Source organism: Cupriavidus sp. CuC1, assembly GCF_044627735.1.
Classification (GTDB): domain Bacteria; phylum Pseudomonadota; class Gammaproteobacteria; order Burkholderiales; family Burkholderiaceae; genus Cupriavidus; species Cupriavidus ulmosensis.
Genome location: NZ_JBIUHC010000022.1, coordinates 1 through 56,535, shown reverse-complemented (window position 1 = coordinate 56,535; position 56,535 = coordinate 1). Strand labels below are relative to the sequence as shown.

Sequence of the window (56,535 nt, the reverse complement as noted above, 5' to 3'; positions counted from 1 at the left end):
TGTGGTGGTCGACCAGCTTGCCATGGCCCCGGTGCAGCGCTGCTACCTCCCGGCGGCAACCACGCCCGCTTTGGCCACCGTGCTGGAGGCACTGCAGGCCGATCCTGGCGACCATCGCTCGTTGGCCGAATGGGCAGCCAGCGTACACATGACCGAACGCACCCTTGCACGCCGTTGCCAGGTTGAGCTCGCCATGTCCTTCGGCGACTGGCGCCAGCGCCTGCGCTTCCTGCGCGCTATCGATGCCTTGGAGGCGGGCCGCAGCGTGCAGGAGATCGCGTTCGAGCTCGGCTACAGCACGGCATCCGCGTTTATCGCGATGTTCCAGCGCGAGGCTGGCGCCACGCCGGAGAAGTACCGGCGCGAGTTCTGCGTCATTGCGTGAGGTTTTTGCTCACCGCGTGCCGCTGAACAGCGCCGCAATGGCCAACGGGTTGGACGGGAAATACAGATGCGTGTAGGACGCCGTCAGCGTGCCCTGCCGGAACACCGCTTCGCCCCGCGACCCGTCGCGCGGCACGGTGGCGTGGCAGTACGGCGCCAGCGGGGTTTGCGCGCTGGAGTAATGGAAGGTGTGGCCGCGCAAGGTGCCTTCGGGCAGCGCCAGCTGTTGATGGCCGAGCGCGGCAAGGCGGCGTTGCATCGTGACCGTGCCGGGCAGCAGGCCGGCCACGGCATGGCTTTGCCCGTCCTTGTCGACCAGCGTCTCGAACAACGCCATCATGCCGCCGCATTCGGCGAGGATCGGCAAGCCACCGGCATGGGCGTGGCGCAGGGCGGCCAGCATGCCTGTATTGGCCGACAGGCGCGCGGCGTGCAGCTCGGGATAGCCGCCGGGCAGCCAGAGGGCGTCGCAGGCAGGCAAGGCAGCGTCGTCGAGCGGGGAGAAGAAGGCCAGCCGGGCGCCGAGCGCCTGGAGCGTATCCAGGTTGGCAGGGTAGAGAAAGCGGAACGCCGCGTCGCGGGCGATGGCGATGGTCTTGCCGGCCAGCAGCGGCGGCAGCACGGGCAGCGGGGGCGCCGCGGCGATCTCCACGGCCGCGGGCAGGGCGCCGATGGGTTGCCCGGCGAGTGCATCCGCGAGGCGATCCAGCCGCATGTTGAGGTCGGGCAGTTCATCGGCCGCCAGCAGGCCCAGGTGCCGTTCGGGCAGCGATGCCGCGTTGTCGCGCGCCAGCGCGCCGGCCCAAGCGATATGCGCCGGCAGGCTCTCTCGCAGCATCTCGGCATGCCGCGGGGAGGCAACCCCATTGGCGAGCACTTGCATGGATGCCAGCGGCTGGCCGTAGCCAGCGAGGCCGAAGGCCAGCGCGCCGAACGTCTGCGCCATCGCGCCGGCCTGGATCACGCTAAGCACCGGCAGGCCGAAATGGCGTGCCAGGTCAGCGCTGCTGGGCGTGCCGTCGTGCAGGCCCATGACGCCTTCCACCAGGATCAGGTCGGCTTCGGCCGCTGCCTGGGCAAGGCGTGCGGCGGCGTCTTCGGCGCCGGTCATCCACAAGTCGAGCGAGTGGACCGGCGCGCCGCTGGCGGCGGCGAGAATGGAGGGATCGAGGTAGTCGGGACCGCTCTTGAAGACCCGGACGGTGCGGCCCTGGCGGCGGTGCAGCCATGCCAGCGCGGCCGTCACCGTGGTCTTGCCCTGGCCCGAGGCCGGCGCCGCCACCAGCATGGCGGGCACGCGCAGGGGCCTTGCCGCATCGGATGAGGTGCCTGGAGCTGCGGGTGCGACGGCTGCGGCAAGGTTGGTCATGGCGACGACGGTGGCTGGCTAAGTGGCTGGGTTGGCAGAAGCGGCCGCCTGCGCGGCGCTGCGATTATAGCCAGTCGGAGTGGCCGGGCGGCGGGCTCTCCTGCGCGCTATCCAGGCTCGGCAGCACCAGCCCCTGCTGCGCGGCGAAGTCGAACAGCTCGCGTTCATTGCTGGCGCCCAGCTTGCGCATGGCGCTGTTTTTCTGGCGGCTGATGGTCTTGACGCTGCGGCTTAGCTGCCCGGCAATCCCGGTAACCGAGTTGCCACTGAGGTAGAGCCGCATGACTTCGGACTCGCGTACCGACAAGCACAGGGCGCCGGCGCGGCCGGGCGCGTAGTGGGCGCCGGACTGCTCCAGCACGCGCGCGGCGGATTCACCGATAAAGCGCAGCCCGCGCTCGACGCGGATGATGGCGGTGACCAGTTCGTCCAGCTGCGAGTCCTTGAGCAGGAGGCCATGTGCGCCCGCGTTCAGGATGGCGCGCAGGACCAGCGGGTTGGTGATCATGGTGAGCACCACCACGCCTAGCGCCGGAAAGTGTCGCCGCAGGTTGGCTAGCAAGCGGATGCCATCGCTCGCATTGCAGCACGGCATGTGGTAGTCGGTGACGACGATATCGGGCCGGAATACGCGTGCGGCCTGCAGCAGCTCGGCAGAGCTGTGGACATCCGCGCAGATCTCCCAGCCGGTCTGGCCCCGCAACTGGCTCCTGACTGCGAGCGTAATGGCGGGATGGTCATCGGCAATCAGGATTCTCAAAGGCATGGCAATGCTCCTGCGCAAGCGCAGGCATGCACGGTGTCCGGGGCGCACATGCCTGGCACAAGCTGGAAGGGCTTACGGCACGGATGCCGTGAACATGAAAAGTGAGTGCTTTCAATTCGAGCTGGGCGGCGCTTGCCGCAAGTGGATCGCGCTTTTGAAAAAGCGCGCCGCACGGTTTTTCGCCGGCGGCGCGAACAGCACAGGAACAAAGCACCTCCAGGCGCATGCTTTGCTCGGACGAACAGGAAGCAGGAGGTGCTTATGAAGCATAAGCGTCGGCTTCGGCGTCCGGCCTGAGACGATTCTCAATTCTTAGAGGAGGGAGCGGAAACCCTTATGGGCTGGCGCGCATGGCCAGCCACAAGCGGACACGCCGCGGCGCGGCGTGCTTGAGGGTCAGCAGGGTCAGGCTGCGTAGGCGGCGCTGCGCGTCTCGTGCGACTGATGACGGCGGTCGATGGCGCTGACCGGATCGTGCAGGACGGCGCTGCCGATCTCCATGATGGCGCGCAGCGCATTGCCGGCGCGGACCGGCGCCCAGAAATGCAGGGCGGCCCACTCCGGGAAGCTGCTGGGCGGCGCCAGCAGGCGCGTCTTGTGATTGCGTGTCACCAGCGGCACGTTGAAGTTCAGCAGCGGGCAGGTGCCGCCTGCCGCCTGCGGCAAGCAGCAACGCAACTTGCGTGTGCCAGGACGGCACCACGGTTTCCCGGTAGGCCGGATCGTGCGCGAGCCGGTTCAGGAAACCCTGCAGCGGACTGCCGGGCTCAGTGTCTTCCTGCAGCAGTATCCACTCGTGCCGGCCTTGCGCATCGTCGTGGCCGCCCGGCCGCACCACGCTGACCAGGCGGCGCGGCGTGGCCATGATGTTGTGCAGTGCAACGTTCTCGGGCACAAAGTGACTATCGACCACGAAGGCGCAGTCCAGCTCGCCGCTGCGAAGCTGGGTGGCCAGCGCGGCGTCGGCAAAGACCGGCCGCGTCATGAAGCGGTCATCCGGGAACTGCTCGCACAAGGCCGTGAGAATCTCGGTGATGACCGGATCGCCGATCGATGGCGAAAACCCGATCGAGATACGGCGGTGCGGGCTTGCCTCCTCGGTGGCGGGGGTAAGCGGGAGTACCAGGTGCGCCCATTTTGACAAGATCTGGCGGGCGGTCTGCTCCAGCCGCAAGGCATGCGCGGTAGGCTCCAGCGTGCCATTGCGCTTGATGAACAGCGGGTCGCCGGTGATTTCGCGCAGACGCGCGAGGCTGTAGGCAATGGTCGGAACCCGACCTTGCGTGCAGGCGGCGACGGCGCTGAGGTCACGATATTCCATCAACAAAACGAAAACGTGCAAGAGCTTGGTGCTGACATGCCGCATGGTGACTTCTCCCGATTCGAAACTTGTTCTTTTGTTCTCTTTCTGTGTTGCCGCCAAGGCCATAACGCACCTGCTGTGCTGGGTAGCTGGGTAGCTGGCATATCTGGCCTATTACCGTGCTGGGTCTGCCATGCCTGGCCGTGAGCACTGGGGCCTGCACAACGTCGGTACATCCGCAAGGCGTGGCGGTCTTCAAAATCTCCCGGCCAAACTGGGGAAACTACGACGCAGTGCTGCTTGCATGTGGCCCGGTATATAGGCAGCAACGCTGAAAAAATGACTAGCCGACCGGCTTCGCGTTGCGCTTATCGTCGCCAGTCTGCACCGGGGCGCGAGGCCCGGTTGCTGGAGATCGAAATTTAGTTAATGCTAGACAAGATTAATGCAGAACTTTGAAACTTGCCAGTGGCCTTGTCAAAGTTATTCCATAAAACCAGCTCAAAAAATGCTCATTGTTCGGACATGGGGACATTGAAGATATTCGTGTCCTGCGCTTCATAACCTCATGTAACTAGGTGCGTTATGCACCGAAAAACGGTCTTTTTTTCGCTTGCATGATTTTTTTGCGGTTGTGTGACAGTGGAAAGGCGAGTCAGAGAATCAGGAAATGGGATATAAAATTTTGGCAATTCGTTCTGTTTTCTTGATCGTGGTTTTCCAGATTGGTATGCGTTAACGCTGGATTTCAAGAATGTTTATATCGAGAATTTAAAATGTTGAATTGCTTTTCCGGTCATGGGTGATATGCTCACAGATTGGCTTGCGCCGCCGTAAGTTGCGGGTCATGCGGGGCTGGCCTCGCGGCGGGTTGCCTCTCCAATTTGCTTGACTTAGCGACGCTTCCTTCTATGGCTGGCGCATCAAATACGGCCCAGGGCGCTGGCAGCGCAGCGCGCGACAGCCGCAAGATGCGCGACCTGCAGGACGAAAACACCCGCCTCAAGAGTATGCTTGCAGATGCGCTGCTCAAGCTGGAGTTGCTGGGCAATCGCACGGGTCGGGCCGGCAACGGCAAGGAACGAAGCTAAGCCGGGTTCGTGCCTGCATTGCCGGCGGCTGCCGCCACCTTAGGAGGGACATCGGAAACATGCGGTTTTTCGGTATCAGCCGGCAGGGCGACCCCTGGAACATCGTCATGGAAGGCGCAATGCGCCCCCGCTGTGGAGAACTGAAAATGAAACGGGCTTCGATCGTCTTGGCTACCGCACTGGGCCTGGGGCTGCTTGCGGGCCAGGCTGCCACTGCCGCCGCGCTGGAAGTGCCCGCGCCGATGGTCGCGCCGCCGCCGCCGCGGCTCTTGCTGGATCCCGCCACCGACAATGCCGGGCCGGCAGCGGACGGCACCCTCACGCCATCCCAGCGCACCCGCTGCCAGGGTTTGCTCGACAAGATCAATGCCCTGCCCGCGGGAGCGCAATGGACCACCGGCAAAGCCACGGTGACCAGAGCGGATGGCAGCACCCATCCCAATATCGAGCGGCAAGCGGAGCGCAAGAAGCTCGACGAGGCGTATCGCCAGGAATGCGCCCAGGAAAGAAAATAGTCTCTATTTGGGTCCGCAGCGGTCCGGCGTAATCGTGACCTCTCCCAGCGGTTGGTTGCCGATTCCGGCGTAGCGATAGTTCAGCGTGACGCCCAGCCGGCCCAGCACCGGCACGTCCGGGTTGCGGCAGATGCCGCGCTCGAGCACGGGGCGGGCACTTGCCATGAACGCCAGGGTACCCTCGCGGCTCGCATCCACGCCAACCAGGCTGAGGCGGAACTGCACGCGCTTGCCGGGCGCGACGCTGCATCCCTCCAGCCGCGTTGCGGCGTCCAGCGTGAATGGCCCGGCGCGAGTCAGCTCCTGGCAAGCCGTGTTGAGTTCCGTGTCGGAACTGGCCACGCCGCCAGTGAGGCGCGTCACGCCGCTCATGCCGGTGCTCCTGCCATCTACCGTGCCTAGCAGCAGTCTCGCCAGCGTCGACAGCGAAGCCGGAGCGTTGGCCTGCGCGGCCACCGCTGGCGCCAGTCCGGTCACCATCAGGAAGCCAAGCGGCGCCAGGCCCGCGCGCACCGCGAAAGGAAAGTCCCGCATAGAGATACAGATACCGGAAACGATGTCGACCGCCAGTGGCATAGCCGCAGGGTGATCTCCCCCTGAGGGCTACCCCGCATACGGCGGCATAGCCTGAACATAGCCGCGTTTGCACGGCCTTGCTGTCAGTGTCTGTCCTACGCAACCGAGGCGCGGATGCCTCTGGTGGTGTCTAGCCGGGCCTGGATTGCGACCAGCGGGGTCCGCTCACGCGAGGCATTGCGGCGCAACGTGTTGAGCATTGGCTCGCGGTACTCGGCGCTGAGCAGGTGGGCGCGTGCCGTCTCCACGGGTATAACCGCATGCCTTCTGCTGCTATCTCTTAGCGATCTGCATTCTTTCGCCGTCCGAATTCAGTGTCTTGGTGTCTACGGACGTTTTGCCGAAGTGCATAGGCGAGCGCATGGCGGATTAGATGGAAGATTCTAATGTCTGCGTTGCTTAACATGTGATGAAAAAGCGACAACTATCCCGGGTTGCTCGTGTGCTATGCTGCATCGCAACAATGTCGATAGCAGGAGTCTTCATGACCAAGAGCCTTTCGGCCGACTGGCATGCGCAGCTCCGGCAGATCAGCCGGGCGCAACCCCAGTCCGCGCACCATCTCAGAACGTGGTTCAACCGTATCGCTACGCTTAACCCCGCAGCGCCCCGTCTTCGGGCGCGCTCGCCGGCGCCGCTGCCTTTGCCGCCGCGCCACCCCTTGCCCGGAGAATGGGCTTCACACCACCACCGCCTCGCGCCGCTGCCGGGCGAACTGGTCCCACGCTTGCCCTACTGGCTTTACGTGCCTTCCGGCGCGCCCAAGCGGCCCATGCCGCTGGTGGTGATGCTGCATGGCTGCCGGCAGAAGCCGGAAGACCTCGCGGCGGGTACGCGGATGAACGCCCTCGCCGAGCGCGAAGGCTTCATGGTGGCCTATCCCCAGCAGCCCCTGCGGCGCCAGATGCAGCGCTGCTGGCAGTGGTTCGACCTGGGTGCCAAGGAGGGCGGCCGCGAGGCGCAGGCGCTGGCGGTATTGATCGATGCGCTGGCGGCCAGGCGGGACGTCCGTGCCGACCAGGTGTACCTGGCGGGCTTGTCCGCGGGCGCCAGCATGGCGGCGGTGGTGGCCTTGCGCTATCCCGAGAGGATCGCTGCCGTGGGCCTGCATTCCGGTGTCGTGATCGGCGCGGGCCACACGGCCGGCGACGGCCTGCGTGCCATGCAGCATGGCACGGAAGCCGACCCGGCGATGCTGCTGGATGCCGCTGGCGTGACCCCGGGCGGACCGAAGATGCCGGCCATCGTGCTGCACGGCATGGACGATGAGGCGGTACATCCCATCAACGCCCGCTTGCTCGCACGCCAGTTCCTGGCCTACAACGGCATGAGCGACCGGGTCGAGGAGCGGATGAACGGCGCCGCGGTGCGGCACCTCACCGGTGCGGAGCAAGAAGCCGCCGCTATGGCGGGTGCGGATGCGGGTGCGGCGCAGGTTGACGGCGCCAACGGCCATCCCGCCAGCGCGCTGCTGCCGGCCGGGGACTACCTGGAAGCCAGCTTTGGCACCTGGAACCGCGAACTGGTCGAACTGTGCGAGGTAGCCGGCCTCGATCACGCCTGGAGCGGCGGCGATGGCGACTACCCTTACCATGCGCCGATCGGCCCCGATGCGAGCGCGTTGATGTGGGAGTTTTTCAAGCAGCATCGCCGCTAGTGCTGGCTAGCGCATGGGCGTAAAAAAAGGAGGGCGCGGATGCGACCCTCCTTTTTTTCATGGCCGGCGCCTGGCTCAACACGGGCGCGCAGCAGCAGCGATCAGGCTCAGGCGAGCGAGCGGTCCTTGACGAACAGTGCCGTCACCATGCCCAGCAGGCACAGCGCCACCACGTAGTAGGCGGGGGCCAGCGGATCGTTCTTGAGCATCAGCGTCACGATCATCGGGGTCAGCCCGCCGAAGATCGCGTACGACAGGTTGTACGAGAACGACAGCCCGGAAAACCGCACCTGGGCCGGGAACGCCTTGACCAGCACATAAGGTACTGCGCCGATGGTGCCCACGAAGAAGCCGGCCACCGCGTACAGCGGGAGCAGCAGGTCCGGGCGCGTGTGGAGTGTACTATAGAGCACATACGAGCTGATGGCCAGCAGCAGCCCGCCACCGAACAGGGTGACCCGGGGGCCTACCTTGTCGGCCATCAGGCCGGCCACCACGCAGCCGATCGTCAGGCACAGAGTGGCCACGCTATTGGCGACCAGCGCGGTGCGCGCATCGAAGCCATAGATCTTCTGCAGGAAGGTGGGCGTCATCAGGATCACCACCACGATGCCCGCGGACAGCATCCACGTCAGCAGCATCGATACCGCCACCGCGCCGCGGTGATCGCGCACCACCGTCTTGAGCGGCATTTCCGCGGCCAGCGCCTTGCGCTTCTGCAGCTCGGCAAACACCGGGGTTTCGTGCAGCCAGCGGCGCAGGTACATGGAGCCGATGCCGACGCCGCCCAGCAGGAAGGGCATGCGCCAGCCCCAGTCGATCAGTTCCGCCGGGGTGAAGATGGTGTTGACGCCGGTGGCCACCAGGGAGCCCAGCAGGATGCCGGCGGTCAGGCCCGCGGTCAGCGTGCCGCAGGCATAGCCGGTGCGGCGCGCGGGCACGTGCTCGGAGACGAACACCCAGGCGCCGGGCACTTCGCCGCCAACCGCCGCGCCCTGCATCACGCGCAGCAGCAGCAGCGCCACGGGCGCCAGCAGGCCGATCGCTTGGTAAGTCGGCAGCAGGCCCATCAGCAGCGTCGGCACCGACATCAGCAGGATCGACAGCGTGAACATCTTCTTGCGGCCAAGCAGGTCGCCGAAGTGGGCCATGATGATGCCGCCCAGCGGGCGCGCCAGGTAGCCTGCGGCAAAGATGCCGAAGGTCTGCAGCTGGCGCAGCCAGTCCGGCACCGACGGCGGGAAGAACAGCTGCCCGATGACGGTGGCGAAGAAGACAAAAATGATGAAATCGTAGAACTCGAGCGCGCCCCCGAGGGCGGCCAGGGCAAGCGTCTTGTAATCCTGTCCGGTCAGCGGGCGCGCTTGAAGGCTGCGCGCGCTATCTGCTCCGACAGTACTGCTGGTGGTAGACATGAGGGGACTCGCATGGAAATTGATCGCATGCGAAGCGTGCAACACGGTTGACGTGGAGGGTTCTGGCCGGAGGGTACAGCGCGGGAGAAGCAGGCACTAAGTGGCGGATAAGCCGCTGGCATGCGACGAGACGCTTCGCAAAGGCGTGACGATACCAGATCGGCGTTGAACCGGCTTCGGCCAGCGCGCTTGCATTCCTTTTTGGACCGTCCCGAAATCCTCTTTAAATCCATTTGAATGCCTTTGCTTTGCCCCCAAGCGTTGCGATAATGTCGTTAAAAAGTGAAAGCCGGGCCACAAAGTGGCCGATCCGTGTAGCGACGCACTGTGGAATGGCTTCATCCAGGTAGCTCGCCAACGGGTCCGCAAGGCGGCACGCGGGAAGTTGGGGTCGAATCTTCTGGGATCACATGGCAATCAAGTTCTCCATGCAGGCGGCAACGGCAACGCCACGTCGCCGGGCCGGCCTGCGGGTGGCCGGCGGCATCGTGGCCGCGCTGGCGGTGTTCGGCCTGGCCGGGTATTTTGGCGGGCCACCGCTGATCAAGTCGCTGGCGGCCAAGCAGGCCAGCGAGGCGCTGGGACGCCAGGTCACGATCGGGGGCGCACAGGTGCAGCCGTTCTCGCTGGCCGTCGACGTTTCCGACATCACGATTTACGAGCCCGATGGCACCACGCCCATGCTGACCGTAGGCGAAGCCAAGATCGATGGCGCCATCGCCTCGCTGTGGCACTTCGCGCCGGTGGTGGATGCCGTGCATATCGACCGGCCAGCGCTGCATCTTGCGCGCGACGCCAGCGGCCGCATGAACTACGCCGATATCCAGGAGCGCTTCGCGGCCAGGCCGCCCGCGCCAAAATCCGAGCCGGCGCGCTTCTCGGTCAACAATATCGCGCTGACCGGCGGCAGCATGGTGTTCAACGACAAGCTGCTCAACCAGACGCAGCGGTTGGACAACCTGACCATCACGCTGCCGTTCCTGTCCAACCTGCCGCACGACGTGGAGATCGTCACCCGGCCCACGCTGAGCGCGAACATCAACGGTTCCGCGCTGGCGCTCGACGGCACCATGCTGCCGTTCGCCGCCTCGCGCGAGACCCACCTCAATATCAACCTCGATGCCCTGGAACTGGCGCGCTACATGCCGTTCGCGCCGAAGCTCAAGGATGCGGATATCAAGGGCGGCCTGCTGGATTCACGGCTGACGCTGGGCTTTATCCAGGACAAGGACAAGCAGGACATCTTCCTGGCAGGCACCGCGGCGCTGCGCGACGCCGATATCCGCAAGCATGATGGCTCGCCGCTGGTGAAGGCCGGGCGGATAGCGGTGGACATCGCGCGCATCGAGCCGCTGGGGCGGCTGGCTCACCTGCGCAGCCTCTCGGTGGATGGCCTGGCCGTCCACGCCGTGCGGCGCGCCGATGGCTCGCTCGACCTGGCCGAGGCGTTCCTGCCGGAAGCCGCCAAGGTGGAAAAGCCGGCCCGGCCGGCTGCAGCCGCCTCTGCAACAGCAGCGGCACCCGCATCCGCTCCGGCCGCAGCCAAGGCTGGCCCGGCTTCCGCACCTGTCGCAGCCAAGGCCGGCCCGGCATCGGCGCCCGCCGCCGCCGGCATTGCGCCGGTGCCGGAAAAGCCCTGGCGCTATGCGATCGACCAGATCACCGTCAAAGAAGCCAGCCTGGGCCTGCGCGACGACTCGGCCCCCTCCGGGCCCGGCACGCTCGCGCTCGGGCCGCTTGACGCCGACGTGGCCGGCTTCGCCGGCGACAGCGACAAGCCCGCCAAGGTGAAGGCCAAGCTGACGATAGGCGAAGGCCAGACGCTCAGCCATGAGGGCGAGCTGTCCCTGCATGGCGGCACCATGGCTGGCACGCTGCAAGCCAGTGGCGTGAAGCCCCAAGGGTTTGCCGCATGGTGGCCATCGGAGCTCCAGACCCGGCTTGGCGATACCGCCATCAATGCCGAACTGCACTACAAGATGGCTTGGGGCCGCCCCGCCTTTGCATTCTCGCTGGAAAAGTCCCGCGTCGAACTGGCGCCGCTCTACCTGGCTACCCGGGAGCCGGTGTCGGTGGCGCAAGTGGCAGCCGCCACTACGGGCGCAAACAAACCTGCCACCGCCGAAAGCGACCGCCGGCGAGACACCCGCCGGGCGCGTGCTAGTGACGACAGCGAAGCCGCCAACCTGCCGGTGATGCGCGCCGAGCGCGTGGCGCTGGAGGACATCGCCTTCGATCTTGGCGCGCATTCATTCCAGGCAAGCCAGCTGGTGGTCGCCAAGCCGCAGATCGCCATCACTCGTGACTTCAAGGGTGAGTTGCTCGAAAGCGCGCGCCTGTGGGCAGTGCAATCCAAGCAGAAGTCCGCCCAACGTGCAACCGGTGTCCAGGCCAAGGCCGTCCAGCCCGAGAGCGCTGCCGCCGCCAAGCCCTTGCCCTGGAAGGCACAGCTCGGCAAGTTCGCGCTCGATGGCGGCAGCCTGCGCGTGACCGACTATGCGCCCGCGGCCGCCAACCGCGACCGCCCGGTGGTCCATCAATTCCGCAATATCAGCCTGGGCACCGGCGCACTTAACTGGCCGATGGCGGCAGGCGCCATCCCGATGACGCTCAAGGCCGATGTGGGCCGGCGCGGCGCGATGGCGCTCGACGGCACCGTACTGCCCACCGCGCCCGCGGCGCAACTGCAGGTGGACTTGCGCGAGCTGGACCTCGCGCCGCTGCAGCCCTACCTCGCCGACCGCTTTAACGCGGCGTTGCGTGGCGGCACCGCTACCGTCAAGGGCCGCCTCGGCGTGCAGGCCCCCGCCGGCAAGCCGATCGCCGCGCGCTTTAGCGGTAATGCACTGCTGGGCAATGTGCGCAGCGTCGACCGGGTGACCGGTGACGATTTCCTGCGCTGGCGCTCGCTGGCGGTAAACGGCATCGATTTCGCCATGGATGAGGCCAAGGGGCCGATGAAGGTCGGCGTGGCTGGTGTCGCGCTGTCGGACTTCTATGCGCGGGTGATCCTTAATGCCAACGGCCGGCTCAACCTGCAGGATGTCATGGCCGGCGGCGCCGCCAAGGGCGAGGCCGCGCCAACCACCAGCCTGACGCAGGCCAGTCCCGCATCGGCACCCGCCGCCAGCGCACCGGCCCCGGCACCCGCGCCTGTGGCCGCCGCGGCAAAGCCGCAGATCCGCATCGGTGGCGTGACGGTGGAGAAGGGCAACATCAACTTCTCGGACTTCTTCGTCAAGCCGAACTACTCCGCCAACCTGACCGACATGAAGGGTTCGGTCTCAAAGCTGTCCTCGACGGAACCGGCGCCTGCCGACCTCACACTGGCCGGCCGCATCGACGACGACGCGCCGGTCACGATCGACGGCAAGCTCAACCCGCTGGCCGAGCAGCTCTACCTCGACATTGCCGCCAAGGCCGCCGGCGTGGAGCTGACCCGGCTGACGCCGTACGCGGCCAAGTACGCCGGCTACCCGATCACCAAGGGCAAGCTCACGGTCGACGTGGCTTACAAGATCGAGAACGGCAAGCTGGACGCGCGCAACCACCTCTACCTGGACCAGCTCACCTTTGGCGACAAGGTCGACAGCCCGAGCGCGACAAAGCTGCCGGTGCTGCTGGCAGTTTCGCTCTTGAAGGACCGTAATGGCGTGATCGACATCAACCTGCCGGTGTCGGGCTCGCTGTCGGACCCGGAGTTCAGCATCGGCGGCGTGATCGCGCGGGTGATCGTCAACCTGCTGGCCAAGGCCATCACCTCGCCGTTCTCGCTGATCGCCTCTGCCTTTGGCGGCGGCGACGAACTGGGCTACGTGGAGTTCGCGCCCGGCACGTCCACGCTCACGCCGGCGGCCACGCAGAAGATCGCGACACTGGGCAAGGCCCTGGCCGACCGCCCGGCACTGCGCCTGGAGATCAGCGGCCGCATCGATCCCGCCACCGATACCGCCGGCGCCAAGCGCGCCTGGCTGGACGCGCGCGTGGCCGAGCAAAAGTCGCGCGAGATGCGCGCCAGCGCAAAGGCGGGCGCCGTGGCTGAAGAGAACGAGGAAGGCGAGCAAGGCGCCAAGGTGACGGTGTCGCCGCAGGAGTACCCGAAGTACCTCGAAGCAGTCTACAAGCGCGCCTCCTTCAAGAAGCCGCGCAATGTGATCGGGCTGTCGAAATCCCTGCCCCCCAAGGAGATGGAGACGCTGCTGCTGGAGAACGCGCCGGTTACCGATGTGGAGCTCAGGCAACTGGCCGAGCAGCGGGCGCTGGCGGTCAAGCAGGCGCTGGAGCGCGATGCCAAGGTGCCGGAAAGCCGCCTGTTCATGACCGCCTCGAAGCTCAACGCCGATGGCATCAAGGACAAGGGCGCGCCCAACCGGGTCGACTTCACCATCCGGCAGTGACTTGCCGGGAAACCTGCCCGCGCAGGGGGGGGCGTTGCCGCCCCCTGCGCTTTGGCCCGTGGCCCTAACGCCGGGGTACAGGCAAAAAACACTGTATCATTTCGCCCGGAATCGATACAGGAGTGCGTTTTGCAGCAGGAAGCCGTTGTTTACAAGACTTGGGTTTGCTTGATTTGCGGATGGGTCTACGACGAAGAGCAGGGCTGGCCGGACGATGGCATCGCTCCCGGCACGCGCTGGGAGGACATTCCGGAAGACTGGCGTTGCCCCGAATGTGACGTGGGCAAGGGTGAATTCGCGATGATCGAAATCTGATCGGCCAGGCAGGGCACACAATCTACCCGGCACATCCGGCCCGGATGACGATGCAACTCCGCAGGCGGCGCGCTCAGTGCTGCTGCATTTGCCGGCAGATGCCGGCGCGCTTGCGCTGCTCGGCGCAGCGCCGATAGCGTATGCGGTAGGGGTGGCTACAGCGCCAGATCGCCGTGGCGACGGTGACCAGCAGAAACGCCGCCATCAAGACAGCCAGCAGGCTCAGTGTCATAGCGGCCCCCTTTTTACAAGCAAGCCGGGAACGCTCGAAGCGTTCAGATAAGCAACGGAAGCGCCTCCAGCAAGGCCACCGCCAGCAGAGCCCCGAAGATCGCACCTGCCGCGCGGCAACTGATGCGCAAGGCCCGGGCCGTGAAGGGGATCCCGCCGAAGGCAATCATGCCAACCAGCGCCATCGGAATCAAGAACACAAGATCATGTGACGTGAGGTGCAGCATTGCCGTCTCCTGTCTTTCTGCTTGTGCCTCCAGTATAGAAAGTGTCGCAGGGAGGCCAAGGACGGTGACATTGGGGTTGTCCCGTAAGCTGCATTTTGTCGGGGCGCCTGCGCAAGCCTCCTCGCCGCATTCTTTGCTGCACCCGCCGTGCAAGCCGCTGTCGCCCCTGGCGCGGGCAGGCGGGCAGGCACCGGCGCCCGCGTGCTGCAGTGCCGTATAAATTCCCCTTGTAGAGCGTGTAAAAACTTCCTAAAAATTGGTCAGGCCACTTTACCTCCTGGCCCAATCATTTTCGAAGATCGCGCGCCGACATGCCCCTGCAGCAGATCGAACCTCGCCGCCTGTACCGCCAGATTGCCGACCAGTTGCGCCGGCTGATCGAGAACGGTGAGTTTCCCGTGGGCGCGCGCCTGCCGCCCGAGAGAGACCTTGCGGTACAGCTCGGCGTGTCTCGGCCATCGGTGCGCGAAGCGCTGATCGCGCTGGAGGTGGAAGGGTTGGTGGAGGTGCGGATGGGCTCGGGCATCTATGCCTGTCCGCCGGAGCGGGCGCGCGCTGCCAGCGTGATGGCCGAGCCGCCGCTGGATGTGATCCGCGCGCGCCAGACCATCGAGGGCGAGATGGCGGCCAATGCCGCGCGGCATGCCACACCGGCATTGCTGGCCGCGCTGGAAGATTCGATTGCCATCATGCAGGAAGAGGCTGGCGCGGGACAGATCCCCGTCAAGGGCGACCGCCTGTTCCACTTGCGGATTACCGAAGTGTCCGGCAATGCCGTACTACAGCGCCTGGTGGCCGAGCTGTTCGACGAGCGCCATAACCCGCTCTTTGCCCGCTTCGGCAGCTACTTCGAGAACGAGTCCAGCTGGCACGCGGCCATTGCCGAGCACCGCGCCGTGGTGGCAGCCATTGCCTCGGGATCGCCGGATGCCGCGCGCGACGCCATGTGCCTGCACCTGGAAGCCTCGCACGGCCGCTTCTACGCGGCGTGGCCCGCAGGCGCGCCATCCGAGCCAGGCAAGCCAGTCGAGCCAACCGAGATAACCGAGCCAACCGAGCCAACCGAGCCAACCGCAATGCGCCGCAAGCCGCGCAAGCTTACCGAGGAGTCATGATGTCCCTGGTCTGCCATATCCATGCGAGCGAAGACCTGCGTTTCACGCAGGTGGAACCCGCCGCTCCCGGGCCGTTTGAGGTCGAGGTGCGCCTCGGCGCGGCCGGCATCTGCGGCTCCGACCTGCACTACTACTTCCATGGCAAGGTCGGCGCCTTCGTGATCCGCGAGCCGCTGACGCCGGGCCACGAAGCGGCAGGCATCGTCTCCCGCGTGGGCAGCGCGGTCACGCGCGTCGCGCCGGGCAACAAGGTGGCGATCAATCCCTCGCATGCTTGCGGGCAGTGCGACTACTGCCGGGCCGGGCGCGACAACCTTTGCCGGAACATGCGCTTTCTCGGCAGCGCCAGCATCTATCCGCATGTGCAAGGCATGTTCCGCGAGCACTTCCTGATGCACGAGCGCCAGTTGACGCCGGTGGACAGCGATATCTCGCTGGGCGAGCTGGCGTTTGCCGAGCCGCTCTCCGTGGCGCTGCACGGCGTGAACCGCGCCGGCGAGCTGCTGGGCAAGACGGTGCTGGTCACCGGCGGCGGCACCATCGGCAGCCTGGCGGTGATGGCCGCGCGCCTGGCCGGCGCCGCGCACATCATCGCCTGCGATATCGCGGACCGCCCGCTCGAAGTGGCATTGCGGGTCGGCGCCGACCAGGTGATCCGCACCGACCGGGAACCGCCGCAGGCGCTGCAGGACCTCGCCGACGTCTGCCTGGAAGCCGCCGGCAGCGGGGCGGCGCTGGACACCTGCCTGCTGGCCGCGCGGCGTGGCGCCCGCATCGTGCAGATCGGCACGTTGCCGGCCGAGGGGCTGCATTTCCCGGCCAACAGCATCATGGCGCGCGAGCTGGAGTATGTCGGCGCGTTCCGCTTCGGGCGCGAGTTCGACTGGGCCGTGCGCTATCTCACGCAAGGCCGCCTCGACGTGCGCCCGCTGCTGTCCGCGCAGCTGCCGCTGGCGCAGGCCGTGGAGGCTTTCACGCTGGCCGCCGACAAGACGCGCAGCACCAAGGTACAACTCACAGCCGCATAGATCCATCCACGCAGCACCTGACTGCCGCAAGCGCGTCCGCGAGAGAGCGCAAGGCCAACCACATCGAAGGAGACGAAGCATGAAGCCATTTTCCCTGCGCCTGCCGTCAACGCTGCTGCCGGCCGCCCTCGTGCTGGCAGCCTGCGTGGCCAGCCTGGCCTGCGGCAGCGCGCTGGCCCAGACCAAGCTCAAATGGGCGCACGTGTACGAGACCTCGGAGCCGTTCCACAAGTGGTCGGTGTGGGCCGCCGAGGAGATCAAGAAACGCAGCAACGGCAGGTACCAGATCGATGTGTTCCCCGCCTCCCAGCTCGGCAAGGAGAACGACATCAACCAGGGCCTGGCGATGGGCTCGGTCGATATCATCATCTCGGGCTCCAGCTTTGCCGCCAAGTCGTTCCCGCGCATCGGCGTGACCTACTACCCCTACACCTTCCGCGACGCCAACCACCTGCTGGCCTATACCAGGAGCGATATCTACAAGGAGCTCACGCGCGGCTACGAGGAAAAATCGGGCAACCATATCGTCGCCACGACTTACTACGGCACGCGCCAGTCCACCTCCAACAAGCCCTTCTCGCACTGCGCCGAGATGAAGGGGCTGAAGATGCGCGTGCCCGATGTGCCGGCCTATCTTGCCATGCCGCGCGCTTGCGGCGTGAATACCTCGCCGATCGCATTCGCCGAGGTGTACCTGGCACTGCAGAACGGCACCGTGGAGGCGCAGGAGAACCCGCTGCCCACCATCGAAGCCAAGAAGTTCTATGAGGTGCAGAAGTACATCGTGCTCACGGGCCATATCGTCGACCACCTCAACACGGTGATCTCGGGCGGCCTGTGGAAGAAGCTCTCCGAGGCCGACCGCAAGATGTTCTCCGACGTGGCGCAGGAAGCCGCCACCCGCGCCACCGCCGACGTGGTGGCCCGCGAGAAGGAGCTGGTGGCGGTCTTCAAGCAGAAGGGCCTGGCGGTCACCGACATCAATGTGCCGGAGTACCGCGACGCGGTGCTGAAGAACGTGAGCTTCGAATCGCAGGGCTATCGCAAGGCCGACTGGGACAAGATCCAGGCGGTGCAGTGACCCAGGCGGCGGGCGTGGCCGGCTAGCAGGCGCCGGATGGCAGATGACAGATGACAGATCACAGTCTTTGCGGAGCAACAACATGGAAATGCGTTCCCGACTCGCCGACGACCTGCCCGCGCAGGCCGTCGGCGGCGAGACCCCAGGCGGTGTGCCGCAACTGGCCACCGTCGCGGAGCTGGCGCACAGCTTCGAGGAGGCGGACGACAAGCCAGTGGACCTCAAAGGCTACGCCGCCGAGGACTGGTTCACGCTGGGGCTGTTCTGGTTCATGACCGTGCTGGTCTTCCTGCAGTTCTTCAGCCGCTACGTGATGAACGACTCGCTGGCCTGGACGGAGGAGCTGGCCACCTACTGCCTGATCGGCGTGGTGTTCATCGGTGCGGCGATGTGCGTGCGCAAGAGCCGGCATATCCAGGTGGACCTGATCTACCGCTACCTGCCGCACGCGCCGGCACGCGTGCTGTCCACGCTGGTGGACATCGGCCGCACCGCCTTTCTTGGCTATGCCGGCTGGCTGGTCTGGCACTACATCGTGGTGGTGGGCGACGAGCCAATGACCACCATCGAGTGGAACAAGAGCTGGATCTACTACCTCGTGCTGGCCGGATTTGCCCTGATGTGCCTGCGCTCGTGCCAGGTGACCTGGCAGAACTGGACGCAGGGCTTTTCCATCCTGGAGCGCCCCGAGGCGTTCGAGGCCAGCGACGACTGACGACGACTGACGACCAACCCGGAGCGCGCCGCCATGTGGATCCTGATTGTTTCCTTCCTGCTGCTGATGCTGGTGGGCCTGCCGGTCGCCATTGCGATGGCGGTGGCTTCGCTGCTGTATATCTGGGCCTCCGGCACGGTGCCGGACATGATCCTGGCGCAGCGCATGATTGCTGGCGTGGAGAGCTTCCCGCTGCTGGCCGTGCCCTTCTTCATCCTCGCCGGCAACCTGATGAACGTGGCCGGCATCACCGGGCGCATCTATAACTTCGCCGTCGCGCTGGTGGGCTGGATGCGCGGCGGGCTGGGCCACGTCAACATCATCGGCTCGGTGATCTTCTCCGGCATGTCGGGCACCGCCATTGCCGATGCGGCGGGCCTGGGCACGATCGAGATCAAGGCCATGCAGGACCACGGCTACGAGACCGAGTTCGCGGTCGGCGTGACGGCGGCCTCGGCCACGCTGGGGCCGATCATCCCGCCGTCGCTGCCGTTCGTGATCTACGGCATGATGGCCAATGTGTCGATCGGCTCGCTGTTCCTGGCCGGCATCGTGCCGGGCCTGGTGCTGACCTTGTTCATGATGGGCACGGTGGCGTGGTTCGCCCACCGGCGCGGTTGGGGCAGCGACACGGCGTTTTCCTGGAAGCTGCTGGGCAACGCCAGCATCGAGGTTGCCGTGGTGCTCGCCTTTCCGCTGGCGATCTGGCTGATGACGCGTTTCGGCGTTTCCACCAACGTGGCCGCGCTGATCGCGCTGGCGGTGCTGCTGGCGCTGGACTGGTACTTCGATTTTTCCGCGGTGATGGCGCTGATGGCGCCGGTGATCCTGATTGGCGGCATGACGCTGGGCTGGTTCACGCCCACCGAGGCCGCCGTGGCGGCGGTGATCTGGGCGCTGTTCCTCGGGCTGGTGCGCTACCGCTCCATGACGCTGCGCTCGCTGGCCAAGGCCACGCTCGATACCATCGAGACCACCGCATCGGTGCTGTTCATCGTCACCGCGGCATCGATCTTCGCCTGGCTGCTCACCACCAGCCAGGCCGCGCAGATGCTGACCGACGCCATCCTTGGCTTCACCCATAACAAATGGGTGTTCCTGCTGCTGGCCAATGTGCTGATCCTGATCGTGGGCTGCTTTATCGATACCACGGCGGCGATCACCATCCTGGTCCCGATCCTGCTGCCCATCGTGCTCAAGCTCGGCATCGACCCGATCCACTTCGGGCTGGTGATGACGCTCAACCTGATGATCGGCCTGCTGCATCCGCCGCTGGGCATGGTGCTGTTCGTGCTGGCGCGCGTGGCCAAGCTGTCGGTGGAGCGCACCACCGTGGCCATCCTGCCGTGGCTGGTGCCGCTGTTCCTGACGCTGATCGCCATCACGTATATCCCGGCGATCACGCTGTGGCTGCCCAACCTGGTGGGCAGCAAATGAGCGCCACCATTGTCCAGGTTGAGCTGCTGCAGGTGGACCTGCCACCGCGCGTGCCGCGCTCCGATGCGATCCAGTCCTTCGTCACGCAGGAAACGCCCATGGTGCGCATCCGCTGCGACGATGGCTCGGAGGGCACGGGCTACGCCTATACCATCGGCACCGGCGGCTCGTCGGTGATGGCGCTGCTGCGCGATCACCTGGCGCCGCGCCTGATCGGGCGCGATCCCGCCCAGATCGAGGCGATCTGGCGGGAGCTGCTGTTCGCCACCCACGCCACCTCGGTCGGTGCCATCACCAGCCTGGCGCTGGCTGCCATCGATACCGCGCTGTGGGACTGGCGCTGCCGCCGCGACGGCCAGCCCCTGTGGCTTGCCGCCGGGGGCGCGCAGCCGCGGGTACCGGTGTACACCACCGAAGGCGGCTGGCTCCACCTGGACGCCGACACGCTGGTGAGCGAGGCCGTGGCCGCGCGCGAGGCCGGATTTCGCGGCGCCAAGCTGAAGGTGGGCCACACGCGGGCAAGCGAGGACCTGGCGCGGCTGGCAGCGGTGCGCGACGCGGTTGGCGACGGCTTCGAGCTGATGGTGGATGCCAACCAGTGCTTCACCGCCGCCGAGGCTATCCGGCGCGCGCCGCACTATGCCCAGCTGGGTATCGCGTGGTTCGAGGAGCCACTGCCGGCCGACGATATCGGCGGGCACGTGCGGCTGGCGGCGTCCAACTCCGTGCCCATCGCGGTGGGTGAGTCGTTGTACTCGCCCGGCCAGTTTGCCGAGTATGTGCGCCAGGGCGCCTGCGGCATCGTGCAGGCCGATGTGGCGCGCATTGGCGGCATCACACCCTGGCTCAAGGTGGCGCACCTGGCAGAAGCCCACAACCTGTCGATCTGCCCGCATTTCCTGATGGAGCTGCATGTGTCGCTGTGCGCGGCGGTGCCCAACGCGGCATGGGTGGAGTACATCCCACAGCTCGACGAGATTGCCGCCAGCCACGTGCACATCGAGGCCGGCCATGCCATCGCCCCGGACGCGCCGGGCCTTGGCATCGAATGGGACTGGGCTGCGATCGGGCGCCGCACGGTGGCGCGCGCGCTGGTTTCCTGATGACGCCGGCCCCGGGCACGTGGCCGGAACCGCTCATGGAGAATGACCGATGACACAACGACTCGCCGGCAAGCTGGCTCTCGTCACCGCGGCCGGGCAGGGCATTGGCCGCGCCACCGCCGAAGCCTATCTGCGTGAAGGCGCGCGCGTGATCGCCGCCGATATCAACGAGCGCTTGCTCGAGGCGCTGGCCGGCCAGCCCGGCTGCACCACGCTGCGGCTGGACGTGACGGACGCCGCCGCGGTGCAGGCCGCGGCGAAGCAGGCAGGCGCGCTCGATATCCTGTTCAACGGGGCGGGCTTCGTGCACCACGGCTCCATCCTGGAGTGCGACGAGGCCGCTTTCGATTTCTCGATGAACCTGAACGTGCGCGCCATGTACAGCATGATGCGCGCCTTCCTGCCCGCCATGGTGGCGCAGCGCAGCGGCTCGATCGTCAACATGGCATCGGTGGCCAGCAGCATCAAGGGCGCGCCCAACCGCTTTATCTACGGCGCCACCAAGGCGGCGGTGATCGGCATGACCAAGTCGGTGGCGGCGGACTACATCGGCCAGGGCATCCGCTGCAATGCGATCTGCCCCGGCACGGTGGAGTCGCCCTCGCTGCGCCAGCGCATCGCGGACCAGGCGCGCGACAGCGGCAAGAGCCTGGCCGAAGTGGAAGCCGCCTTCGTCGCCCGCCAGCCGATGGGGCGCATCGGCAGCGCCGCCGAGATCGCCGCGCTGGCGGTGTACCTCGGCTCGGACGAATCGGCATTCACCACCGGCACGGCGCAGGTGATCGACGGCGGCTGGTCCAACTGAGGCGGCACATCCTGCACGTCCCCTCTCAGCCACCCGCCCGGAGCCAGCATGCCAGCCGCTAACGCCCCCGCCGTCATCCGCATCCATCCTGCCGACGACATCGTCATCGCCTGCCGCCAACTGGTGCCGGGCACCGTCATCGCCGCCGAGGGGGTGACCGTGGCCAGCCTGGTGCCGCCCGGGCACAAGCTGGCGGTGCGCGCCATCGCGGCGGGCGCGCCGGTGCGGCGCTACAACCAGGTCATCGGCTTTGCGCGCCAGCCCATCGCGCCGGGCCAGCACGTGCATACGCATAACCTGGCCATGGGCGAGTTCGCGCGCGAGTACGCCGCCGGCGCCGATGCGCGGGCGACCGATTACGTCGGCGCGCCCGCCAGCTTCGATGGCATCAAACGTGCCGACGGCAGCGTGGCCACCCGCAACTACATCGGCATCCTCACCTCGGTGAACTGCTCCGCCACGGTGGCGCGCGCCATTGCCGATCATTTCCGGCGCGAGCTTCGCCCCGAGGCGCTGGCCGCGTTTCCCAACGTGGACGGCGTGGTGGCGCTTACGCATGGCGCGGGCTGCGCCACGGACAGCGAAGGCGAGAACCTGCGCGTACTGCGGCGCACGCTGGGGGGCTACGCGCGCCATTCCAACTTTGCCGCGGTGCTGGTGGTGGGGCTGGGCTGCGAGGCCAACCAGATCGATGGCCTGCTGGCCGAGGCGCATCTCACCGGCATGGCCGGTGGCCCGCGCCTGCACGCGTTCAACATCCAGGACAGCGGCGGCACCGCCGGCGCGGTGGCGCGCGGCGTGGCCATCGTGCAGGAACTGCTTGCCGATGCCAACCGCGTGCACCGGCAAGCCGTGCCGGCGAGCCACATCACGGTGGGCCTGCAATGCGGCGGCTCGGATGGCTACTCCGGGCTGACGGCCAACCCGGCGCTGGGCGCGGCCGTGGATTTGCTGGTGCGCCATGGCGGCGGCGCCATCTTGTCCGAGACGCCCGAGATCTACGGCGCCGAGCATCTGCTGACGCGCCGCGCGGCGTCGCCGGCAGTGGCCGAGCGCCTGCTGGCGCGGATCCGCTGGTGGGAAGACTATTGCACGCGCAACCACGGCAGCATGGACAACAACCCCTCGGCCGGCAACAAGGCCGGCGGGCTCACCACCATCCTGGAGAAATCGCTTGGCGCGGTGGCCAAGAGCGGCACCACCAACCTGGTCGAGGTCTATGAGTTCGCCCAGCCGGTGCGCGCGCGCGGCCTGGTCTTCATGGACACGCCTGGCTACGACCCGGTCTCGGCCACCGGCCAGGTGGCGGGCGGCGCCAACCTGATCTGCTTCACCACCGGGCGCGGCTCGGCCTACGGCTGCGCGCCATCGCCCTCGCTCAAGCTGGCGACCAACAACGCGCTGTGGCAACGGCAGGCCGACGACATCGACATCAACTGCGGCGACATTGTCGATGGTGGGGCCAGCATTGCGCAGAAGGGCGAGCAGATTTTCCGGCTGATGCTGGAGACCGCATCCGGGCGCAAGACCAGGAGCGAGCTGCATGGCTACGGGCAGAACGAATTCGTGCCATGGTCGTTGGGCGCGGTCATGTAAGCGCATTCAGGCGCTGGGCAAGTCGACAAGAACCACACAGGAGAGAGCATGAAGATCACCGCCGCGCGCGTCATCGTGTGTTCCCCGGGACGCAACTTCGTGACGCTGAAGATCGAGACCGACGAGGGCCTGACCGGCATCGGCGACGCCACGCTCAACGGGCGCGAGCTGGCCGTGGCGAGCTACCTGGAGGACCACGTGGCGCCCTGCCTGATCGGGCGCGACCCGCACCAGGTGGAGGACATCTGGCAGTACCTGTATCGCGGCGCGTACTGGCGGCGCGGGCCGGTGACCATGAGCGCGATCGCCGCGGTGGATACCGCGCTGTGGGACATCAAGGCCAAGGCCGCGGGCTTGCCGCTCTACCAGTTGCTGGGCGGCAAGAGCCGCACCGGCGTGATGGTGTACGGCCACGCCAATGGCAGGGATATCGAGGCCACGGTGGACGAGGTGCTGCGCTACAAGGAGATGGGCTACCGCGCGGTGCGCGCGCAAGCGGGCGTGCCGGGGCTCAACAAGGTGTATGGCGTGTCGTCCGACCGCCTGTTCTACGAGCCGGCCGATGCGTCGCTGCCGTCCGAGCACGACTGGAGCACGGAGCGCTACCTGGACCACACGCCGCGCCTGTTCGAGAAGGTGCGCGATGCGGCCGGCTGGGATCTGCACCTGCTGCACGACGTGCACCACCGGCTCACGCCGATCGAGGCGGCTCGCCTGGGCAAGTCGCTGGAGCCGTTCCGCCTGTTCTGGATGGAGGACGCCACGCCCGCCGAGCACCAGGAGAGCTTCCGGCTGATCCGCCAGCACACCACCACGCCGCTGGCGGTGGGCGAGGTCTTCAACACCATCTGGGATTGCAAGACGCTGATCCAGGAGCAGTTGATCGACTACATCCGCGCCACGGTGGTCCATGCGGGGGGCATCACGCACCTGCGCCGCATCGCGGATTTCGCCGCGATGCACCAGGTACGCACCGGCTCGCATGGCGCGACCGACCTCTCGCCGGTGTGCATGGGTGCCGCGCTGCATTTCGACCTGTGGGTGCCCAACTTCGGCATCCAGGAATACATGCGCCACAGCGAGCAGACCGATGCGGTGTTCCCGCATGCCTACACCTTTGCCAACGGCATGCTGCATCCGGGCGATGCGCCGGGGCATGGCGTGGATATCGATGAAACGCTGGCGGCCAGGTATCCCTATCAACGCGCTTACCTGCCGGTGAATCGCCTCGCCCACGATGGCACGCTCTGGCACTGGTAGGCCAACCCCAGGACGCACCATGACCCTGCCAAGACTGCATCCCGACACGCTCGCGCAATTGCCGCATGACGTACTGCGCCCCCGCTTTCCGCGTGAGCGCCTGCGCGGCGGCATCGTCCACCTGGGCATCGGCGCCTTTCACCGGGCGCACCAGGCGGCGGTGACGCAAGCCGCGCTGCACGCCGACGCAACCGACGCGCGCTCGCTCGATTGGGGCATCGTCGGCGTCTCGCTGCGCCGGCCAGATACGCGCGACGCGCTGGCGCCGCAGCAAGGCCTGTACACGCTGGCGCTGCGCGGGGTGCGGGACGACGGCAGCCGCTTCGAGCAGTTGCAGGTGATCGGCGCGGTGATCGCAGTGCTGGTGGCCGCCGACGATCCCGATGCCGTGCTGGAGCGGATCGCGCATGTGGATGCGCGCATCGTCAGCCTGACGGTGACGGAGAAGGGTTACTGTCATGACCCTGCCACCGGCACATTGAACTTCGGCGACCCGGGCATCGCGCATGACCTGCTGCATGCCGCTGCACCGGTCACCGCCATGGGCTACCTTGCACGCGGGCTGCAACGGCGCATGGCGCGTGGCCTGCCGCCGCTGACCTTGCTCTCTTGCGACAACATCGCCGCCAACGGCGACACGTTGCGCGGTTTGCTGCTGGCCTTCTGCGCACGCGTGGATGGTGCGCTGCACGATTGGGTGGCCGAACGCTGCAGCTTTCCCAACGCCATGGTCGACCGCATCGTGCCCAAGACCACCGTGGAGGATGCCGCGCACGTCGGCGCCGCGCTTGGCGTGGAGGATGCGTGGCCCGTGGTGGGCGAGCCTTTCCTGCAGTGGGTGATGGAAGACCGCTTCGTGGCCGGCCGGCCACGCTGGGAGGCGGGCGGCGCGCAGTTCGTCGAGCACGCGCACCCGTTCGAGACGCTCAAGCATCGCCTCGTCAACGGCAGCCATTCGACCATGGCCTATCTGGGCGTGGTGGCCGGGTGGGCCACCACCGACCGCGCCATCGCCGTGCCGGCAGTGCGCGCGCTGGTGGCGGGCATGATGGAGCAGGAAATGCTGCCGACCCTGCCGCCGTTGCCGGGGCTGGACACCGCGGCGTATCGGCGCGACCTGTTGGCACGCTTTGCCAATCCCGCGCTGCAGCATCAGACCAGCCAGATCGCCATGGATGGCTCGCAGAAGATCCCGCAGCGCCTGCTGGCGCCGATCCGTGAGCGCTTGCGGGCCGGCGCGCCGTTTCCGCGCCTGGCGCTGGGCGTTGCCGCCTGGCTGCATTTCCTGCGCGGCACGGATGAGCACGGCGCCAGGTACCGTATCGAAGACCCGCTCGCCTCGTCGCTGCGAGCCTTGCTGAGCAAGGCCGATGCTGCGCACGTGCACGAAGAGGATCGCGTTGCGGCCATCGCGTCGTTCGCGCCGGTGTTCGGGGATCTCGGTGCGTCGCGTGTCTTCGTCGCAGCACTGGCCGCGCACACGCGCATGCTGCGCGAGCGTGGCGTCCTGGCAACGGTGGAGGCGGCAGCGGGCATGCAGATCGAGGCCTGAGCGCATCGCAAGATCGCCGAAGTACCGAACCCGCCATACACACTGCGCCTTGTCGCCGCCGCACCGTTGCCCGGCGCACACCCGCTGCACTTATTTGCGGGTGTGCAGTCAAACGATCAGGCCGGCGTGTCCTATGCTGTGCAGATACGCGGGCCCAATCAGTGATCAGCGATCAGCTGACTGCAAGCGTAGTTGTACAACCGCTGCGAAATGCCGCAGCGCACCAGCATATCCGGAGGTGGCTATGGAACTTCACATGCAATCGCACCACTATGTGCGCCGAACGCCAGACTGGACCGCGGCAGCGGTGTCCGGCCTGGCAGCAGGGGCGCTATTGATGGTGATCGAGCTGTTCTGGTCCACGATGGTGGCGGGCGTCAATCCCTGGGGCACAACGCGGATGATCGCGGCCATCCTCATGGGGCAGGGCGTGTTGCAGACCTCGTTGTTCAGCGTGAGTACCGTAGCCGCGGCACTGGCGATCCACTTTGTGCTCGGCGCGGTGCTGGGCATGATCCTGGGGGCCATCATCGCGCCATTCCACCTGGATTCGAGCACGGGCCTCGCATTGCTCACGGGCGCGGTATTCGGCATTGCCGTCTACGTGCTCAACTTCTACGGCATGACACGCTTTTTCACCTGGTTCGCCGATGCGCGCGGCTGGCATACGCTGGTTGGCCACATGATCTTCGGCATGACCGCGGCCATTGCCTACTGGAAGCTCGAAAGCAAGGATGTATCTCACTGAGCACGCAAACAGGAGAAGAAACCAGCCTATCCATCAGCGCGTGCCGCAGCGCATCCCTGTTTCTGTTGCCCTGCGGACACGCGGCTTAGCGGTTTAGCGGTTTAGACCCGCGCATTGCCACTACACGGGCCGTGCGGGCCGGCAGCGGCGGATGAAAGCTTCGGCTTTCTCCGCCGCTTTTTGTTTTGCCGCTGGCGGCGCGGGGCCCGGCCAGCTTCGTGTGGCATGACACTCAAAGCGCTGTCAAGGTCGCCTTGCCGGTGGCGGACCAGATGCACTAGTCTTATCTCAGCCTTGCGTGTAGTTCACGGCCTTTCTGTACGCACTTTCTGTACGCAAGGGGGAGGAGGGTCTGTATGGCGATAGCCATTGCAATCGTGATCATCGTCGTTGCTTCGGTGCTCTTCCATTTCGTGAGCCCGTGGTGGGCGACGCCGCTTGCCTCCAACTGGAAGCAGATGGACGACACGCTGACGATCACACTGGTCATCACCGGCATCTTCTTCGTCATCATCAACCTGTTCATCGCCTACATCGTCTGGCGCTACCGCCATCGCGACGGCGCGCGCGCGGCCTATCAGCCGGAGAACAGCAAGCTGGAGCTGTGGCTGGTCGCGGGCACCACGCTTGGGGTGATTGCGCTGCTTGCGCCTGGCCTGTTCGTCTATGCCGAGTACGTACGCCCGCCCGCCGACGCCATGGTCCTGGAGGTGGTGGGCCAGCAGTGGCAGTGGGGCTTTCGCTTTCCCGGCCGGGGCGGCCAGCTTGGCACCTCGGACCCGCGCTTTGTCACGCCGGCCAACCCCCTTGGCGTGAACCCGGACGACCCGCGCGGGCAGGACGACATCATCGTCGCCGGCCAGGAAGTCCATCTGCCGCTGAATCGCCCGGTCACGGTGCTGCTGCGCTCCAAGGACGTGCTGCACGACTTCTACGTGCCGCCGTTTCGCGCCCGCATGAACATGGTGCCGGGCACCGTCACGTCGTTCTGGTTCACGCCGACCAAGGCGGGCACGTACGAGATCCTGTGCGCGCAGTTGTGCGGGGTCGGCCACTACAACATGCGTGGCCACGTGGTGGTGGAGGACGAGGCCGCGTTCCAGGCGTGGCTCGCGCGCCAGCCGACATTTGCGCTGACCATGGTGAAGACGCCCCCTGCGGCGACAGCGGCTGCTGGCGCGCCCGCCGCAGCCGCAACCGATACGCTCGCCGAGCAGGGCCGCGCGCTGGCCCAGAGCAAAGGCTGCGTGGGTTGCCACAGCATCGATGGCAGCGTTGGCGTCGGGCCAAGCTGGAAAGGCTTGTATGGCAGTACAGGGACCTTTGCCGACGGCAGCAGCGCGAAGGTCGACGACGCCTACCTGAGGACGGAGATCATCGATCCGCAGGCGCGCCTGGTCAAGGGCTTCGGCCCGCTCATGCCGAAGATGGCCCTGAGCGACGAGGAGGTGAGCGCGCTGATTGCGTATATCCGCGCCATTGGTGCGACTGGCGCGCCTGGCGCGGCCACTCAGGCGGGCGCGGCGTCCGGCGCGGCCGCCAGGTAGGTTGCAGGCAGGCTGCAAGCAGGGTGCAGGAAGGCTACAGGAGGGAGTGCAATGGCATACGCCGACGACGACGCCCACGACGGACCGCAGAGTTTCTTTACCCGCTACATCTGGAGCCAGGATCACAAGGTGATCGCGGTGCAGTACACGCTGGTTGCCATCTTCGTGGGGCTGATAGGCGTGGTGCTCTCCAACCTGATGCGCCTGCAACTGGGTTTCCCAGGGCACTTCACGTTCATCGACGCCAACCGCTACTACCAGTTCGTGACCATGCACGGGATGATCATGGTGATCTACCTGCTCACGGCGCTCTTTCTCGGCGGCTTCGGCAATTACCTGATCCCGCTGATGGTGGGTGCGCGCGACATGGTGTTCCCATACCTGAACATGCTGAGCTTCTGGGTCTACTTCCTCTCGGTGCTGGTGCTGCTGTCGAGCTTCTTCGTGCCGGGCGGGCCCACCGGCGCCGGCTGGACGCTCTATCCGCCGCAGGCCATCCTGCCAGGCACGCCCGGCTATGAGTGGGGCATCATCCTGATGCTGGTGTCGCTGCTGATCTTTATCATGGCGGCCACCATGGGCGGGCTCAACTACGTCACCACCGTGCTGCAGGCCCGCACCGAGGGCATGACGCTGATGCGCATGCCGCTGTCGGTGTGGGGCATCTTCATGGCCACCATCCTGGCGCTGCTGGCCTTCCCGGCGCTGTTCGTGTCGGGCGTGATGATGCTGCTGGACCGCACGCTGGGCACGAGCTTCTTCATGCCGGCGATCGTGTCGCTGGGCCAGCAGCTCAACTACAAGGGCGGCAGCCCGTTGCTGTTCCAGCACCTGTTCTGGTTCTTCGGCCACCCGGAGGTGTATATCGTCGCGCTGCCGGCGTTCGGCATCGTCTCCGACCTCGTCAGCGTGCATTCGCGCAAGAGCATCTTCGGCTATCGCACCATGGTGTGGGCCATCCTGGCCATCGGCGTGCTGTCGGTGGTGGTGTGGGCGCACCATATGTTCGTGAGCGGGATGAACCCGTACTTCGGCTTCTTCTTTGCTACCACCACGCTGATCATCGCGATTCCCACCGCCATCAAGGTCTATAACTGGGTCATCACGCTGTGGCGGGGCGACATCCATTTCTCGGTGCCGATGCTGTTCGCCATCGCCTTTGTCAGCACCTTCGTGATCGGCGGGCTGACCGGGCTGTTCCTGGGCAATGTCAGCGTGGATATCCCGCTGTCCAACACGTATTTCGTGGTCGCGCACTTCCATATGGTGATGGGCGTGTCGCCGATCCTGGTGGTGTTTGGCGGGATCTATCACTGGTACCCCAAGGTCACCGGCCGCATGCTCAACGATAAGCTGGGGCACATCCATTTCTGGGTGACGTTCGTCGGCACCTATGCCATCTTCTTCCCGATGCATTACCTGGGCATCCTTGGCATGCCGCGGCGCTATTACGCCTACGACAACTACGCCTTCATCCCCGAGTCGGCGCACGCCATGAACGCCTATATCTCCGTGGCGGCGTTTATCGTGGCGGCGGCGCAGTTGCTGTTCATCTTCAACCTGGCCTGGAGCCTCAGGCAAGGCAGGCTGGCGGGGTCCAATCCCTGGCGCGCGGCCTCGCTGGAGTGGCAGACGCCGGATACGCCGCCCGTGCACGGCAACTGGGGCGCGGAGCAGCCGGTGGTGCATCGCTGGGCCTATGCGTATAGCGTGCCTGGCGCGAGCGAGGATTTCATTGCGCAGAACGCGCCACCCGAGGCCGGCGGCGCCGAGCCCGAGCCGCATACCAGCCACGGAGCCGTGGCATGAACCCGAACCTGGTGTATCGCGCCGGTGCCGACGGCGAGCGGCGCCCGGGCCCCGGGCCGGGCGATGTGGGCAGGCAGCGTGCGGGGCCCGCGCCGGCCAGCATCGGGCTGTGGGTGTTCATGGGCGTGGCGAGCTCGCTGTTCACGTTGTTCATCGCCGCGTACGCCATGCGCATGGATTCGCCCGATTGGCACGCCGTGGCATTGCCGTGGCAGGTATGGCTGTCCACGGCGCTGCTTGCCGCGGGTAGCGGTGTGATGCTGGTGGCTGCGCGCGCGGCCCGCGCCGGACGCGTCACGGTGGCGCACGGCGCGCTGCGCTTCGGCGGGCTGGCCGCGGCGGCGTTCGTCGCTTCGCAGTTGTGGGCATGGCAGGCCCTGCTCGCCATCCACGTGGTGCCTGCCAATAACCCGTCCGGCAGCTTCTTCTACCTGCTGACCGCGATGCATGGCCTGCATGTGCTGGGCGGCCTGGCTGGCTGGGCGATTGCCATGCGCGCCGGGCCGGGCAGCGCGCTGCGCATTCGCCTGTGCGCGCGCTACTGGCATTTCCTGCTGGCCGTGTGGCTGGTGCTGCTAGCTGCGCTCGGCTGGCTCACCCCGGAGTTCGTTCGCTATATCTGCGGCCGCGGCTAGGCGGCCAGGCACATCCTCGAAGGAGACGCGCCAATGTCTTCGCTACCCACTTCATCTGCGCCGGCGGTGACCGGTTTGCGCGGGCTGGTGGCCGACTGGTCCTCCGACCAGCAGGCCTTCAAGGTGTCGTGGGGCAAGGCGATGATGTGGATCTTCCTGCTGTCCGACACCTTCATCTTCAGTTGCTTCCTGACCGGGTACATGACGGTCAGGATCGCAAGCACGGCGCCCTGGCCGAACCCCAGCATCGTGTTCGGGCTCAAGGTGGGGGGCACCGAGGTGCCGTTGCTGCTGATTGCGATCATGACCTTCGTGCTGATCAGCAGCAGCGGGACGATGGCGATGGCTGTCAACTTTGCCTACCGTCGCGACCGCGTGAAATGCGCCTTGCTGATGTTTGCCACGGCGCTGTTCGGCGTGGCCTTCGTCAGCATGCAGGCCTTCGAGTGGACCAAGCTGATCGTGACCGAGGGCGTGCGCCCGTGGGGCAACCCGATGGGTGCGCCGCAGTTCGGCTCCGCCTTTTTCATGATCACCGGCTTCCATGGCTTGCATGTGAGCTGCGGCGTGATCTACCTGCTGATCGTCGCCACCAAGGCGCTGCGCGGACGCTACGACCGCACGGGCAACTACCAGATCGTGGAGATCGCCGGGCTCTACTGGCACTTCGTGGACCTGGTGTGGGTCTTTATCTTCGCGCTGTTCTATCTCTGGTGAGGCACCCCATGGCTGCGTCGACCCCATCTCCCGAAGTGCCCGCGGATGCGCCCGTCGTTGCCGGCTCGCACGACGAGTTGCCGCACGGGCAGCAGCACGGGCAACCGCACGCGCAGCAGCATCCCATTGGCCTGTACCTGAAGATCTGGGCGCTGTTGTTCGTGCTGTCCACGCTGTCTTACCTGGTGGACTACTTCCATTTCGAGGGCTATCTGCGCTGGACCCTGATCCTGCTCTTCATGCTGATGAAGGCCGGATTGATCGTGGCCGTGTTCATGCACATGGCCTGGGAGCGGCTGGCGCTGATCTGCGCCATCCTGATACCGCCGCTATGCCTGCTGGTGCTGGTGGGCCTGATGGCGGCCGAGGCGGACTACACATTCCTCTTGCGCGGGGTTTTCTTCCGCTGAGCGCGCATGCGCGTCTGGTGCGTGTTCCATGGGTGCCATCCGGGTACACTTGACCGGTTGCCCGCCACTATGAGGAACCCATGCACCCAGCTACGGAAGCCATCCTGATCTATAACCATGGCCGCGATCCCGAGCGGCTGACCCGCAAGCTCGCGGCCATCGCCGCCGATCCGTTCGCCTTCCTGCGCGGCACCAACCACCTCTACGCGGCCTCGGTGGGCACCGAGGCCGCGCTGATGGAGGCACCCACCACCTATGTCTGCGGCGACCTCCACCTGGAGAACATGGGCAGCTTCAAGGGTGACAACGGCCTGGTGTATTTTGATCTGAACGACTTCGACGACGCGATGGTCGCGCCGCTGACGGTGGACCTGGTGCGCCTGCTGTCCAGCCTGATGATCGCGGCGCCGCAGCTCGGCCTGTCGGATGCCGACGCGCGCGCGGGCGCCGAGCACATGCTCGATACCTACGCGGCGGTGCTGGCCAGCGGCAAGCCGCGCTGGGTGGAGCGCGCCACCGCCACCGGCATGGTGGCGACGCTGCTGCGCCGTGTCAAACGCCGTCGCCGCGGCGAGGTCCTGGCGGCGCGCACCGTGCGGCGCGGCGGGAAACGGCGCCTGCTGGTCGACAACATCCATGCGCTGGCCCCGCTCAAGGGCGAGCGCAAGCGCGCCGCCGCCATCCTGCGCGAGTTCACGCGGCAGTCCCATCACGGCCAGTTCGTGGCCGACGACGCTGCGCGGCGGGTGGCGGGCGTGGGCAGCCTGGGGCTGGAGCGCTACGTGGTGCTCGCGCATGCGCCGGGCACACCCACCGCCCAGCGCCTCGTCGACATCAAGCGCGCCGCGCCCAGCGCCTGGCAAGGCTTGCCATATGGCGCGCAACCCGCCTGGGGCACCGATGCGTCGCGCGTGGCGCATATCCAGCACGCCATGCAGGCGGCTTCGCCCGCGCTGCTCTCGGCGGTGGCGATGGGTGGCGGGCCGGGAGACCCGTCCTACATCGTCAAGAGCCTGCAGCCCACGGCCGACCGGGTCAACCTTGGACCTCACACAGATCGCGCCAGCCTGAACGTAGTGCTTCTCACGATGGCACGCTCGGCGGCCTGGGCGCACTTGCGCGGCTGCGGACATGAAGCCGCCGATCGCATCGAGCAATTGCAGGAGTTCGCTGCCGGTTCGCGCTGGCGCGCGCCGGTGCTGCGGCTGGCGCGGCATGGCTGCGAGATGGCGCAGGCGCAGTGGAAGGACTTTGCCGAGGACTACCACAAGGCCCGGGGGAAGTAGGAAACAGGCCTGGCTTGATTCGTGGCGGGCCTGATCGCTCGCCATCTTTGTCTATTCGCGTCCTGGCCGGGCGGGTGCCCGGCCAGGACGGTACATCAGACCTGCGTGATGAACTTGGTCACCAGGTAGCCATCGAAGGTTTCCAGGCCGCCTTCGCTGCCGATGCCGGAATCCTTGATGCCGCCGAACGGCGTCTCGGCCAGTGCCATGCCGAAATGGTTGATATTGACCATGCCGGCCTCCAGGCCGTTGGACACCACCGTTGCGGTCTTCAGCGAGTTGGTGAACACATACGAGGCCAGGCCGAACGGCAGGCTGTTCGCGCGACGCAGCACTTCTTCCACGTCCTTGAAACGCGTCACCGGCGCCACCGGGCCGAAGGGCTCGTCGACCATCAGCTTGGCGTCGTCGGGCAGGTCGGTCACCACAGTGGGGGCAAAGAAGAAGCCCTTGTCGCCGATGCGCTTGCCGCCGGCCACCACCTTGCCGCCGCGATGATTGGCGTCGTCCAGGAACTGCTCCATCGAGGCGATGCGGCGCTCGTGCGCCAGCGGGCCCATCTGGGTCCCGTCGTCCAGGCCATCGCCGACCTTGATCGAGCCGATCACTTCAGTGAAGCGCGCGAGGAACTTGTCGTAGGCTTTTTCCTGCACGTAGAAGCGCGTGGGCGACACGCACACCTGGCCGGCGTTGCGCAGCTTGAAGCGCGCCAGCATTTCGGCTGCCGGCTCGATGTCGGCGTCGTCGAACACCAGCACCGGCGAGTGCCCGCCCAGCTCCATGGTCACGCGTTTCATGTGGGCGCCGGCCAGCGCGGCCAGCTGCTTGCCTACCGGCACGGAACCCGTGAAGGAGATCTTGCGCACGATCGGCGATTCGATCAGGTAAGTGGAGATCTCGCCCGGCACGCCCCAGACGATGTTCAGCACGCCCGGGGGCAGGCCTGCATCATGGAACAGCTGGGCCAGCGCCACCACCGCGCTGGGCGAATCTTCCGGACCCTTCAGGATCAGCGTACAGCCGGCGCCGATGGCCGAGACCATCTTGCGGATCGCCTGGTTGAACGGGAAGTTCCACGGCGTAAAGGCAGCGCACACGCCAATCGGCTCGCGCACCACGATCTGGCGCACATTGGGCTGGCGCGGCGGGATCACGCGGCCGTAGATGCGGCGGCATTCCTCGGCATGCCATTCGGCGTGCTCGGCGCAGATCATGACTTCGCCGATGGCTTCGGCCAGCGGCTTGCCCTGGTCCAGCGTGATGTTGCGGCCGATCTCCTTGGCGCGCTCGCGGGTCAGTTCCGCCACGCGGCGCAGGATCTTGGAGCGCTCCAGCGGCGAGGTCTTCTTCCAGCTTTCAAAGGCGCGCTGCGCGGCGGCGAGAGCGCGGTCCAGATCGCCGCGGTTGGCATGCGGCAGCTTGCCCAGCAGTTCCTGGGTGGCGGGGTTGATGACGTCTTGCTCGCGTCGATCCCCTCCCTTGACGAATTCCCCGTCGATGTAGAGGGCGAGATCCTGGTACATGCCTTTCTCCTGAAGAAGGTTGCGTGCGACAAGCGCAGCGGGTGCCGCCGCGGTGGGGGTGCCGCGCCTGGGCGCGGTGGCCAAACCGCAAGCTTAACGCGTCGGCCGGTTTTGTGCATCGGCGGGCTCTGGTCTGTCAGGACGGACGGTCAGGACGGACGGAGTGCCTTAGCAAAGTGACGCAAAAGACACTGCTGGTTCTGATTCTCCGGCTCAGAAAATATGGGTGATGCCCAGGCTCAGCCCGCTCGTCTTCTCTCCGGAAAGTACCTGGAGGAGAAGACGCGACCGCGTAGTGGCGCAACTTGGGGCCCATTGGCTATGACAATTTCGTGAGGTGGCATGCGATTTCCTGATGGCGGGTGCCCTGATAGCCAAACCGCGGGAGACGGATCGACGGGCGGGTTTGAGCGGGGCGAGCGGGGTGAGCAGGGGAGGGCGGCGCCGCGGACGCGTTTTGCGCCAACCGGTCACCGAAGCAAACACTATTCTTTACAGTTGAGGCGGGCACCACCACTCCGGCGCCCGATTTTCATTTCGCCCAACAGTAAAAGGATAATCAATGGCAATGCGTTTTTTTGACAGCACGGGAATAGACACTTACCTGGCTCCCGCCGCGCCCGCTCCACTCGTTCTCAAGCACACGATCAGCCCCGAGGAAATCCGCGATAACTTGCCGCGGGGACAGGGCGGCGTCGGCTTCTTGTTCCATGCGACCGATTGGGAGACATTATCGTTTTCATTTCATAATGTCCGGCAAAGAAGCGCCGAGTTCGAAGAAGCGCTTTGGAGAACGCCGCCGTTCATTGCCTCACCGATTTATTCCGGCTCGCAGCTAATTGGTGCCAATATCGCCTGCCCGGTGCCGCTTGAACTCTGGCTGGGCAGCCCGAGCGGCATCAAGCGGTTCCGGGAAACCCAGTTCTTCCCCGCGCTCGAACTGGCAAGGCGGGCGGGCTTATCCATGGTAGCCATGGGCGCATCCACGCCTTACGCCTGCAACTACGGGGCCTTGCCGCGCCCGGTCAAGCCGCCCCATATCACCACCGGCCACGCCGCGACGGCGGCCATGCTGAAGGATTGGGCCATGCATTGCTGCAACGAGGTCTCCCTGGAGTTCGGCAATGCCAAGATCGCCCTGTTCGGTGCGGCAGGCCGCCTGGGCACGACCGTTGCCAAATACCTGCTCTACAAGAACGCGCCGAAGGAACTGGTGCTGATCGACCTGCCCGACAAGGCGAACCTGCTCACGGCGCAAGCCACGGAACTCCTGTCCTCCGACCTGCTGGGAAAATGCAGGGTTTCGGTGCATACCTTCCGGCCGGATACCGCCTTGCCACAGTTTGACGGCGCCATCCTCACCAGCAGCACCAGCCTGCCTTATCTCACGGCTTCGGACCTGGCGCGCGCGCAATTCTGGATCGACGATTCGCATCCCCGGGCCGCCAGCGTCGAGGCGGAACTCGCTTCGCGCGGCAAAACGCTCTATATCGAGTGTTTTGCCCGCGGACCCGAAGGCCTGAATACCGCATTTCCCTTCAGGCTGCCCAGTACGCGCGATTGTTATACTTGCTTCGCGGAAGGATATGTGGCATGGCAGGAAGGCATGGCCACCGATTTCATCGTCGGTAGTCCTCCGGTCTGGTCAGTCTCCTATACTCACGGCTTATTGAAGAAATACGATTTCTCGGTGGGGCCCTTTCTCGGCAAGAACGGCACGCCGGTTCCCTTGGTCGCAAGCCAGCCTGGCAGCCAGGAATTGATTGGGTCATAAACGGCATCCGGAGGCCTGATGAATGTATTGCGTGAATCGACGCGGGATATGCTCGAACGCAGTCGCTTTGCAATTCGGTGGGGCGGCATACTCGGCCTCCTGTGCCACCCCATCTATTACGTGGTCTGGACCTACGTACTGCCCCAGCCCTACGATAATCTGCCGCTGCGCCTAAGCGCGGCGGCGCTGTGCATACCCCTGATCCTGCAGGACCGCTGGCCCAAGCGCTACGAGGAGCATCTGCTCGTCTACTGGCATTTCTGCCTGATCTACGTGCTGCCCTTTGCCTGTACCTTCCTGACCATCAGGAACGGGTTTTCCACCATGTGGATGATGACGGAAGTCATGATGATCTTCATCCTGGCGCTGTGCATCAACACGCCGCTCCTGGTCCTGGTCTGTATCGCCCTTGGCTTGCTCGGCGCCACGCTCGCGGCCGTCTTGACGTCGCCCGCCGGCCTGGTGGTGAGCGCGGTCGACCAGGCCAACCTGGCATTGCTTCCGGTGGTGACCCTGTGCAGCATGGCTTTTAGCCACGCCATCAGCAAAGGGCGCATCGTTGTGGAGAGGAACAAGGCGCTGCAGAGCCTGGCCGGCTCGATCGCCCATGAGATGCGCAGCCCGCTGGGGCAATTGAAGCTGGTCCTGGATGGCGTGGAAAATGCGCTGCCCGAAGTCACGGATTCCACGCCCGCGCCGGTGCTGTCCAACGAGAATGCCGCGACGGTGCATCGCCATCTCGCCCAGGGGCAACTCTCCATCGAGCGGGGGCTGCGGATCGTGGCCATGACCATGGACGAGGTGAGCGGGAAACCCATCCGGTCGGATCAGTTCGGCTACCTGACGGCCTCCGGCGCCGCGCTCAAGGCCGTGGAGGAGTACGGCTTCGGCAGCGACGCGGAGCGCAACAGGGTCAAGCTGATTGTGCGCAAGGACTTCACCTTCAAGGGGGACGAAGCGGTCTTCCTGTTCGTGTTGTTCAACCTCATCAAGAACGCGCTCTATTACTTCCCTTTGCGTCCCGACGCCACGCTCAGCATCACGGTGGATCAGCCCTCAGTGCTGATTCGGGATACCGGGCCTGGCGTCCCGGCCGACATCCTGCCTCACTTGTTCGAGCCATTTCGCACGTCCGGAAAGTCGGGCGGCACCGGGCTTGGCCTGGCTTACTGCCGGCGCGCGATGCACGCCTTTGGCGGGGACATCGCCTGCCAGTCCCAAGCGGGCCAGTTCACCGAGTTCACCCTGACGTTTCCGGCCGTGTCGCCCGCCGAGCTTGCCGATCACGAAAAGGCGACGGTGCAGCGCGCCGCGGTGGCACTGCGAAACGCGCGCATCCTGCTGGTCGATGACGATCGCGATCTGCGCGACAGCACGCGCCGCGTGCTGTCGCAGGTGGGCGCGCAAGTGGAAGAGGCCGAGAATGGCCAGGCGGCGCTGGAGAAGCTGCGCTCGGTCCCCTATGACCTGGTGCTCCTCGACATCAATATGCCGGTGCTGGACGGCTACGCAACGGCCGACAGGATGCGCGCCACGCCCGGCGCGGTGAATCGCGGCGCCATCATCGTGGCCTATACGTCCGAGCCACCCCACATGGCGCGGCTCAAATTGCGCAAGGCCGGCGTTGAAGCGGTACTGAGCAGGTCCATTGGCCCGCTGGAACTGTTGACGGCCTTGCAAGGCATCGTCGAGCGTGGCTTCGAGGCATTGCACAGCGGTGGCGCCGATACGCTCAGCGCCAAGACGGTGCTCGTGGCCGACGATGATACCTATAGCCGGCTGGTCACCAAGGCGCATCTGGAGCGCCGGGGCATCACGGTGGTGGAAGCGGAGCACGGGGTAGAGGTGTTGTCCCGGCTGGGCGAGCATGACGGCATCGATGCCATCGTGCTGGATATCCATATGCCCGGCTTGAGCGGCATCGACACCGCGAAGGCCATCCGCGGGCGGTCGCAGGCATGTCGCGACATGCCCATCCTTGCGCTGACCGGACATGTGGACGAAAGCGTTGTCCGCGCCTGCCTGGCGGCAGGCATCAGCGATGTCCTTGCCAAGCCTGTCGTTGCCGAGTCGCTTTACTTCCAGCTCGGCCGGCATTGGCAACGGCGCGCCGCGAATGGCGAATCCAGCCCTGCGAATAATCTCCAAGCCTCGGGCATCGTTGTCATCGAGCACAATGGCCCGGTGGCGGCAGACCTGCTTGACGGCCGTCGCCTCGCGGAACTGAAGGCGCTGGCCTTGCTGGAGGAATCGCTGGTGCCCTGCATCGATCGCATTCGTACGCTGGTCGAGCAGCTCCGCACCGATGTGTCGCAGGAGAACCTCGATGGCGCGCAACAACGGCTGCACAATCTGCTCGGCGTGAGCGGCAATATCGGGGCCAGCGCCTTGCATCGATTCGTGCGGCAGGTCTACCCGGCGGTGGATCAAGGCAGATGGCCGGCGGAGGCGGCGTGGCTGGAGCAGGTCGGCACGCTTGCTGCCCATTCCATCGATGCATTGCAGCGCGTCCAGGCATCCACCACGGCGCAAGCGGACTCCCGGCCTGACGGATCCGGATGCCAGGCGGTCAGGCAATAGCAGGCGCAACAGGTAGGCAACAGGCAGGCAGCAGGCAAGCTCAGCCGCGCCGCATCGCCACCATGCTGCGCGTAGCCAGCGCCAGCGCATTGTGCCGGTTGCCGCCGCCCAGGCCATCGGAGATCTCCGTGGCCGCGTTCAGCACCAGCGCGGCAAAGCCCTTGATCTTGTGCGGCTTGAAGCGCTCCGCGGGCCCCGACAGCCCGATGGCGGCGATGACGTGCCCGTTGCCGTCGCTGATCGGTGCGGCCACGCCGTAGACCGTCTCCCGCCACTCGCCGCGGTTGACCGCATAGCCCAGCTTGCGCACCTTGGCCATCTCCTGCAGGAATCGCTCGGGCTCGACGATGCTGTTGGGCGTGGACGGCGCCAGCGTGGTGCACATGCGCTGTAGGGCGGTGTCCGGCTGGAAGGCCAGCATCGCCTTGCCGGTGGCCACGCAGTGCGCCAGCGCCCGGCCGCCGATCTGGGTGTAGGCGCGCACGGGGTTGGGGCTGTCGATCTTGTGCACGTAGACCACCTCGGCGCGGTCCAGCACGGACAGGTGCACGCTCTCGCCGCTGGCGTGCATCAGCTTGTCCATCCACGCCTCGGCATGGCGGCGCAGGTCCAGCCGCGAGAGCACGGCCGAGCCCAGCTCCCATAGCTTGATGGACGCGCTGTAGCCGGTGCCGGAGGCGTCGCGGATCACATAGTGCAGCTCCGTCAGCGCTTGCAGCAGCCGGTGCACATTGCTCTTGGCCAGGCCCAGGTGGGCGGCGATCTCGGTGAGGCCCAGCGGGCGGTCGCTGTGCGCCAGCAACTCAATCACGCCGAGGCCCTTGATCAAGGTGTTGTTCATCGATGTTTGTGCTCTATGCGGCCATTTTATGCGCAGATCTTATGCGCAGATCCTATTCGGACAGCGCCTATCTGTTCTCAAATGTGGAACGATAGTATCGTATTTTGCAACTCCCTATAATCATCGCATCGCGGCCGGCAGCCTTCCCAGGAGGATGGCTGATTCACTGCGCCGCCCCTTTCTCGTTTCCTGTGGATGCTTCCCATGCGTGATCTCGACTACCAGGACCTGCCGCTGCAAGGCGTGCGGGTCGTGGAATTCTGCACCGTTGCCGCCGGCCCCTTTTGCGGCATGCTGCTGGCCGATATGGGCGCCGAGGTGATCAAGGTGGAAGCGCCCGAGGGCGACACCTTGCGGCAGTGGCCGCCGCTATCCGATGGCTTCTCGGAGAATTTCGCATCGCTGAACCGCAACAAGGAGTCGGTGGCGCTCAACCTGAAGGACGCTGCCGACGTGGCGCTGGCGCGCGCGCTGATCCTGGATGCCGACGTGGTGATCGAGAACAACCGCCCCGGCGTGATGGACAGGCTCGGGCTGGGCTACGCCAGCTTTCGCGAGCAAAAGCCGGGGCTGGTGTATTGCTCGGTGTCCGCCTACGGCCAGAGCGGCCCGCGCGCGGGCGAGGGCGGGTTCGACCTGACCATCCAGGCTGCCGCCGGCGTGATGAGCGTGACCGGCGAGCCCGATGGCGCGCCGGTGAAATGCGGCGTGCCGCTGGCCGACTTCGCGTCGGGGCTGTACGGCGCCTTTGCCATTGCCAGCGCGCTCGCCCGGGTGCGGGCCGGCGGCGCTGGCGCGCATATCGATGTGCCGATGTACGGCTGCACGCTAGGCATCGCCGCGTTGCAGACCAGCGAGTACTTCGGCACCGGCAGGAGCCCGGCCAAGCTGGGCTCCGCCCATCCGCGCAACGCGCCCTACCAGGCGTTCCAGGCCGCCGATGGCTACTTTGCCATCGCCGCGGGCAACCAGAAACTGTGGCTCGAAGTGGTACGCGTGGTGGAACTGCCCGCGCTGGCGCAGGACGCGCGCTTTGCCACCACGCGCGACCGCGCGGCCAACCAGGCCGCGCTGAAGATCCTGCTGGAGGAGCGCTTTGCCACCGCTGGCGTGGAGCACTGGATTGCCGCCTTCAATGCCGCCGGCGTGCCGCATGCGCGCATCAACGACTATGCCGCCGCGCTGGACGATCCGCAGGTGGCGCATATGGAGTGGGTGCGCCCGCTCACGCTGCCTGGTGGCCACCAGACGCGCACCTTCGCCTCGCCGCTGCGCTTCGACGGCCTGGGCTTGCCGATCCGCCGCGACCCGCCGGCGCTGGGCGAGCACAATGCCGCCGTGCGTGCCCGCTACCAGGCGGGCGGCGCAGGCACGGAACAAGACCCCGCGTAAAGATAAAGGAATCATCATGAGCGACAAGACTGGCAACATCGATCGGCTGCGCGAGTTCGTTGCCACCATCAGCCGTGTGGTCACGCAGGCAGAGCGCGAGGGCAGCAGCGAGTCCGCCATCCTGGTGCAAGCCAGCGCCGCACTGGCCGAACTGGTGGCGCACGACGACTGGCTGCCTGAGGCCATGGCGCTACCGCATCCGGTCTACTACCAGCAGCACCTGCTCTACGGCGATCCGCTCGATCGTTTTTCGCTGGTCAGCTTCGTCTGGGGGCCGGGCCAGCAAACGCCCGTGCACGACCACACGGTGTGGGGCCTGATCGGCATGCTGCGCGGCGCCGAGGTGGACCAGCACTACCGCGTGGAAGGCGGCAGGCTGGTGGAAGATGGCGATGCCGTGCTGCTGAGCGCCGGCCAGGTGGCCGCGGTCTCGCCAACGCTGGGCGATGTGCACCGCGTGCGCAATGCGCATGACGACCGGGTGTCGATCAGCGTGCATTTGTATGGCGGCAACATCGGCCGCATCCAGCGCCATGTGTATGACGCCGCCAGCGGCGCCACCAAGCCGTTCGTATCTGGCTATTCCAACGCGCTGGTGCCCAACCTGTGGGCGCCGGCGGCGCCACCGGCGCAGGGGTGAACATGGACGAAGCCAATCTGCTGATCGACCGGCAAGGCGACGTCACCCGCCTGACGCTGAACCGGCCCGAGCGCGGCAACGCGCTGTCGGCGGGGTTGGTGGAGGCGCTCGCGGCGGCGGTGCTGGCGTGCTACCACGATGGCACCCGCCTGCTCGCCATCGAGGGCGCCGGCACGCATTTCTGCACGGGATTCGACCTGGGTGACCTGGATAGCGAGAGCGATGATTCGCTGCTTGCGCGTTTCGTGCGCGTCCAGCTGCTGCTGCAAAGCGTGCATGGCGCGCCCTTTACCACCGTGGCGCTGGTCCAGGGCCGCGCGATGGGCGCGGGCGCCGACTTGATGGCGGCCTGCGAGCAACGTTGGGTCGCGCCGGGCAGCACTCTTGCCTTTCCAGGCGCGGCCTTCGGCCTGGTGCTGGGCAGCGCGCGGCTGGCGCAACTGGTGGGTGTGGCCACGGCGCGGGACTGGATCGCCAGCGGACGGGCCGTGCGGGCCGAGCAAGCGCTGGCGTGCGGCCTGGCCGGTAGTTCGGTGGCACCGCAGGATCGCGCCGCCGCGCTCGCCACGCTGGCTGAGCGTGCGCGCCGGCTGGATGCGCCAACCCAGGCCGCTATCCAGGCCGCCACGCAGGGCGGCCACGCCATGGCCGAAGCGGCGCGCGCGGCGCAGCTGGCCGAGCTGGTGCGCTCCGCCGCCCGGCCGGGGCTCAAGGCGCGCATCGTCGCCTACCGGGCGGCCTCCAGGCGCTGACTCAGCGTGGCTCCGGGCTGAATGCCGGCAGGCCAGGCCAGGCCAACGCTGCCCAGGCGCCCTTGGGCGGGGCCAGCAGCTGGCGCAGGCTGGCGGCATCGAAGGCCTTGCCCAGGGGGTCGGCCCGGAATGCGGCAAGCCATTGCCGGCGGCCAGCGATAAAGGCGTGGCCGAAATCTTCCCAGCTGGCAAAACAGTCCTGCGCGCGCTGTGCGTTGAGCAAGAGCACGCGCCACGCGGCCATCGGCTCGACCCAGCCCATCAGCATGACATTGCGCGAAAAAAATGCCATCCGGACGCAGGCAAACGCTAGCGCGGCGCGCGGATCGTCTGTCGGCAGCAGCGCATGCAGGTCGGCGCGAAACCACCGCGATTCGAACACCTGGGCGAGGTGCTGGCGCACTTCGTCATCCATGGCGTTGGCGCGGAACTCCATCTGGTGCAGCAACTGCACGCGGAACAACGCGCGCGCCGCGTCCGACATGTGGTCCGAGGCAGGGTTGAAAAACCCCGTCATGTTGGTGGCATCGACCATGGGCTGCGCCAACGTCAGTGCCCATTGCTTGCGCCGGGTGAACGCAGCGGGACGCTTGGGGCGCAGGAAGCGGTAGACCCGCCATAGCACAAGGCCCCCGAGGAGCAGGTAGAAGACATTCATCCGATTCGGCGCTCCATTACGATTTCGATGGCAAAGCCAGGATGGCTTCCGCTTGCGATAGGGACAGCTCCGGCCACGGCACGCCTTCGGTTGCGACAACCTCCTCACCGCCATGCGGATCCGCCGTTGGCCTTGTGGCATACCTGACCGATGCCGCCCGTGGCGAACGCTCCGCCAGCAAGCCAGGCTGGCGCGCGGCGACCAGCCACTCCACCATCGGCGTTGGGGCGCTGAGCCTGACAAAGAGCTGCGGGTACCGGGCGACCAATCGGGTCTGCGTCGTGGCTTCGGTCACGTCTTCAATGCGCGCCCAGCCGGCTGGCGTGCGGACTACGCCGATGGCGATGCAATCGTCCGGCGTTTCCTCGTCGGTACCCAGGGCGTTCAGGCAGGCCAGCACATCTTCCACGTAGCGTGCGATGGGCGGCCGGTTCTGCTTGCCCTTGACCTGGTCGACCGCAAGCGCGCCATTGGCCAGGACATGCACGCTGATGGTGATATGCGGTTGCCCGCTGGCATCGCGCAAACTCAGCAAGCGCAGCCGCTGCTGCGCCACGGCTTCGGCATAGCGCTCGCCGTAGCCGCCGGACAGCGCGCGCCGGTCGGAAAACTGCCCCAGGCAATGCCGCATGACATAGCTTTCAAATGCCATTTCCGCGCGCAGCAGCGCGCTGTCTGGCAGCAATTCCACGAACGCGCCATTCGGCGTCGAGAGCAAGGTGCGCAGCGCCTCGGGCTGGCTCTGGCGCCAGCCGCGCTCGATACGCGTGGCCATCTCGGCATGTTCCCTGTCCCACAGCGCCAGCGCTTGCGGGCAGGTGACGCGGTCGAGCTTGCCGTCGAGGGCGGTGCCCTTGCGCGAGGTCAGGAACTCCACGAGCCGCGCTTCCAGCGCCAACAGGCGCGGCTCGACAGGATCGACCCAGACGACCGGGGCAGGGGGCGTTGCTGCTTCGCCGCTGCTCGCCTTGGCCGAGGCGCCAAAGCGAGCCGCAACCCACTCCGGCATTGCCTCGGATCGCAGGACCTGCCGTGCATCCGCCAGCGAATCGATCTTGATGGCCGGCTCGTAGTTGGCGACGAGATGGCGATAGAAGTGGTTAAGCAGCCAGGCGCGCACCGCCGCATCGTCGCCGCGCGCCTGGCTGCGCGCGGCGATGCCCGACTTCAGCGCACCGGCATTGAGGGCGTTGCGCGGTGCGTAGCCTGCCGCCCGCTTGGCAGTACTCATTTCCTCATTTCCAGACTTGCCACCAGCTCTTGCTCTTGCCAGGGGCGTTGGCTTGCGTGCGGTAGAGCGCCAGCTTTTCCTCCATCGCCTTGACATCGGCGAGCTCATACTCGTTGCTGCGCGGATTGAGTGCGATGGCACGCTCAAAGAGCGTGGCGGCCTCGGCGTGGCGCTGCAGCCCGCTGAGCGTGTCGGCCCCCAGGCTGACCATCCAGGATTCCGAGCAGCCATCGACCTGGCGCGCGATGCGGCTCCACAAGGCCGAGGCTTCTTCCGGGCAGTTGTGCGCCAGGTTGAACGCCATTTGCAGGCGCACGCCCAAGGCCTTGCCCGACAGGTTGCTATCGTCCTGGCCCTCTTGCCGCTCCCATTTCACCAGGCGCTCCAGCCAGATGGGAATCTCGCGATCGCGATCGAGCTTGTACAGGGCCTGCGACACTTCGCTCAGGTACTCGTTAGGGTCGTGCCGGCTATAGCCAAACTCGGCGGCGAAGTGCCAAAGCTGCTCGGCGGCGCTGATGATCCCCTCGGAATCGCGCATTGCGATCCGCACGCTCAACAGGCCGGCGTAGTGTTCGGCAAACGGGCTGGCCGCGATGCCGCGCCTGTGCAATTCGACGGCATCCTCAAAGCGCCGCTTGTCGTAGCGATAGATGATGGCCAGGTTGTTGCACAACATGGAGTAGAGGTGCGCGCAGGCGTCGTACGGATGGCCGGCGCCGCTCTCGAAATAGCGCTCCAGGCACGCCTGTCCTTGTTCGTAGGCGGCAATCTGCAGCTTGATGAAATCGCTGTAGGTTTCGTTGCGCGACGCCGCGGGGACGCGGTCGAGGTGTTCCTCGAGCAAATCGCCAAGCGAGACCCCGAAGTTGTACGCCCACAGCCCGCTTGGTAGCGAGAAGGCCGGCAGCTTCAGCGTCTGGATCACCCCAAGCGATTGCACCCATGCCTCGAACAGGGCATAGGCCGTGCGGTTGTCTTCCATGCCGCCTTCCTGCGCCGCCGCATACAGCCGTGCAGCTTTCGTCGTGGCATCGATGCGGCCCGCCGCGGCATCGTTGACTGCCGCCAATCGTGCGATCCACGGATGGCCCGGCGAACGTTGCTCGGCCAGCTTGCGTGCGGCGTCGAACACCGCCTGCAAGGCCTGCGCGTTCACTTGCTCACCCACGGCGCCAAAGAGCGCTTCATGAATCGGGGAGAGGTTCCGCAGATCCTCTTCACCTTCTTGCGCATTTGACAGGAAGGCCACCAGCGTCTCTTCCGTGTTGCAAGCCCGCATGGCGCACAATGGCCACCAGACCGAGTCGTCGGCCGCATCGGCCAGCCGCGCGTGAACCAGCTGCGCGGCGCCATCCCACATCTCGTCCTCCACCTGATAGATGTGAAGGAACACCCGGCGGCCGGCATCTTCAACGCGCTGGGCTTCCATCAGCCACGGCAGCTCGTATTCGATGAAGTCATCGCTTCCGTTCGAGGACAGGCTATGACGCGCGGCAGAGCAGGCGTCCAGTGCGCCGGGCAGATCGCCTTGCGCGTACAAGGCGCGCGCCGCGAGCCGGGACAGCCGGACTTCCAGTTCGCGGCGCTGCGGCAAGGACCGTTGCGCTGTCAGCGCCCTGACGGGCTGCTGGAAGTCGGCAAGGCGCTCGGGCGCGATCCCGATCAGGGCGCTGCCCAGGCGCAGCCAGTCGTTTTCGTCGACGTCCTGCTCCGCGTCGGCAATCTGCAGCGCCAGGATGGCCGCGCCAGCGGCTGCGCGGGCCTCGTCGTCCCTGTCATGGCGCGTCAGCGCCCAGGCGCGCCGCCGCTGATAGTCGGCGAGATCCCATGCACGGTATGGCGCACGTGCCGCGATGGCCCCGTTCAACGCATGGCGCAGCTCAATTGCCTCCAGCGCAATGCCCAGATCGCGCAGCTCAAGGCTGTCGAGTACCCGAAGCTGGCGATACCGGTCCGCATTCAGGTCCGGCATCCCTGCCACGATGGCGCGCATCTCCGTGAGCGCCCGCTGCGTGCTCTCCACGTCGTTGAGGTGGTTGGCCATCTGGAGGCGATAGAGCGCCAGGTGCATGCGCAGCTCGGCCTGGGCTTGGCGCGGCGTGGCTTCCAGCACGCCGGCGCCGTCGTCGTTGACCACCGCCAGCGCAGCCGCCGGATCCCCCGCGCGCATCCATAGCGTATGCAGCCGGTCGATGGACTCGAGGGAATCCGCCCGCAAAGGCTTGGCGCGCAATCTGGCCAGCAAATCAGCGGCTTCGCTTGAGCTGCCTTCTTCGAGATCGGCTTCGAGGCGATCCAGTAACTGTTCCAGCAAAACACCTGTCAATGCGTTGCCATTGATATCCACGGCTCTTTCCATAATGTGATCTAAGTTGCACTCAACTCCGGATTCTACCCGGAGATGCAGCAGACCCGGAAATTGCGCCCTATGGCGCGTCCAATGGCTTTATGGTTCAGCGATAGCCAAAATAAAACGCCCCGCCTCCTTGGGGGAGACGGGGCGTTTTATTTTGGTTGTTGTGGTGGTTGTTGTGGTTGCCCTTAAAGGGCGGACGGTATGCGCTTAGTTCTTCTGCGCGTCTGCAGGCGTGGTCGACATTTCCTGCTTCATGGTCTCGTTGTTGGCCTTCTTCTCGGTGCTCTTTTGCTGCTTGGCGGACTTCACGTCCTGCTTGTATTCGGTCTTGGCGGCCTTTTTCTTGGCCTTGTATTCGTCCGAGGCCTGCTTGTTGGCATCGCGGCGCTGGACCAGCGGATCCTTCGGCGGCTCGACCTGGGTCATGCCGGCCGGCCCAGCGGCGTTGCCGCTATCGGCAGGAACGGCGGGTGTCTGGGCAAAGGAGGCCGCACATAGCAGGCCAGCAGCCAGGGCGGTGGAAGCTTGCAAAAAGCGAATCGGCTTGTTCTTCGTCATATTGGACCTCACGGTTCATGGATCGAAACGGCTCTTGGATGCCATCGCGGGGACACCGCGATGGCCGCGCTGCGCGGCGCCAAGGGCCACCTATGTTGTGCATTTCGCCAGTGTTTGATGGCTCGCGCAAGGGCCCGTGCCCTGATCCAAACAACTGCTTACAATTGGCTTTCTGTCTGACAGACGGCTACCGACAAGGCTTGTCAGCAAGGTATGACATAGTGGCGAACGTGGGCATTGCGCGTTGCATTGCCCCTCGTTTCCCGACGATAGCAGGCGCAATAAAAACACGAGACCTCCCTCGAACATGCCAACAAAATCCAAAGCCCAACTGACCACGGGCCCGATCGGCCGCACGCTGCTGCTGTTTTCACTGCCGGTGCTGGGCAGCAATATCCTGCAGTCGCTCAACGCCTCGATCAACTCCGTGTGGGTGGGGCATTTCCTTGGCGAGGCGGCGCTGACCGCCACCTCCAACGCCAACATCATCCTGTTCTTCCTGCTGGGCGTGGTGTTCGGCATCAGCATGGCCAATACCATCATGATCGGGCATGCCGTGGGCGCGCACGACCTGGCCGAAGCGCGCCGCGTGGTGGGCACCAGCACCACGTTCTTCGTCCTGCTGTCGGTGCTCGCGGCGGCGCTGGGCTACGTGTTCACGCCCGACATCCTTGCCGCGATGGGCACGCCGGCCGATGCCAGGGCGCTTGCCATCAGCTACCTGCGCATCATCTTCCTGGCGCTGCCCTTCATGTATTTCTACAACTTCGTGATGATGACGCTGCGCGGCGCGGGAGATTCGCGCACGCCGTTTTATTTCATGCTGTTGTCGGTGGGGCTGGACGTGGTGCTCAACCCGCTGCTGATCTTCGGCATCGGCCCGTTCCCGGAGCTCGGCATCGCGGGCTCGGCGCTGTCCACGCTGATTGCGCAGTTGGCCAGCCTGGCCGCGATGCTGATCGTGCTGTACCGCCGCCACCACTTCCTGACGCTGCGCCGCCACCAGCTTGCCTACCTGCGGCCCGATACCGCGATCCTGCGTGCGCTGGTGGCCAAGGGCTTGCCGATGGGACTGCAGATGGTGGTGATCTCGTCGTCGGCGATCGTGATGATGTCACTGGTCAATCGCTACGGCTCGCAGACCACCGCCGCCTATGGCGTAGCCTCGCAGCTTTGGACTTACGTGCAGATGCCCGCGCTGGCGGTGGGCGCCAGCGTGTCGTCGATGGTGGCGCAGAACGTAGGCGCTGGCCTGTGGGATCGCGTGACGCGCGTCACGCGCGTGGGGCTGTTGTTCAACCTGCTGATGACCGGCGCGCTGGTAGCCCTGATCTACCTGTTCAACCGTCATTCGCTGGGCTTGTTCTTGCCCGATGACGGCACGGCCATCGGCATTGCGCAGCATATCAATGCCATCGTGCTGTGGTCCTTCATCCTGTTCGGCTTCACCATCGTGCTGTTCGGCACCGTGCGCGCCACCGGCGCGGTGATGGCGCCGCTGGTGATCCTGTTCCTGTCGATGTGGGTGGTGCGCCTGCCGTTTGCCTGGGTGCTCGAGCGCACCATCGGCGCCGATGCGATCTGGTGGAGCTTTCCGCTGGGCTCTGTGGTCTCGGTCACGCTGGCCGTGGCGTATTACCGCTTCGGCAACTGGCGCGCCGCCCATATCCTGCCGGTGACGCCCGGGCCGGCCCCGGAGCCGGAATTTGCGCCCCAGGCGCCCGATACCAGCATGGGCACGCCGTGCGAAGAAGCCCTGAGCACGGCCGGTGCCGCCGCCGGCGCCGGCGAGGAGGCGCTGGCGGGCGAGGTATCGAAGCAAGGTGCCGATTAAGTCGCTGGCCCGCAAGTCATCGGCGCCAGCCGAAGCCCACTGAACAGGCCAAAGCCGCGCGGCTTTGGCCCCCTCGTCGGCTCCGTTCAATGCCGCCGGTAAGGTGATGCAAGCAGCCCTCGGGTCTGCCGGCACGCGTCCGCGCCTAGTTGATCCTCGTGCTTTCCTTACGTTTCCTTTCGATCTCTTTCGGTTCCCCTTCAATTTCCCTTCAGCTTCCTTTCATTCGTCTTTCGGTGTTACATCACAGCGTGATGTATGCAGTTTGGCGGGACTTCCCGGCGCATCGGTGAATACCCCTAAACCAAGACAAATGAAAGCAAGCTGAAAGATCGCCTCTCTAATGTTCGTCCCATCCTGCAGGGACAACATTTTTTCCTGCCGATCGGACCACCTCCGCACGCAAAGAGCCTGCGCGCGCAGGGGCACAGCTTTCACGTACTTTGAGGAGAATCGTTTTGCGCATACGCAGCCAAAAGGACTTTGCCTCCGGCCTGATGTTCATTCTGGTCGGATTGGGCTTTTCCTGGGTCGCCCGCGGCTATTCCATGGGATCAGCCGCCAAGATGGGCCCCGGATATTTTCCGTTTCTACTCGGCCTGGTACTTGCCGTGCTCGGTGCATTCGTGCTGATCGGCTCGGTATCGAAAAAGGGTGAAGCTGACCAGCTCGCCCGCTGGGACTTGAAGACGTTGTTGTGGATTCTGGGTTCGGTGGTGCTGTTCGGCCTGCTGCTCAAGCCGCTCGGCATGGTGTTGTCGGTGTTCGTGCTGGTGCTGGTGTCGTCGATGGCCAGCCATGAGTTCAGCTGGAAGGGCGCGGTCTTGAACGCGATCGTCCTGGTGCTGATCAGCATGGGCGCCTTCGTGTACGGCATCAACCTGCAGATGCCGGTGTGGCCTGCTTTCATTACTGGTTAAGGAGTCGGCCATATGGAATTGATTGACCATCTTGCCTTGGGCTTTTCCACGGCGCTTTCTTTGCAGAACCTGGCATACGCCTTCCTGGGCTGCGTGCTGGGTACCCTGATCGGCGTGCTGCCGGGCCTGGGGCCTCTGGCCACCATCGCCATGCTGCTGCCGGTGACGTACACGCTGCCGCCGGTGGCCGCGCTGATCATGCTGGCCGGTATTTACTACGGCGCACAGTATGGTGGCTCCACCACCGCTATCCTGGTGAACCTGCCGGGTGAATCGTCGTCGGTGGTGACCACCATCGATGGCTACCAGATGGCAAGGCGGGGACGAGCGGGCGTGGCACTGGCCACCGCCGGCCTGGGCTCCTTCTTTGCCGGCTGCGTGGCTACCCTGATCCTGGCCGCGTTTGCTACGCCGCTGTCGGAACTGGCATTCAAGTTTGGACCCGCCGAATATTTCTCGCTGATGTGCCTGGGCCTGATCGGCGCCGTGGTGCTGGCATCGGGCTCGCTGCCCAAGGCCGTGGCGATGATCGTGCTGGGCCTGCTGCTGGGCCTGATCGGTACCGACGTGAACTCCGGCGCCGCACGCTTCTCCTTTGACATCCCCGAGCTGACCGACGGTATCGACTTCGTCGCGCTGGCCATGGGTATGTTCGGCTTCGCGGAAATCATCGCGAACCTGGAGCAGAAGGAAGCCCGCGAGACCTTTACCGATAGCGTCACCAACCTGTGGCCGACCAAGGAAGACTTCCGTCGCATGATCCCGGCAGTGCTTCGCGGCACGTTCCTGGGCTCGGCGCTGGGTATCCTGCCGGGCGGCGGTGCGGCACTGGCTTCTTTCGCAGCCTACTCGCTGGAAAAGAAGACCTCCAAGTACGCACATGAGTTCGGCAAGGGCGCCATCGAAGGCGTGGCAGGTCCGGAATCGGCCAACAACGCCGCGGCGCAAACCTCCTTCATCCCGCTGCTGACGCTGGGCATTCCGCCCAACGCCGTGATGGCACTGATGGTGGGCGCGATGACCATCCACAACATCCAGCCGGGCCCGCAGGTCATGACCAGCAACCCCGCGCTGTTCTGGGGCCTGATCGCCTCGATGTGGATCGGCAACCTGATGCTGATCATCCTGAACCTGCCGATGATTGGCGTGTGGGTGAAGCTGCTGACCGTGCCTTACCGCTTCCTGTACCCGGCCATCCTGGTGTTCTGCGGTATCGGCGTGTACTCGGTCAACAACCAGACCTTCGACGTGTTCATGGCGGCTGGCTTCGGCATCATCGGCTACCTGTTCCTGAAGCTCAAGTGCGAGCCGGCTCCGTTGCTGCTGGGCTTCGTGCTGGGACCGATGATGGAAGAGAACTTCCGCCGCTCCCTGCTGCTGTCGCGTGGCGAGTTCACCGTGTTCGTGACCCGTCCGCTGTCGCTGGGCCTGCTGATCGCAGCGGCCTCGCTGGTTGCCATCGTTGCCCTGCCTTCCATCAAGGCAAAGCGCGAAGAGGCGTTCCAGGAAGAGTAGTCGTCAAAGCCCCACCCGCGCCGGCCTCGTGCCGGGGCGCGCAATGCAAGAAATGGGGTGCCTCGTGCACCCTTTTTTTTTGGTTCTTCAGACTTCTGTGTGGGTCGCCGGGCGAAGTCCGGCGCAGGCGTAGCAAGAGCGATCGCGTGCAATCTCGCGCAGGTGTAGCTCCCCTCTCCCGCGCAGCGGGAGAGGGGTTGGGGGAGAGGGCGGGCATCCGCAAGAGCGCGGCGCCTCACCTTGAGCGAGCGCCCACCCTCTCCCCCGGCCCCTCTCCCATTTTATGGGAGAGGGGAGCAAACCAGCGCATTGCATCGTGTCGCTCTCGCTCGGATGGAGGACCCACACGAAAGTCTGATGAACTTTTTTTTAAATATGCGAACCTGGTGCCGACCGGGCCGCTTGCAGGTAACACGCCCGGCTGCGCTCGCAGCGCCGGGGCTGCATACGTAGATCTGCTCTATCGCACCGCTGGCTGGTGTGTCACAGGAGCCGCATGAGAGCGCCAACACTAGACGGCTTCGTTTCGAAGCTGTACATACTCAAGCTTGTCCAGTCGTGCCCGTCGACGGTCATGACGCTGGTCGACCGCCTGCGCGAGCACGGTGTCGAAAAGAATATCCGTTCGCTCAGGCCCATCCTGCGCAGCCTGTTGATCGCGCGTGCGATCACGGCGGAGCTGGTGGAAGGCAGTGGCCGCGTCTACTGCATCACCGATAGCGGACGCGAAGAACTGAACAAATACCTGTCGCACCTCGACGTGCTGCAAAGCGATATCGAGCAGACGCGCTAGGACTGCCGCACCCGGCCACCGATCAGGCAGCCTCGCCCTCGGCCCACCGCGCCGGGTAGAGCAGCAGGCTGACGGTAGTACCCCGCTCCGAAGACGCAATCGACAGCTCGCCGCCAATGGCAGCCGCACGGCTGCGCATATTGGCCAGGCCGTGGCCCTGCGCGCCGGACTGCGCATCAAAGCCGCACCCATCGTCGCGTATCTCGATCAGGATGGCCTCGGCGCCGGCAGCGGTGTCCGCGAGGCTGCGCGCCACCACTTGCACCGTAGCGCCGCCGGCATGCTGCATGACATTGGAGAAGGCTTCCAGCAGCAGGTACTGCAGCTCGCGCACGATCTGCGGCGTCAGGCCGGCTACGGCCGGCAGCCGCTCCACTTGCCAGTCCACCCGCAGCCTTGCCGCTTCCAGGCGCGCCCGCAGCCGGTAGCGCAGGTTGCCCAGCACTACGGCCAGGTCGCCGCCGGTGTCTTGCATGGCATCCACCGATAGCTTCAATGCATCCAGCGCCTGCTGCAGATGTTGCTGCAGCACCATGGGCGAGCCATGGCCCGAGCGCAGCAGGCTGAGCGCGCCGACCAGCGTGCTGCCCAAGCCATCGTGCATGTCGCGCATGATGCGCCCGCGTTCTCGCAGCGTGGCCTGCTCGCGCTCGATCTCGCGGGAGTGCGCATAGAGCAGATGCAACTCTTCCTCCTTTTGCGCGACCTTGCGGTCCAGGTTGCGGTTGAGCTCGGCCAGCGTGCTGGTGGTGCGCGTATAGCGGTCCACCAGCAGCCACGCCATGCTGAGGCTGAACAACTGCGAGACGTACTTGGTCAGCGAGGTGTCCCAGTAGAAATCGTTGCTGAACTGGATGCGGATCACGTCGCCGGTGCTGAGCGCGCTGGCCAGCGCCACCGTGGCGGCCAGCACCAGGCGCTCGCGGCTAGGGCGCCGCAGCGCCGCCCACGCCAGCGCCGAGGCGATGCCGCACGCCAGCAGCATGTTGATGGACCAGTCGAACAGCTTGAGGCTGGGTGCGTTGAAGATGCCTGTCATCAAGACGATCAACGGAATCTTGAGCCACAGGAAGCCGGTGACCAGCCGCGCCGGCCAGGGCGAGCGGACGTCGATGACGATCAGCGCAAAGCGCGCGGTTGCCACGATGAATACGGTCCGGCTGGCCAGCACCAGCACTTGCCAGACGTGCAGCGGCAGCGGAGCACTCTCCAGCAAACGTTCTACAACGCTGACCGACCACGCCACTTCGGCCAGCGCGTAGAGGCCGAACAGCGGGTCGCGCTGGCGCCACCAGATCAGCAGCGAGATCGCTGTCAGCAGCAGGCTCAGCGCCGTAATCACCAGTGGCCCGATCACGCGGAACCAGAGCGCGCCTTCATAGTGCGGGTGCACAAGCCGGCTTGGCCCGAATTCGATGCGCGACAGCCCGGCACGCGCATTGGCGCGCGCGGCGATCGTGATCGTCAACGTGTTGTCGGGCCGCAGCATGGCCTCGGGCACGGGGATGTACAGCGGGCGCTGGCCGCCATAGACGGCGGGGGTATTCAAGGCGCCGGAAGCGGCGAGCAGCTTGCCGTTGAGATGCATCTCGAAACTGTTGGCCGCGCGCGCCAGGTACAGCGCGGGGAGGTCCTGCCCGGCGCCGCTGTAGGAAAAGTCCAGGCGGTAGGTCGCCGTGCCGTCGCGGCCAGGGTAGATGCGGTCCCAGTCGTGGGGCAGCGCGACTTCGATCGGTTGTGGCGCGTGGCCTTGCCCGGCGCCGTCGGGGTGGACCACGGCCAGCGCTTGGCGCAGCACCTGCACCTGGCTTGTTGCATGCGCCGCAGATGTCTGCGCTGAATCCTCGCGCGCGCCGCCGCAGGCGGTGGCCACGCAGCACAAGGCGAGCCACAAGGTAGCGGTGCGCGCCAGCCTCAGGATCGGCAGCAGGGCCATGGGCGTTGGCCTCAAAAGGCCTTCAACAGGCCAAGCTTGTGGGCTTCGAAGACGGCCTCGGCGCGGGAATTGACCGCCAGCTTGCCGTAGATGTTCTTGATATGCGCCTGCACGGTATGCACGCTGATCGCCAGGTGCCCGGCGGTTTCCGCATAGGTGTACCCGCGCGAGATCAGGTCGAGCACCTCGGTCTCGCGGGCGGATAGTGTCACGTCCGCGCCCGGGATGCCTGGCGCGTCCGGTGCCGGCAGGCCCGGCGCGCTGGCACTGCGCAGCCGGGTGATGACCTTGCGCGCGATCACCGGGCTCATCGGCGAGCCGCCGGCGCGCAACGCCAGCACGGAGGCGCGCAGGTTGTCGTCCGATTCGTCCTTGAGCAGGTAGCCGGTGGCGCCCGCGGCGATGCTGGCCAGCACATTGGCCTCGTCGCCGAACATGGTGATCACCATGCAGTCGCAGCGCGGGTGCAGCCGGCGCGCATGGCGGATGACATCGATGCCCGAGCCGTCCGGCAGCCCGAGGTCGCACAGCAGCACGTCGGGCTCGTGCGCGGCCAGCCACTCGCAGGCGCTGGCGCGCTGCGCGCAGGCCGCCACCACCTGGATGCCCGGCAAGCTGCCCAGCGCGCTTTGCAGGCGCGCGCTGGTGGCGGGGTCATCTTCGACCAGCAGGACGCGGATATCGGCTTCCGGGGCCGCGGACAGGTTCTGTGAGCGCATGTTTTGGGCTGGGGGTAGTCTCGACTATGGCGCGGATCGGCGGGGGGCGGTACTCCATATTCATGGGATGGTGTCTGGCGGCCTATCGTAGCGCTGTCACCGGATACGGTCAAACTGGCGAAACTGGCCCCAAGGCCGCGCCGCCGCAGGGGAAGAGCGCAGACGAAATGCGGCGAGGGGATCCGCTTGCCGGATCCCCTCGCCCGGCAACCCGCGAGGGGGTCGCCGGTGCGCCATGCGGGCGCCTGAAGCTGCTGGGTTGCCAACTTGCCAACTAGCCATCAAGCGCTTACTGCGTGACCAGTTCCACGGCAGTCTGCGAGTCGTTGTTGGCCTGGGCCACCAGAACCTTGATCTTGTTCGGTACCACCGCGCCGATGCCGTCGACCGGGATCGACGTGATCAGCCAGTCCGCATTGTTGTTCAGCGTCAGCGCGCCCGAGTCGAAGATCACGGTCTTGGTGCCGGCGGTGGTGATGCGCAGGCGATAGGTGCCGCCGTCAAGGTTGATCGAATCCTGGCCGGAGGCAGGCACCGCTGACTTGTAGGCCACCGCGGCAAAGGTGGGCGTCACGGTGTTCAGGTCGACCGCGGGCGTGGTCACGTACATATCGACGTTCTGGGCATTGACCGAGGCATTCAGTCCACGCACCCGCGCCTTGTCGGACAGGATGTTCTTGCCGTAGGGATCGTCGATGGTGAGCAGGTCGGCCGCGGTGGCACCGGGCAATGCGACCACGGTGTATTTATGGCCGGTGTGCGCGTCCACGGTCGCGCTGCCGATCGACGTGTTGGTACCGGCAATGTTGATGCCGAAGAGTTGCGAGCCGGTGTCGACGTCGAAGTATTTCGACACGAACTTGTAAGGCTCGTTCAGGAGCGACGTCTTGGTGCCGTTTTGCAGCACGTCGATATTGGGACCCGCCGGGATCGCGTGGATCACGCGCACGGCCGGCTTGCTGACGCCGATGCGGGCGGCGAGGCTATCGTCGCCGCCGCCGCATGCTGATAATGCCGCGGCCGCAGCCAGTGCCAGGCCCAATATGAGGCCGGTTTTGGAAATCTTCATGAGTGCCCTCTTTTTCGCAGGTGAGTGAGAGATCCCGTGGCCGGTATGGTCTACGCCCATCGTGCACCACGCCTTATGGTCAGGCTTCGCAGCGCGGGTTGCGGCTCCTGCTCGGGATCGACACCTGCGCCCGCCGTGACTCAACGATAGGCACCGGCTCACCCCCGGGAAACTGGCCCGGCTCCGAAACGCATGTCGGACAAATCCCACAGGACGGATTCAGCACAAGCCCAGAAGAGCAACAGTGGCAAGAGAAGAGCGAGCGGCAGGGAGAAGGGAGAAGGGAGAAGGGAGAAGGGAGAAGGGAGAAGGGAGAAGGGAGAAGGGAGAAGGGAGAAGGGAGAAGGGAGA

The 56,535-nt window shown here is 65.8% G+C and carries 48 protein-coding genes and 1 pseudogene (1 of these 49 only partly in view); 32 read left to right on the top strand and 17 right to left on the bottom strand.

The window, feature by feature from the left end; translation table 11 throughout:
- Positions 1-385: the 3' portion of an AraC family transcriptional regulator gene (locus tag ACGLHR_RS12390; RefSeq protein ID WP_400094111.1), read on the top strand. It extends 410 nt beyond the left edge of the window; 385 of the gene's 795 nt are visible here — the last part of the coding sequence; the start codon falls outside the window, past its left edge; the stop codon is at positions 383-385.
- 9 nt (positions 386-394) lie between these two features.
- On the opposite strand, the gene ACGLHR_RS12385 is transcribed toward ACGLHR_RS12390, so the two are convergent.
- From ACGLHR_RS12385 to ACGLHR_RS12375, 3 genes and pseudogenes are all read right to left on the bottom strand, one after another.
- On the bottom strand, positions 395-1,753 hold the full coding sequence (locus tag ACGLHR_RS12385) for a cobyrinate a,c-diamide synthase (protein ID WP_400094109.1): 1,359 nt from the start codon (positions 1,751-1,753) through the stop codon (positions 395-397).
- A gap of 64 nt (positions 1,754-1,817) precedes the next feature.
- Positions 1,818-2,519 (bottom strand): response regulator, encoded by a 702-nt coding sequence (locus ACGLHR_RS12380; RefSeq protein ID WP_400094108.1) that lies wholly within the window; start codon positions 2,517-2,519, stop codon positions 1,818-1,820.
- A 405-nt stretch (positions 2,520-2,924) separates the two neighbouring features.
- Positions 2,925-3,885 (bottom strand): annotated as a pseudogene (locus tag ACGLHR_RS12375) (LysR substrate-binding domain-containing protein).
- An 848-nt stretch (positions 3,886-4,733) separates the two neighbouring features.
- Here ACGLHR_RS12375 and ACGLHR_RS12370 point away from each other — a divergent pair.
- Together ACGLHR_RS12370 and ACGLHR_RS12365 are read left to right on the top strand one after the other, a co-directional pair.
- On the top strand, positions 4,734-4,913 hold the full coding sequence (locus ACGLHR_RS12370) for a hypothetical protein (protein ID WP_400094107.1): 180 nt from the start codon (positions 4,734-4,736) through the stop codon (positions 4,911-4,913).
- A 146-nt stretch (positions 4,914-5,059) separates the two neighbouring features.
- Complete coding sequence (locus ACGLHR_RS12365) at positions 5,060-5,428, top strand: hypothetical protein (protein ID WP_318231642.1); 369 nt, start codon at positions 5,060-5,062, stop codon at positions 5,426-5,428.
- A gap of 3 nt (positions 5,429-5,431) precedes the next feature.
- Here the strand turns inward: ACGLHR_RS12365 and ACGLHR_RS12360 are convergent, their stop codons facing one another.
- Positions 5,432-5,962 carry a hypothetical protein gene (locus ACGLHR_RS12360; RefSeq protein WP_400094105.1) on the bottom strand — a complete coding sequence of 177 codons (531 nt, stop codon included), beginning with the start codon at positions 5,960-5,962 and terminating at the stop codon, positions 5,432-5,434.
- A gap of 137 nt (positions 5,963-6,099) precedes the next feature.
- Positions 6,100-6,252 carry a hypothetical protein gene (locus ACGLHR_RS12355; RefSeq protein WP_400094104.1) on the bottom strand — a complete coding sequence of 51 codons (153 nt, stop codon included), beginning with the start codon at positions 6,250-6,252 and terminating at the stop codon, positions 6,100-6,102.
- Positions 6,253-6,488: 236 nt separating this feature from the next.
- On the opposite strand from ACGLHR_RS12355, the gene ACGLHR_RS12350 reads away from it, so the two are divergent.
- On the top strand, positions 6,489-7,661 hold the full coding sequence (locus ACGLHR_RS12350) for an alpha/beta hydrolase family esterase (RefSeq protein WP_400094103.1): 1,173 nt from the start codon (positions 6,489-6,491) through the stop codon (positions 7,659-7,661).
- A gap of 107 nt (positions 7,662-7,768) precedes the next feature.
- Here ACGLHR_RS12350 and ACGLHR_RS12345 read toward each other — a convergent pair whose 3' ends face one another.
- Positions 7,769-9,076 carry an MFS transporter gene (locus tag ACGLHR_RS12345; protein WP_400094102.1) on the bottom strand — a complete coding sequence of 436 codons (1,308 nt, stop codon included), beginning with the start codon at positions 9,074-9,076 and terminating at the stop codon, positions 7,769-7,771.
- 410 nt (positions 9,077-9,486) lie between these two features.
- Between ACGLHR_RS12345 and ACGLHR_RS12340 the strand changes: the two genes are divergently transcribed.
- Positions 9,487-13,473 carry a DUF748 domain-containing protein gene (locus tag ACGLHR_RS12340; protein WP_400094101.1) on the top strand — a complete coding sequence of 1,329 codons (3,987 nt, stop codon included), beginning with the start codon at positions 9,487-9,489 and terminating at the stop codon, positions 13,471-13,473.
- Between the two features lie 129 nt (positions 13,474-13,602).
- On the top strand, positions 13,603-13,788 hold the full coding sequence (locus ACGLHR_RS12335) for a rubredoxin (RefSeq protein ID WP_400094099.1): 186 nt from the start codon (positions 13,603-13,605) through the stop codon (positions 13,786-13,788).
- A 73-nt stretch (positions 13,789-13,861) separates the two neighbouring features.
- Here ACGLHR_RS12335 and ACGLHR_RS12330 read toward each other — a convergent pair whose 3' ends face one another.
- Together ACGLHR_RS12330 and ACGLHR_RS12325 are read right to left on the bottom strand one after the other, a co-directional pair.
- Positions 13,862-14,020, bottom strand: coding sequence for a hypothetical protein (locus ACGLHR_RS12330; protein WP_400094098.1), 159 nt, complete (start codon positions 14,018-14,020; stop codon positions 13,862-13,864).
- Positions 14,021-14,063: 43 nt separating this feature from the next.
- Positions 14,064-14,246, bottom strand: a complete 183-nt coding sequence (locus tag ACGLHR_RS12325; RefSeq protein ID WP_043356764.1) for a hypothetical protein — start codon at positions 14,244-14,246, stop codon at positions 14,064-14,066.
- A gap of 311 nt (positions 14,247-14,557) precedes the next feature.
- Here ACGLHR_RS12325 and ACGLHR_RS12320 point away from each other — a divergent pair, with 311 nt between their 5' ends.
- From ACGLHR_RS12320 to ACGLHR_RS12240, 17 genes are all read left to right on the top strand, one after another.
- Entirely contained in the window at positions 14,558-15,361 is an 804-nt protein-coding gene (locus ACGLHR_RS12320; RefSeq protein WP_400094096.1) for a FadR/GntR family transcriptional regulator, read from the top strand.
- Positions 15,361-16,389: an L-idonate 5-dehydrogenase gene (locus ACGLHR_RS12315; RefSeq protein ID WP_318231723.1), complete on the top strand. Its 1,029-nt coding sequence runs from the start codon at positions 15,361-15,363 to the stop codon at positions 16,387-16,389. Before ACGLHR_RS12320 ends, ACGLHR_RS12315 begins: the two co-directional genes overlap by 1 nt.
- A gap of 79 nt (positions 16,390-16,468) precedes the next feature.
- Positions 16,469-17,470 (top strand): sialic acid TRAP transporter substrate-binding protein SiaP, encoded by a 1,002-nt coding sequence (locus ACGLHR_RS12310; RefSeq protein ID WP_400094094.1) that lies wholly within the window; start codon positions 16,469-16,471, stop codon positions 17,468-17,470.
- A gap of 82 nt (positions 17,471-17,552) precedes the next feature.
- Entirely contained in the window at positions 17,553-18,185 is a 633-nt protein-coding gene (locus ACGLHR_RS12305) for a TRAP transporter small permease (RefSeq protein ID WP_400094092.1), read from the top strand.
- Between the two features lie 33 nt (positions 18,186-18,218).
- Positions 18,219-19,622 (top strand): TRAP transporter large permease, encoded by a 1,404-nt coding sequence (locus ACGLHR_RS12300; RefSeq protein ID WP_318231652.1) that lies wholly within the window; start codon positions 18,219-18,221, stop codon positions 19,620-19,622.
- Complete coding sequence (locus tag ACGLHR_RS12295) at positions 19,619-20,725, top strand: mandelate racemase/muconate lactonizing enzyme family protein (protein ID WP_400094090.1); 1,107 nt, start codon at positions 19,619-19,621, stop codon at positions 20,723-20,725. Before ACGLHR_RS12300 ends, ACGLHR_RS12295 begins: the two co-directional genes overlap by 4 nt.
- A gap of 49 nt (positions 20,726-20,774) precedes the next feature.
- Positions 20,775-21,530 carry an SDR family oxidoreductase gene (locus ACGLHR_RS12290; RefSeq protein WP_400094088.1) on the top strand — a complete coding sequence of 252 codons (756 nt, stop codon included), beginning with the start codon at positions 20,775-20,777 and terminating at the stop codon, positions 21,528-21,530.
- Between the two features lie 48 nt (positions 21,531-21,578).
- The gene (locus tag ACGLHR_RS12285; protein ID WP_400094087.1) at positions 21,579-23,126 is read left to right on the top strand and encodes a UxaA family hydrolase; all 1,548 of its coding nucleotides are present in this window, start codon (positions 21,579-21,581) and stop codon (positions 23,124-23,126) included.
- A 48-nt stretch (positions 23,127-23,174) separates the two neighbouring features.
- Positions 23,175-24,386 carry a D-mannonate dehydratase ManD gene (gene manD / locus ACGLHR_RS12280; protein WP_400094086.1) on the top strand — a complete coding sequence of 404 codons (1,212 nt, stop codon included), beginning with the start codon at positions 23,175-23,177 and terminating at the stop codon, positions 24,384-24,386.
- A gap of 19 nt (positions 24,387-24,405) precedes the next feature.
- Entirely contained in the window at positions 24,406-25,938 is a 1,533-nt protein-coding gene (locus tag ACGLHR_RS12275) for a mannitol dehydrogenase family protein (protein WP_400094084.1), read from the top strand.
- Between the two features lie 244 nt (positions 25,939-26,182).
- Positions 26,183-26,686, top strand: a complete 504-nt coding sequence (locus ACGLHR_RS12270) for a hypothetical protein (RefSeq protein ID WP_318231658.1) — start codon at positions 26,183-26,185, stop codon at positions 26,684-26,686.
- Positions 26,687-27,042: 356 nt separating this feature from the next.
- Positions 27,043-28,233, top strand: coding sequence for a c-type cytochrome (locus ACGLHR_RS12265; protein ID WP_400094082.1), 1,191 nt, complete (start codon positions 27,043-27,045; stop codon positions 28,231-28,233).
- Between the two features lie 51 nt (positions 28,234-28,284).
- Entirely contained in the window at positions 28,285-30,042 is a 1,758-nt protein-coding gene (gene ctaD, locus ACGLHR_RS12260) for a cytochrome c oxidase subunit I (RefSeq protein WP_400094081.1), read from the top strand.
- Complete coding sequence (locus tag ACGLHR_RS12255; protein ID WP_400094080.1) at positions 30,039-30,677, top strand: bb3-type cytochrome oxidase subunit III; 639 nt, start codon at positions 30,039-30,041, stop codon at positions 30,675-30,677. Before ctaD ends, ACGLHR_RS12255 begins: the two co-directional genes overlap by 4 nt.
- Before the next feature lie 33 nt (positions 30,678-30,710).
- Positions 30,711-31,394, top strand: a complete 684-nt coding sequence (locus tag ACGLHR_RS12250; protein ID WP_318231662.1) for a heme-copper oxidase subunit III family protein — start codon at positions 30,711-30,713, stop codon at positions 31,392-31,394.
- An 8-nt stretch (positions 31,395-31,402) separates the two neighbouring features.
- A complete protein-coding gene (locus ACGLHR_RS12245) occupies positions 31,403-31,804 on the top strand; it encodes a cytochrome C oxidase subunit IV family protein (protein ID WP_400094078.1) in 402 nt (133 codons plus the stop codon).
- An 80-nt stretch (positions 31,805-31,884) separates the two neighbouring features.
- Complete coding sequence (locus tag ACGLHR_RS12240; RefSeq protein ID WP_400094077.1) at positions 31,885-33,090, top strand: DUF2252 family protein; 1,206 nt, start codon at positions 31,885-31,887, stop codon at positions 33,088-33,090.
- A 95-nt stretch (positions 33,091-33,185) separates the two neighbouring features.
- On the opposite strand, the gene ACGLHR_RS12235 is transcribed toward ACGLHR_RS12240, so the two are convergent.
- Positions 33,186-34,613: an NAD-dependent succinate-semialdehyde dehydrogenase gene (locus tag ACGLHR_RS12235; protein WP_318231664.1), complete on the bottom strand. Its 1,428-nt coding sequence runs from the start codon at positions 34,611-34,613 to the stop codon at positions 33,186-33,188.
- Between the two features lie 568 nt (positions 34,614-35,181).
- Here ACGLHR_RS12235 and ACGLHR_RS12230 point away from each other — a divergent pair.
- Together ACGLHR_RS12230 and ACGLHR_RS12225 are read left to right on the top strand one after the other, a co-directional pair.
- Positions 35,182-36,387, top strand: coding sequence for a hypothetical protein (locus ACGLHR_RS12230; protein WP_400094145.1), 1,206 nt, complete (start codon positions 35,182-35,184; stop codon positions 36,385-36,387).
- A gap of 18 nt (positions 36,388-36,405) precedes the next feature.
- Positions 36,406-38,967: a response regulator gene (locus ACGLHR_RS12225; RefSeq protein ID WP_400094075.1), complete on the top strand. Its 2,562-nt coding sequence runs from the start codon at positions 36,406-36,408 to the stop codon at positions 38,965-38,967.
- Positions 38,968-39,007: 40 nt separating this feature from the next.
- Here ACGLHR_RS12225 and ACGLHR_RS12220 read toward each other — a convergent pair whose 3' ends face one another.
- The gene (locus ACGLHR_RS12220; protein WP_400094073.1) at positions 39,008-39,808 is read right to left on the bottom strand and encodes an IclR family transcriptional regulator; all 801 of its coding nucleotides are present in this window, start codon (positions 39,806-39,808) and stop codon (positions 39,008-39,010) included.
- A 204-nt stretch (positions 39,809-40,012) separates the two neighbouring features.
- Between ACGLHR_RS12220 and ACGLHR_RS12215 the strand changes: the two genes are divergently transcribed.
- Genes ACGLHR_RS12215 through ACGLHR_RS12205 form a run of 3 tightly spaced genes read left to right on the top strand, consistent with a single transcriptional unit; the run spans position 40,013 to position 42,592 of the window.
- Positions 40,013-41,200 (top strand): CaiB/BaiF CoA transferase family protein, encoded by a 1,188-nt coding sequence (locus ACGLHR_RS12215; protein ID WP_400094071.1) that lies wholly within the window; start codon positions 40,013-40,015, stop codon positions 41,198-41,200.
- Positions 41,201-41,216: 16 nt separating this feature from the next.
- Positions 41,217-41,840, top strand: a complete 624-nt coding sequence (locus ACGLHR_RS12210) for a cysteine dioxygenase (protein ID WP_318231669.1) — start codon at positions 41,217-41,219, stop codon at positions 41,838-41,840.
- Positions 41,841-41,842: 2 nt separating this feature from the next.
- Entirely contained in the window at positions 41,843-42,592 is a 750-nt protein-coding gene (locus ACGLHR_RS12205; RefSeq protein ID WP_400094070.1) for an enoyl-CoA hydratase/isomerase family protein, read from the top strand.
- 1 nt (position 42,593) lies between these two features.
- Here the strand turns inward: ACGLHR_RS12205 and ACGLHR_RS12200 are convergent, their stop codons facing one another.
- From ACGLHR_RS12200 to ACGLHR_RS12185, 4 genes are all read right to left on the bottom strand, one after another.
- The gene (locus ACGLHR_RS12200; RefSeq protein WP_400094069.1) at positions 42,594-43,250 is read right to left on the bottom strand and encodes a DUF1266 domain-containing protein; all 657 of its coding nucleotides are present in this window, start codon (positions 43,248-43,250) and stop codon (positions 42,594-42,596) included.
- A 16-nt stretch (positions 43,251-43,266) separates the two neighbouring features.
- A complete protein-coding gene (locus tag ACGLHR_RS12195; RefSeq protein ID WP_400094067.1) occupies positions 43,267-44,481 on the bottom strand; it encodes a hypothetical protein in 1,215 nt (404 codons plus the stop codon).
- Between the two features lie 4 nt (positions 44,482-44,485).
- Entirely contained in the window at positions 44,486-46,831 is a 2,346-nt protein-coding gene (locus ACGLHR_RS12190; protein WP_400094065.1) for a hypothetical protein, read from the bottom strand.
- A gap of 216 nt (positions 46,832-47,047) precedes the next feature.
- On the bottom strand, positions 47,048-47,398 hold the full coding sequence (locus ACGLHR_RS12185) for a hypothetical protein (RefSeq protein WP_400094063.1): 351 nt from the start codon (positions 47,396-47,398) through the stop codon (positions 47,048-47,050).
- Between the two features lie 307 nt (positions 47,399-47,705).
- Between ACGLHR_RS12185 and ACGLHR_RS12180 the strand changes: the two genes are divergently transcribed.
- The 4 genes from ACGLHR_RS12180 to ACGLHR_RS12165 all read left to right on the top strand — a co-directional run bounded on the left by ACGLHR_RS12180 (position 47,706) and on the right by ACGLHR_RS12165 (position 52,460).
- Positions 47,706-49,232 (top strand): MATE family efflux transporter, encoded by a 1,527-nt coding sequence (locus ACGLHR_RS12180; RefSeq protein WP_400094062.1) that lies wholly within the window; start codon positions 47,706-47,708, stop codon positions 49,230-49,232.
- A gap of 458 nt (positions 49,233-49,690) precedes the next feature.
- On the top strand, positions 49,691-50,152 hold the full coding sequence (locus tag ACGLHR_RS12175; RefSeq protein ID WP_400094061.1) for a tripartite tricarboxylate transporter TctB family protein: 462 nt from the start codon (positions 49,691-49,693) through the stop codon (positions 50,150-50,152).
- Between the two features lie 12 nt (positions 50,153-50,164).
- Positions 50,165-51,667 carry a tripartite tricarboxylate transporter permease gene (locus tag ACGLHR_RS12170; protein WP_400094060.1) on the top strand — a complete coding sequence of 501 codons (1,503 nt, stop codon included), beginning with the start codon at positions 50,165-50,167 and terminating at the stop codon, positions 51,665-51,667.
- Between the two features lie 496 nt (positions 51,668-52,163).
- The gene (locus ACGLHR_RS12165) at positions 52,164-52,460 is read left to right on the top strand and encodes a transcriptional regulator (RefSeq protein WP_400094058.1); all 297 of its coding nucleotides are present in this window, start codon (positions 52,164-52,166) and stop codon (positions 52,458-52,460) included.
- 22 nt (positions 52,461-52,482) lie between these two features.
- Here the strand turns inward: ACGLHR_RS12165 and ACGLHR_RS12160 are convergent, their stop codons facing one another.
- The 3 genes from ACGLHR_RS12160 to ACGLHR_RS12150 form a co-directional block, all read right to left on the bottom strand.
- Positions 52,483-54,396: an ATP-binding protein gene (locus ACGLHR_RS12160; protein ID WP_400094057.1), complete on the bottom strand. Its 1,914-nt coding sequence runs from the start codon at positions 54,394-54,396 to the stop codon at positions 52,483-52,485.
- Between the two features lie 11 nt (positions 54,397-54,407).
- A complete protein-coding gene (locus ACGLHR_RS12155) occupies positions 54,408-55,115 on the bottom strand; it encodes a response regulator (protein WP_400094056.1) in 708 nt (235 codons plus the stop codon).
- A gap of 289 nt (positions 55,116-55,404) precedes the next feature.
- Positions 55,405-56,184 carry a DUF4397 domain-containing protein gene (locus ACGLHR_RS12150; RefSeq protein WP_400094055.1) on the bottom strand — a complete coding sequence of 260 codons (780 nt, stop codon included), beginning with the start codon at positions 56,182-56,184 and terminating at the stop codon, positions 55,405-55,407.
- Between the last annotated feature and the right edge of the window lie 351 nt (positions 56,185-56,535).

Excerpts from the sequence above, each read along its gene's own strand:
- ACGLHR_RS12215 (WP_400094071.1), top strand. The coding sequence starts at position 40,013 with ATGCGTGATCTCGACTACCAGGACCTGCCGCTGCAAGGCGTGCGGGTC.
- ACGLHR_RS12185 (WP_400094063.1), bottom strand. The coding sequence starts at position 47,398 with ATGACGAAGAACAAGCCGATTCGCTTTTTGCAAGCTTCCACCGCCCTG.
- ACGLHR_RS12365 (WP_318231642.1), top strand. The coding sequence starts at position 5,060 with ATGAAACGGGCTTCGATCGTCTTGGCTACCGCACTGGGCCTGGGGCTG.
- ACGLHR_RS12315 (WP_318231723.1), top strand. The coding sequence starts at position 15,361 with ATGTCCCTGGTCTGCCATATCCATGCGAGCGAAGACCTGCGTTTCACG.
- ACGLHR_RS12240 (WP_400094077.1), top strand. The coding sequence starts at position 31,885 with ATGCACCCAGCTACGGAAGCCATCCTGATCTATAACCATGGCCGCGAT.
- ACGLHR_RS12255 (WP_400094080.1), top strand. The coding sequence starts at position 30,039 with ATGAACCCGAACCTGGTGTATCGCGCCGGTGCCGACGGCGAGCGGCGC.
- ACGLHR_RS12350 (WP_400094103.1), top strand. The coding sequence starts at position 6,489 with ATGACCAAGAGCCTTTCGGCCGACTGGCATGCGCAGCTCCGGCAGATC.
- ACGLHR_RS12340 (WP_400094101.1), top strand. The coding sequence starts at position 9,487 with ATGGCAATCAAGTTCTCCATGCAGGCGGCAACGGCAACGCCACGTCGC.
- ACGLHR_RS12235 (WP_318231664.1), bottom strand. The coding sequence starts at position 34,613 with ATGTACCAGGATCTCGCCCTCTACATCGACGGGGAATTCGTCAAGGGA.
- ACGLHR_RS12370 (WP_400094107.1), top strand. The coding sequence starts at position 4,734 with ATGGCTGGCGCATCAAATACGGCCCAGGGCGCTGGCAGCGCAGCGCGC.
- ACGLHR_RS12325 (WP_043356764.1), bottom strand. The coding sequence starts at position 14,246 with ATGCTGCACCTCACGTCACATGATCTTGTGTTCTTGATTCCGATGGCG.
- ACGLHR_RS12155 (WP_400094056.1), bottom strand. The coding sequence starts at position 55,115 with ATGCGCTCACAGAACCTGTCCGCGGCCCCGGAAGCCGATATCCGCGTC.
- ACGLHR_RS12310 (WP_400094094.1), top strand. The coding sequence starts at position 16,469 with ATGAAGCCATTTTCCCTGCGCCTGCCGTCAACGCTGCTGCCGGCCGCC.
- ACGLHR_RS12265 (WP_400094082.1), top strand. The coding sequence starts at position 27,043 with ATGGCGATAGCCATTGCAATCGTGATCATCGTCGTTGCTTCGGTGCTC.
- ACGLHR_RS12330 (WP_400094098.1), bottom strand. The coding sequence starts at position 14,020 with ATGACACTGAGCCTGCTGGCTGTCTTGATGGCGGCGTTTCTGCTGGTC.
- ACGLHR_RS12320 (WP_400094096.1), top strand. The coding sequence starts at position 14,558 with ATGCCCCTGCAGCAGATCGAACCTCGCCGCCTGTACCGCCAGATTGCC.
- ACGLHR_RS12345 (WP_400094102.1), bottom strand. The coding sequence starts at position 9,076 with ATGTCTACCACCAGCAGTACTGTCGGAGCAGATAGCGCGCGCAGCCTT.
- ACGLHR_RS12180 (WP_400094062.1), top strand. The coding sequence starts at position 47,706 with ATGCCAACAAAATCCAAAGCCCAACTGACCACGGGCCCGATCGGCCGC.
- ACGLHR_RS12200 (WP_400094069.1), bottom strand. The coding sequence starts at position 43,250 with ATGAATGTCTTCTACCTGCTCCTCGGGGGCCTTGTGCTATGGCGGGTC.
- manD (WP_400094086.1), top strand. The coding sequence starts at position 23,175 with ATGAAGATCACCGCCGCGCGCGTCATCGTGTGTTCCCCGGGACGCAAC.
- ACGLHR_RS12290 (WP_400094088.1), top strand. The coding sequence starts at position 20,775 with ATGACACAACGACTCGCCGGCAAGCTGGCTCTCGTCACCGCGGCCGGG.
- ACGLHR_RS12170 (WP_400094060.1), top strand. The coding sequence starts at position 50,165 with ATGGAATTGATTGACCATCTTGCCTTGGGCTTTTCCACGGCGCTTTCT.
- ACGLHR_RS12195 (WP_400094067.1), bottom strand. The coding sequence starts at position 44,481 with ATGAGTACTGCCAAGCGGGCGGCAGGCTACGCACCGCGCAACGCCCTC.
- ACGLHR_RS12360 (WP_400094105.1), bottom strand. The coding sequence starts at position 5,962 with ATGCGGGACTTTCCTTTCGCGGTGCGCGCGGGCCTGGCGCCGCTTGGC.
- ACGLHR_RS12305 (WP_400094092.1), top strand. The coding sequence starts at position 17,553 with ATGGAAATGCGTTCCCGACTCGCCGACGACCTGCCCGCGCAGGCCGTC.
- ACGLHR_RS12250 (WP_318231662.1), top strand. The coding sequence starts at position 30,711 with ATGTCTTCGCTACCCACTTCATCTGCGCCGGCGGTGACCGGTTTGCGC.
- ACGLHR_RS12225 (WP_400094075.1), top strand. The coding sequence starts at position 36,406 with ATGAATGTATTGCGTGAATCGACGCGGGATATGCTCGAACGCAGTCGC.
- ACGLHR_RS12210 (WP_318231669.1), top strand. The coding sequence starts at position 41,217 with ATGAGCGACAAGACTGGCAACATCGATCGGCTGCGCGAGTTCGTTGCC.
- ACGLHR_RS12205 (WP_400094070.1), top strand. The coding sequence starts at position 41,843 with ATGGACGAAGCCAATCTGCTGATCGACCGGCAAGGCGACGTCACCCGC.
- ACGLHR_RS12245 (WP_400094078.1), top strand. The coding sequence starts at position 31,403 with ATGGCTGCGTCGACCCCATCTCCCGAAGTGCCCGCGGATGCGCCCGTC.
- ACGLHR_RS12385 (WP_400094109.1), bottom strand. The coding sequence starts at position 1,753 with ATGACCAACCTTGCCGCAGCCGTCGCACCCGCAGCTCCAGGCACCTCA.
- ACGLHR_RS12285 (WP_400094087.1), top strand. The coding sequence starts at position 21,579 with ATGCCAGCCGCTAACGCCCCCGCCGTCATCCGCATCCATCCTGCCGAC.
- ACGLHR_RS12220 (WP_400094073.1), bottom strand. The coding sequence starts at position 39,808 with ATGAACAACACCTTGATCAAGGGCCTCGGCGTGATTGAGTTGCTGGCG.
- ACGLHR_RS12150 (WP_400094055.1), bottom strand. The coding sequence starts at position 56,184 with ATGAAGATTTCCAAAACCGGCCTCATATTGGGCCTGGCACTGGCTGCG.
- ACGLHR_RS12165 (WP_400094058.1), top strand. The coding sequence starts at position 52,164 with ATGAGAGCGCCAACACTAGACGGCTTCGTTTCGAAGCTGTACATACTC.
- ctaD (WP_400094081.1), top strand. The coding sequence starts at position 28,285 with ATGGCATACGCCGACGACGACGCCCACGACGGACCGCAGAGTTTCTTT.
- ACGLHR_RS12275 (WP_400094084.1), top strand. The coding sequence starts at position 24,406 with ATGACCCTGCCAAGACTGCATCCCGACACGCTCGCGCAATTGCCGCAT.
- ACGLHR_RS12295 (WP_400094090.1), top strand. The coding sequence starts at position 19,619 with ATGAGCGCCACCATTGTCCAGGTTGAGCTGCTGCAGGTGGACCTGCCA.
- ACGLHR_RS12160 (WP_400094057.1), bottom strand. The coding sequence starts at position 54,396 with ATGGCCCTGCTGCCGATCCTGAGGCTGGCGCGCACCGCTACCTTGTGG.
- ACGLHR_RS12230 (WP_400094145.1), top strand. The coding sequence starts at position 35,182 with ATGCGTTTTTTTGACAGCACGGGAATAGACACTTACCTGGCTCCCGCC.
- ACGLHR_RS12380 (WP_400094108.1), bottom strand. The coding sequence starts at position 2,519 with ATGCCTTTGAGAATCCTGATTGCCGATGACCATCCCGCCATTACGCTC.
- ACGLHR_RS12270 (WP_318231658.1), top strand. The coding sequence starts at position 26,183 with ATGGAACTTCACATGCAATCGCACCACTATGTGCGCCGAACGCCAGAC.
- ACGLHR_RS12300 (WP_318231652.1), top strand. The coding sequence starts at position 18,219 with ATGTGGATCCTGATTGTTTCCTTCCTGCTGCTGATGCTGGTGGGCCTG.